The sequence below is a fragment of the Microbacterium sp. GXF6406 genome (genome assembly GCF_054798215.1).
Map to the genome: position 1 here is coordinate 1 of NZ_JBSJZH010000004.1, position 56,609 is coordinate 56,609.

The 56,609-nt window shown below is 68.1% G+C and carries 53 protein-coding genes and 2 pseudogenes (1 of these 55 running past the window's edge); 36 read left to right on the forward strand and 19 right to left on the reverse strand.

What is annotated here, in order from left to right; genetic code table 11:
- Window positions 1–413, forward strand: a 413-nt coding sequence (locus ACWAUG_RS03765) for a hypothetical protein (RefSeq protein WP_460801348.1), incomplete at its 5' end; no start/stop codon positions are given.
- A gap of 175 nt (window positions 414–588) precedes the next feature.
- Here the strand turns inward: ACWAUG_RS03765 and ACWAUG_RS03770 are convergent.
- Window positions 589–768 (reverse strand): hypothetical protein, encoded by a 180-nt coding sequence (locus tag ACWAUG_RS03770; protein WP_298037285.1) that lies wholly within the window; start codon window positions 766–768, stop codon window positions 589–591.
- On the opposite strand from ACWAUG_RS03770, the gene ACWAUG_RS03775 reads away from it, so the two are divergent.
- The 6 genes from ACWAUG_RS03775 (at window position 767) to ACWAUG_RS03800 (ending at window position 10,902) form a co-directional block, all read left to right on the forward strand.
- Window positions 767–1,969 carry a sensor histidine kinase gene (locus ACWAUG_RS03775; RefSeq protein WP_460801350.1) on the forward strand — a complete coding sequence of 401 codons (1,203 nt, stop codon included), beginning with the start codon at window positions 767–769 and terminating at the stop codon, window positions 1,967–1,969. The two genes, ACWAUG_RS03770 and ACWAUG_RS03775, sit on opposite strands and share 2 nt — an antisense overlap.
- The gene (locus tag ACWAUG_RS03780; protein ID WP_298037291.1) at window positions 1,966–2,586 is read left to right on the forward strand and encodes a response regulator; all 621 of its coding nucleotides are present in this window, start codon (window positions 1,966–1,968) and stop codon (window positions 2,584–2,586) included. Before ACWAUG_RS03775 ends, ACWAUG_RS03780 begins: the two co-directional genes overlap by 4 nt.
- 102 nt (window positions 2,587–2,688) lie before the next feature.
- Complete coding sequence (locus ACWAUG_RS03785; RefSeq protein ID WP_460801352.1) at window positions 2,689–3,396, forward strand: DUF4822 domain-containing protein; 708 nt, start codon at window positions 2,689–2,691, stop codon at window positions 3,394–3,396.
- A 95-nt stretch (window positions 3,397–3,491) separates the two neighbouring features.
- Window positions 3,492–4,727 carry an ankyrin repeat domain-containing protein gene (locus tag ACWAUG_RS03790; RefSeq protein ID WP_460801353.1) on the forward strand — a complete coding sequence of 412 codons (1,236 nt, stop codon included), beginning with the start codon at window positions 3,492–3,494 and terminating at the stop codon, window positions 4,725–4,727.
- 112 nt (window positions 4,728–4,839) lie between these two features.
- The gene (locus tag ACWAUG_RS03795) at window positions 4,840–5,475 is read left to right on the forward strand and encodes a LysE family translocator (RefSeq protein WP_298037298.1); all 636 of its coding nucleotides are present in this window, start codon (window positions 4,840–4,842) and stop codon (window positions 5,473–5,475) included.
- 213 nt (window positions 5,476–5,688) lie between these two features.
- The gene (locus tag ACWAUG_RS03800; protein ID WP_460801355.1) at window positions 5,689–10,902 is read left to right on the forward strand and encodes an endo-alpha-N-acetylgalactosaminidase family protein; all 5,214 of its coding nucleotides are present in this window, start codon (window positions 5,689–5,691) and stop codon (window positions 10,900–10,902) included.
- 60 nt (window positions 10,903–10,962) lie between these two features.
- Here ACWAUG_RS03800 and ACWAUG_RS03805 read toward each other — a convergent pair whose 3' ends face one another.
- From ACWAUG_RS03805 to ACWAUG_RS03845, 9 genes are all read right to left on the reverse strand, one after another.
- Window positions 10,963–12,558, reverse strand: coding sequence for a GDSL-type esterase/lipase family protein (locus ACWAUG_RS03805; RefSeq protein ID WP_460801357.1), 1,596 nt, complete (start codon window positions 12,556–12,558; stop codon window positions 10,963–10,965).
- A gap of 119 nt (window positions 12,559–12,677) precedes the next feature.
- Window positions 12,678–13,700: a VOC family protein gene (locus ACWAUG_RS03810; RefSeq protein WP_460801358.1), complete on the reverse strand. Its 1,023-nt coding sequence runs from the start codon at window positions 13,698–13,700 to the stop codon at window positions 12,678–12,680.
- Window positions 13,701–13,769: 69 nt separating this feature from the next.
- The gene (locus ACWAUG_RS03815; protein WP_460801360.1) at window positions 13,770–14,570 is read right to left on the reverse strand and encodes an aggregation-promoting factor C-terminal-like domain-containing protein; all 801 of its coding nucleotides are present in this window, start codon (window positions 14,568–14,570) and stop codon (window positions 13,770–13,772) included.
- Window positions 14,571–14,741: 171 nt separating this feature from the next.
- Complete coding sequence (locus ACWAUG_RS03820) at window positions 14,742–16,025, reverse strand: alpha/beta fold hydrolase (RefSeq protein ID WP_460801362.1); 1,284 nt, start codon at window positions 16,023–16,025, stop codon at window positions 14,742–14,744.
- Window positions 16,026–16,067: 42 nt separating this feature from the next.
- Complete coding sequence (locus tag ACWAUG_RS03825) at window positions 16,068–16,868, reverse strand: ABC transporter ATP-binding protein (RefSeq protein ID WP_460801363.1); 801 nt, start codon at window positions 16,866–16,868, stop codon at window positions 16,068–16,070.
- Window positions 16,865–17,917 carry a FecCD family ABC transporter permease gene (locus tag ACWAUG_RS03830; protein ID WP_460801364.1) on the reverse strand — a complete coding sequence of 351 codons (1,053 nt, stop codon included), beginning with the start codon at window positions 17,915–17,917 and terminating at the stop codon, window positions 16,865–16,867. Before ACWAUG_RS03830 ends, ACWAUG_RS03825 begins: the two co-directional genes overlap by 4 nt.
- Entirely contained in the window at window positions 17,917–18,999 is a 1,083-nt protein-coding gene (locus tag ACWAUG_RS03835) for an iron chelate uptake ABC transporter family permease subunit (protein ID WP_460801366.1), read from the reverse strand. The genes ACWAUG_RS03830 and ACWAUG_RS03835 overlap by 1 nt, the downstream gene beginning before the upstream one ends.
- A gap of 7 nt (window positions 19,000–19,006) precedes the next feature.
- Window positions 19,007–19,951 carry an ABC transporter substrate-binding protein gene (locus ACWAUG_RS03840; protein ID WP_460801368.1) on the reverse strand — a complete coding sequence of 315 codons (945 nt, stop codon included), beginning with the start codon at window positions 19,949–19,951 and terminating at the stop codon, window positions 19,007–19,009.
- An 85-nt stretch (window positions 19,952–20,036) separates the two neighbouring features.
- Window positions 20,037–21,773 carry an L-aspartate oxidase gene (locus tag ACWAUG_RS03845; RefSeq protein ID WP_460801370.1) on the reverse strand — a complete coding sequence of 579 codons (1,737 nt, stop codon included), beginning with the start codon at window positions 21,771–21,773 and terminating at the stop codon, window positions 20,037–20,039.
- 71 nt (window positions 21,774–21,844) lie between these two features.
- Between ACWAUG_RS03845 and ACWAUG_RS03850 the strand changes: the two genes are divergently transcribed.
- The 6 genes from ACWAUG_RS03850 (at window position 21,845) to ACWAUG_RS03875 (ending at window position 28,992) form a co-directional block, all read left to right on the forward strand.
- Window positions 21,845–22,774, forward strand: a complete 930-nt coding sequence (locus ACWAUG_RS03850) for a LysR family transcriptional regulator (RefSeq protein ID WP_460801372.1) — start codon at window positions 21,845–21,847, stop codon at window positions 22,772–22,774.
- A 124-nt stretch (window positions 22,775–22,898) separates the two neighbouring features.
- A complete protein-coding gene (locus ACWAUG_RS03855; protein WP_298037323.1) occupies window positions 22,899–24,218 on the forward strand; it encodes an extracellular solute-binding protein in 1,320 nt (439 codons plus the stop codon).
- Window positions 24,219–24,282: 64 nt separating this feature from the next.
- Window positions 24,283–25,209: a carbohydrate ABC transporter permease gene (locus ACWAUG_RS03860; RefSeq protein WP_298037325.1), complete on the forward strand. Its 927-nt coding sequence runs from the start codon at window positions 24,283–24,285 to the stop codon at window positions 25,207–25,209.
- On the forward strand, window positions 25,206–26,141 hold the full coding sequence (locus ACWAUG_RS03865) for a carbohydrate ABC transporter permease (RefSeq protein ID WP_460801375.1): 936 nt from the start codon (window positions 25,206–25,208) through the stop codon (window positions 26,139–26,141). Before ACWAUG_RS03860 ends, ACWAUG_RS03865 begins: the two co-directional genes overlap by 4 nt.
- Window positions 26,141–27,784 carry a beta-N-acetylhexosaminidase gene (locus tag ACWAUG_RS03870; protein ID WP_460801377.1) on the forward strand — a complete coding sequence of 548 codons (1,644 nt, stop codon included), beginning with the start codon at window positions 26,141–26,143 and terminating at the stop codon, window positions 27,782–27,784. The genes ACWAUG_RS03865 and ACWAUG_RS03870 overlap by 1 nt, the downstream gene beginning before the upstream one ends.
- Window positions 27,781–28,992, forward strand: coding sequence for an ROK family protein (locus ACWAUG_RS03875; RefSeq protein ID WP_298037329.1), 1,212 nt, complete (start codon window positions 27,781–27,783; stop codon window positions 28,990–28,992). The genes ACWAUG_RS03870 and ACWAUG_RS03875 overlap by 4 nt, the downstream gene beginning before the upstream one ends.
- A gap of 9 nt (window positions 28,993–29,001) precedes the next feature.
- Here the strand turns inward: ACWAUG_RS03875 and ACWAUG_RS03880 are convergent, their stop codons facing one another.
- A complete protein-coding gene (locus ACWAUG_RS03880) occupies window positions 29,002–29,766 on the reverse strand; it encodes a siderophore-interacting protein (RefSeq protein WP_460801379.1) in 765 nt (254 codons plus the stop codon).
- Between the two features lie 87 nt (window positions 29,767–29,853).
- Between ACWAUG_RS03880 and ACWAUG_RS03885 the strand changes: the two genes are divergently transcribed.
- The 6 genes and pseudogenes from ACWAUG_RS03885 (at window position 29,854) to ACWAUG_RS03910 (ending at window position 34,464) form a co-directional block, all read left to right on the forward strand.
- The gene (locus tag ACWAUG_RS03885) at window positions 29,854–30,867 is read left to right on the forward strand and encodes a siderophore ABC transporter substrate-binding protein (protein ID WP_460801382.1); all 1,014 of its coding nucleotides are present in this window, start codon (window positions 29,854–29,856) and stop codon (window positions 30,865–30,867) included.
- Between the two features lie 19 nt (window positions 30,868–30,886).
- A complete protein-coding gene (locus ACWAUG_RS03890) occupies window positions 30,887–31,906 on the forward strand; it encodes an ABC transporter permease (RefSeq protein WP_298037337.1) in 1,020 nt (339 codons plus the stop codon).
- Window positions 31,896–32,915, forward strand: coding sequence for an iron chelate uptake ABC transporter family permease subunit (locus tag ACWAUG_RS03895; RefSeq protein WP_460801384.1), 1,020 nt, complete (start codon window positions 31,896–31,898; stop codon window positions 32,913–32,915). The genes ACWAUG_RS03890 and ACWAUG_RS03895 overlap by 11 nt, the downstream gene beginning before the upstream one ends.
- On the forward strand, window positions 32,912–33,670 hold the full coding sequence (locus ACWAUG_RS03900) for an iron ABC transporter ATP-binding protein (RefSeq protein WP_298037343.1): 759 nt from the start codon (window positions 32,912–32,914) through the stop codon (window positions 33,668–33,670). Before ACWAUG_RS03895 ends, ACWAUG_RS03900 begins: the two co-directional genes overlap by 4 nt.
- A 37-nt stretch (window positions 33,671–33,707) precedes the next feature.
- A pseudogene (locus tag ACWAUG_RS03905) lies at window positions 33,708–33,983 on the forward strand (ABC transporter permease); the annotation flags it as partial.
- A gap of 127 nt (window positions 33,984–34,110) precedes the next feature.
- Window positions 34,111–34,464: an ABC transporter permease gene (locus ACWAUG_RS03910; protein ID WP_460801386.1), complete on the forward strand. Its 354-nt coding sequence runs from the start codon at window positions 34,111–34,113 to the stop codon at window positions 34,462–34,464.
- Window positions 34,465–34,467: 3 nt separating this feature from the next.
- On the opposite strand, the gene ACWAUG_RS03915 is transcribed toward ACWAUG_RS03910, so the two are convergent.
- Genes ACWAUG_RS03915 through ACWAUG_RS03925 form a run of 3 tightly spaced genes read right to left on the reverse strand, consistent with a single transcriptional unit; the run spans window position 34,468 to window position 36,410 of the window.
- Window positions 34,468–34,677: a hypothetical protein gene (locus ACWAUG_RS03915; RefSeq protein ID WP_460801388.1), complete on the reverse strand. Its 210-nt coding sequence runs from the start codon at window positions 34,675–34,677 to the stop codon at window positions 34,468–34,470.
- Window positions 34,678–34,686: 9 nt separating this feature from the next.
- Window positions 34,687–35,625 carry a DNA-3-methyladenine glycosylase family protein gene (locus ACWAUG_RS03920; RefSeq protein ID WP_460801390.1) on the reverse strand — a complete coding sequence of 313 codons (939 nt, stop codon included), beginning with the start codon at window positions 35,623–35,625 and terminating at the stop codon, window positions 34,687–34,689.
- Between the two features lie 56 nt (window positions 35,626–35,681).
- A complete protein-coding gene (locus tag ACWAUG_RS03925) occupies window positions 35,682–36,410 on the reverse strand; it encodes a winged helix-turn-helix domain-containing protein (protein ID WP_298037355.1) in 729 nt (242 codons plus the stop codon).
- Between the two features lie 333 nt (window positions 36,411–36,743).
- Here ACWAUG_RS03925 and ACWAUG_RS03930 point away from each other — a divergent pair, with 333 nt between their 5' ends.
- From ACWAUG_RS03930 to ACWAUG_RS03940, 3 genes are all read left to right on the forward strand, one after another.
- Window positions 36,744–37,052, forward strand: a complete 309-nt coding sequence (locus tag ACWAUG_RS03930) for a GNAT family N-acetyltransferase (protein WP_460801392.1) — start codon at window positions 36,744–36,746, stop codon at window positions 37,050–37,052.
- Between the two features lie 104 nt (window positions 37,053–37,156).
- Entirely contained in the window at window positions 37,157–38,311 is a 1,155-nt protein-coding gene (locus tag ACWAUG_RS03935) for an exonuclease SbcCD subunit D (RefSeq protein ID WP_460801393.1), read from the forward strand.
- Window positions 38,311–41,307, forward strand: a complete 2,997-nt coding sequence (locus ACWAUG_RS03940; protein ID WP_460801395.1) for an AAA family ATPase — start codon at window positions 38,311–38,313, stop codon at window positions 41,305–41,307. The genes ACWAUG_RS03935 and ACWAUG_RS03940 overlap by 1 nt, the downstream gene beginning before the upstream one ends.
- A gap of 33 nt (window positions 41,308–41,340) precedes the next feature.
- On the opposite strand, the gene ACWAUG_RS03945 is transcribed toward ACWAUG_RS03940, so the two are convergent.
- Window positions 41,341–42,294 carry an aldo/keto reductase gene (locus tag ACWAUG_RS03945; protein ID WP_298037369.1) on the reverse strand — a complete coding sequence of 318 codons (954 nt, stop codon included), beginning with the start codon at window positions 42,292–42,294 and terminating at the stop codon, window positions 41,341–41,343.
- Window positions 42,295–42,412: 118 nt separating this feature from the next.
- Between ACWAUG_RS03945 and nadE the strand changes: the two genes are divergently transcribed.
- Together nadE and ACWAUG_RS03955 are read left to right on the forward strand one after the other, a co-directional pair.
- Window positions 42,413–43,231 (forward strand): ammonia-dependent NAD(+) synthetase, encoded by an 819-nt coding sequence (nadE, locus tag ACWAUG_RS03950; protein ID WP_460801397.1) that lies wholly within the window; start codon window positions 42,413–42,415, stop codon window positions 43,229–43,231.
- Window positions 43,232–43,302: 71 nt separating this feature from the next.
- Window positions 43,303–46,776, forward strand: coding sequence for a TM0106 family RecB-like putative nuclease (locus ACWAUG_RS03955; protein ID WP_460801399.1), 3,474 nt, complete (start codon window positions 43,303–43,305; stop codon window positions 46,774–46,776).
- A gap of 91 nt (window positions 46,777–46,867) precedes the next feature.
- On the opposite strand, the gene upp is transcribed toward ACWAUG_RS03955, so the two are convergent.
- Window positions 46,868–47,500, reverse strand: a complete 633-nt coding sequence (gene upp, locus ACWAUG_RS03960) for a uracil phosphoribosyltransferase (RefSeq protein ID WP_298037376.1) — start codon at window positions 47,498–47,500, stop codon at window positions 46,868–46,870.
- An 81-nt stretch (window positions 47,501–47,581) separates the two neighbouring features.
- Here upp and tadA point away from each other — a divergent pair, with 81 nt between their 5' ends.
- On the forward strand, window positions 47,582–48,034 hold the full coding sequence (gene tadA, locus ACWAUG_RS03965; protein WP_298037381.1) for a tRNA adenosine(34) deaminase TadA: 453 nt from the start codon (window positions 47,582–47,584) through the stop codon (window positions 48,032–48,034).
- Between the two features lie 18 nt (window positions 48,035–48,052).
- Here tadA and ACWAUG_RS03970 read toward each other — a convergent pair whose 3' ends face one another.
- Entirely contained in the window at window positions 48,053–48,361 is a 309-nt protein-coding gene (locus tag ACWAUG_RS03970) for a cation diffusion facilitator family transporter (RefSeq protein ID WP_298037383.1), read from the reverse strand.
- Between the two features lie 77 nt (window positions 48,362–48,438).
- Here ACWAUG_RS03970 and proC point away from each other — a divergent pair, with 77 nt between their 5' ends.
- A complete protein-coding gene (gene proC, locus ACWAUG_RS03975) occupies window positions 48,439–49,278 on the forward strand; it encodes a pyrroline-5-carboxylate reductase (RefSeq protein WP_460801400.1) in 840 nt (279 codons plus the stop codon).
- 15 nt (window positions 49,279–49,293) lie between these two features.
- On the opposite strand, the gene ACWAUG_RS03980 is transcribed toward proC, so the two are convergent.
- Complete coding sequence (locus tag ACWAUG_RS03980; protein WP_298037387.1) at window positions 49,294–49,965, reverse strand: potassium channel family protein; 672 nt, start codon at window positions 49,963–49,965, stop codon at window positions 49,294–49,296.
- A complete protein-coding gene (locus ACWAUG_RS03985) occupies window positions 49,958–51,388 on the reverse strand; it encodes a TrkH family potassium uptake protein (RefSeq protein ID WP_460801402.1) in 1,431 nt (476 codons plus the stop codon). The genes ACWAUG_RS03980 and ACWAUG_RS03985 overlap by 8 nt, the downstream gene beginning before the upstream one ends.
- Before the next feature lie 95 nt (window positions 51,389–51,483).
- Here ACWAUG_RS03985 and ACWAUG_RS03990 point away from each other — a divergent pair, with 95 nt between their 5' ends.
- The 10 genes and pseudogenes from ACWAUG_RS03990 to ACWAUG_RS04035 form a co-directional block, all read left to right on the forward strand.
- The gene (locus ACWAUG_RS03990; protein WP_460801404.1) at window positions 51,484–51,900 is read left to right on the forward strand and encodes an ArsR/SmtB family transcription factor; all 417 of its coding nucleotides are present in this window, start codon (window positions 51,484–51,486) and stop codon (window positions 51,898–51,900) included.
- A 120-nt stretch (window positions 51,901–52,020) separates the two neighbouring features.
- Window positions 52,021–52,212 (forward strand): helix-turn-helix domain-containing protein, encoded by a 192-nt coding sequence (locus ACWAUG_RS03995; RefSeq protein WP_460801405.1) that lies wholly within the window; start codon window positions 52,021–52,023, stop codon window positions 52,210–52,212.
- Window positions 52,213–52,347: 135 nt separating this feature from the next.
- Entirely contained in the window at window positions 52,348–52,446 is a 99-nt protein-coding gene (locus ACWAUG_RS04000) for a 30S ribosomal protein bS22 (protein WP_003792170.1), read from the forward strand.
- Window positions 52,447–52,525: 79 nt separating this feature from the next.
- Window positions 52,526–52,828: a rhodanese-like domain-containing protein gene (locus tag ACWAUG_RS04005; RefSeq protein ID WP_460801406.1), complete on the forward strand. Its 303-nt coding sequence runs from the start codon at window positions 52,526–52,528 to the stop codon at window positions 52,826–52,828.
- Window positions 52,825–53,082: a glutaredoxin family protein gene (locus ACWAUG_RS04010; protein WP_460801408.1), complete on the forward strand. Its 258-nt coding sequence runs from the start codon at window positions 52,825–52,827 to the stop codon at window positions 53,080–53,082. The genes ACWAUG_RS04005 and ACWAUG_RS04010 overlap by 4 nt, the downstream gene beginning before the upstream one ends.
- Entirely contained in the window at window positions 53,079–53,381 is a 303-nt protein-coding gene (locus ACWAUG_RS04015; RefSeq protein WP_460801409.1) for a Dabb family protein, read from the forward strand. The genes ACWAUG_RS04010 and ACWAUG_RS04015 overlap by 4 nt, the downstream gene beginning before the upstream one ends.
- Window positions 53,382–53,518: 137 nt before the next feature.
- Window positions 53,519–54,328: a transporter substrate-binding domain-containing protein gene (locus ACWAUG_RS04020; protein ID WP_460801410.1), complete on the forward strand. Its 810-nt coding sequence runs from the start codon at window positions 53,519–53,521 to the stop codon at window positions 54,326–54,328.
- Between the two features lie 22 nt (window positions 54,329–54,350).
- Window positions 54,351–55,142 (forward strand): amino acid ABC transporter permease, encoded by a 792-nt coding sequence (locus ACWAUG_RS04025; protein WP_460801412.1) that lies wholly within the window; start codon window positions 54,351–54,353, stop codon window positions 55,140–55,142.
- Window positions 55,142–55,897: an amino acid ABC transporter ATP-binding protein gene (locus tag ACWAUG_RS04030; RefSeq protein WP_460801413.1), complete on the forward strand. Its 756-nt coding sequence runs from the start codon at window positions 55,142–55,144 to the stop codon at window positions 55,895–55,897. Before ACWAUG_RS04025 ends, ACWAUG_RS04030 begins: the two co-directional genes overlap by 1 nt.
- Before the next feature lie 40 nt (window positions 55,898–55,937).
- A pseudogene (locus tag ACWAUG_RS04035) lies at window positions 55,938–56,609 on the forward strand (sulfite exporter TauE/SafE family protein) (it continues 171 nt past the right edge of the window).

The following is a 56,609-nucleotide window of genomic DNA, read 5'->3' on the forward strand; positions in this document are numbered from 1 at the left end:
GCATCTCCGGTGAATACTTCCTGTTCATCGTCTTCCATCCTTGCTTGAAGAACGGAACGAAAGTCAGGCCGATTCAGCCAGCACTACTGGAAGCTCGTAAAACAGAACCTGATCTGATGCCTACTGACGACCAAATCCGCGCAACCCTCGAGAACGCACGCACGATCGAGATCCTGGCCTCCGTAGAACATACGCGGTGGGCTCACTGGCAAAAATACGTGCACGACCAAGGTCAGCGTCAGCGCGATGGCTCGTTGCTGCTCCCAGCCGAACTAGTCGCTCGATGGGACAAGCAAATAGCCACCAGCTACCCAGATCTATCGGACGAGGAACAACAGAGCGACCAAGACCAGGTGCGTCGCTACTTACCCGCCGTCATCGAAGCGTTGACCAAAGCCAAAGACGACATCTAGCTCTGCGTTTTTAGCGACAGCCACCGTCGCGAATCACAGCGACCGCATGACACGCCGGTTGGAGACCTGCCGAAACCGCCTGCCGAAACCCAACGCGCCGAAAGGGCCGGCTCGACGTTTTCGGCAGGGTACGAGCGTGCCGCGCTCACCTCGAGGTTTCGTCGAATGATTGCGGCTACGTCGTGGCGTCGTTGTTGTCACGCACGAGCTGCCGGATTCGTAGAACGATGGCCGTAGCGAGCAGCACCATTGCGGCGACGGTCAACCACAGGGTCGGCGTCAGACCTCCGAGAAGAATCAGTACCGCGACCGTCAGGGCGAATGCGCCGACGATGCACGGTAGGTTGCCAGGCATGGGCACCGATTCTGCGACCGGTATCGCGCGCCGCTTGCGGGCGGTTGATCGTGCGGTCGATATCGGGTTCGCCATCTTGCTGGTTGTGTGCGGAATCCGATATTTCAGCAGGCATCCGCTCGAGGGCGTGGGCATCGCGGCGCTCGTGCTCGCCATCGGCGCCGGCGTGAGCTATGCGGTCGCCGTGATCGGCAAACGTGCGAGTGATGCGTCAACAGGCCTCGACGTGATCGTCTCCCGGCAGGGGCTCGGACTGCTCCTGGCTACGGGCTTCTGGCTGCCGCTCGTCGTGCTCGCACCGTCGTTCGGCTGGTGCGGGTTCGCGCTGTTCTTCGCCGTGCACCGGGTCATCCGCGGGCGCCTCGCTCTGGTGATCTCCGCCGTCATCGTCGTCGCGGTCAGTGCGGGCCTCTTCCTCATGTCGAACGGCGACGACCTCGGCCTCGTGCTCGGGCCGTTCTTCGGCGGCCTGATCCTCGCCTCCGCCTATGCGTCGCTCGACCGCGCGCTCGATGAGCAGCGGATGCTGATCGACCAGCTCGTCGAGACGAGAGCGCAGCTCGCGCGTTCGGAACGCGACGCCGGAGCCCTCGCCGAACGCGAACGCGTCGCGAGCGAACTGCACGACACCGTGGTGCAGCGCACGGCGACCGCGCTTCTCATGCTCGAATCCGACGGCCTCCGCCCCGGCGAGCAGAGCGCTGCGGTCAGCGGAGCCCGCGATGCGCTGCGCGAAGGGCTGATCGAGACGCGCCGACTCCTGCACGGCCTGGCGGATCCGCGAACGGATGTGGTGTCGCTCACGGCGGCGCTGCGAGCGCAGTCAGCGGATGCCGGTGCGGAATTCTCCGTATCGGGCGTCGAACGCGACGTGCCCGAAAAGGTCTTGCACGCGCTCCAGCGAGTGGTGCAGGAAGCGCTCACGAATGCGAGCAAGCATGCGCGCGCAGCATCCATCCACGTCACCCTCACCTTCTTCGACGAGGAGGTCGGCGTCGATATCGCCGACGACGGCATCGGCTTCGACGCGGACGATCGGACGAGTCGGACAGAACCTGAAGGCCCGCAATCGGGAGGCTTCGGCATCCGGGCGATGCGCTGGCGCATCGAGTCCCTGGGCGGTGCGCTGACGATCGAATCGTATGCCGGCGAAGGGGCCGTCATCGCAGCCGTCATCCCGACGACCGGAGGAGAACAATGATCCGAATCCTGCTTCTGGATGACCACCCTGTGCTCCGCCACGGCGTGCGAGCGGTGCTCGACACCCAGGACGACCTCGAGGTCATCGCCGACGTCGGAACCGTCGCGGAGGCAGCCGCAGCCGCCGACGGGATCGACGTCGCTCTCGTCGACCTCGACCTCGGCGACGACCTGCCCGACGGCATCGATGCGATCCGTGCGATCCGGGCTGCGAACCCGAAGACGCAGGTGCTCGTCTTCACGGCATACGACTCCGATGCCGACATCGTGCGGGCTCTGGATGCCGGTGCCGCCGGCTACCTCGTGAAGGACAGCCGTCCGGCCGAACTCTTCCGGGCCATCCGCACCGCAGCCCGCGGCGCCGGGCAGCTCGACGGCCCGATCGGCGAGCGGCTCCTCGAGCGCATCGACCGGCCGGAAGAGGCGCTGACCGCCCGGGAGCTCGAGGTGCTCGCCCTCGCCGCGAACGGCCACTCGAACCGTGATCTCGCCCGCGAACTGCACCTCAGTGAGGCGACCGTGAAGACGCACCTGCACCATGCCTTCACCAAACTCGGCGCCGACAACCGGCAGGCCGCGATCTCCGTCGCCATCAAACGCGGCATCATCCGCCTCTGACGCTCAGGCTTCTGTCAGGCGGCTTCAACTGATCGGTTGATGTGCCTGTTCTTCCCGATTCCTAACGTGGAATGCATACCCGCTCCAGGAAGAAGGAAGACCATGACGAACCGTACGATCCTCACCGCATCCGTCCTCACCGCCGTCGCGCTCGGCGCCATCCCCGCCGGTGGCGCGATCGCCGCCGAGCAGACATCCGCTCCGGCATCCGTCACGGCGGCGGCCGCAGCATCCGGATCCGACCTGCTCTCCGGCACCCCCTGGGAGACCACCGGCGCCGTCGACCAGGATGGCGAAGACGTCGCGCTCACCGACGAGAACGTCGCGAACTTCGTCGGCTGGGCCTACTACAACACCGACGGCACGTTCACGATGTACAACCTCGACGACACCCCGAAGATGCAGGGCGACTGGGCCGTCTCGCCCGATGCCTCCGAGCGCACGCTGGTTGCGAAGGACGACGCCGGCGAGGTCATGTTCGAGCGGGTCGTGCCGATCACCGAGTTGACCGAAGACGTCTTCACCTACCGTGTCATCCCCGACGAGACCGCCACCGACGTCTACTACGACATCATCCACACGCCCACCGACCACCCCGAGCCCGGAACGACCGCATCGGTCGATGAAGCCGAGACCGACGAGGATGCCGAGACCACCGCTCCGGCGGATGCCGACGCCGAAGCCGACGCCGAACTCGCGGACACCGGCAACGCCGGCCCCGTCGTCGCGGTCGTCGCCGGAGTGATCGTGCTCCTCGGCGGTGCGGCACTGTTCATCACTCGCAAGGTGCGCCGCACCCGCACCAACTGAGTGACCCAGCAGGGCCAGGCCGCGGAACACCCCCTCCCTCCGGCACCCCGCGGCCTGGCCCCTTCTCACCCGTGCTTCTCGAAAGGACTCCGACCATGAACACCCGATTCCTCCTGGCGACGGCGGCCACGGCATCCATCGCCCTGCTGCTCGCCGGATGCGCGGTCGCCGAGCCCCGACCCGAGCCGAGCATCGCTGCCCCGGCCGTCGACGATGCCGAACAGCAGGCGATCGACGAAAAACTGATCGCCGCGGCCTGGGCGAACGACATCGACGAGGCGACCCGTCTGATCGACGAAGGCGCCGACGTGAACGCGAAGGACACCACCGAGCAGAGCGCCTACCTGATCGCCACGAGCGAGGGATACCTCCCGCTGCTCGAGCTCACCCTCCAGCACGGCGCGGACGTCGGCAGCCTCGACTCGTGGAACGGCACGGGGCTCATCCGCGCCGCGGAACGCGGTCATGCGAACATCGTCGGACGGCTCATCCAAGCAGGAATCGACCAGGACCACGTGAACAGACTCGGCTGGGTGGCGCTGCACGAAGCGCTCGTCTTCGCGAAGGCCGAACAGCCCGACGACTACATCGACACCGTCCGCGTGCTCGCGGCAGGAGGAGCAGACATGACGATCCCCTCAGAGCAGGACGGGCTGACGCCCCTCGAGCTCGCCCAGCAGAACGGGCTCGACGCACAAGCGCGGATCATCCGGGCCGCGGTCGATTCAGAGGCGGATGCCTCCGACGCCGACCGTCGCCTCCTCGACGCCGCAGAAACCGGCGATGCGGATGCCGCGGCTCTCGCCCTGCGCGCCGGCGCCGACATCGAGGCGCGGAACGATCTGCAGCAGACGCCGCTGCTGCTCGCCGCGGCGAACGACCGCGTCGACGTCGCCCGGCTGCTCGTCGCTCTCGGCGCCGACCCGGATGCCCTCGACCACCAGCACGACACCCCGTGGCTCGTGACCGGTGTGACCGGCAGCGTCGCGATGCTCGAAGCGCTGCTGCCCGCGAACCCCGACATGACGATCCCGAACCGCTTCGGCGGCCTCTCGCCGATCCCGGCGGGGGAGCGCGGCCACGCCGCCTACATCGAACGCGTCGCGCAGACCGATGTCGACCTGAACCATGTCAACAACCTCGGCTGGACGGCCCTTCTCGAAGCCGTCATCTTCGGCGACGGATCCGAACGCTACGTCGACATCGTCACGACGCTCGTCGATGCCGGCGCCGACATCTCCATCCCCGACAAGAACGGCGCCACGGCGCTCGACCACGCCCGCGACCAGGGCCAGACCGGGGTCGTACGGGTGCTGGAGTCCGCCGGTTGACGAGTGCGGCGGGTGCTGACCGTGCCGCTGCGGGTGCTCTGGGAGCATCCGCAGCGACATGTGCCGGGCGGGGCCGGTTCGGCGGGGTGGGGCGCGGAGATATTCTGAGGGGATGACCATCGGTGAGGCGATCCTCGGATTCACGGTCGTCGCCGCGATGCTCACCGTCATCCCCGGTCTCGACACCACGCTCGTGCTGCGCTCGGCACTCGTGCGCGGCCGGGCGGATGCTTTCGCCACGGCCCTCGGTATCGTGAGCGCCGTGCTGCTCTGGGGCGCGGCCGCCGCTGTGGGCGCTGCGGCGCTGCTCGCGGCATCCGAGGTGGCGTACCGCATCGTCACCATCGGCGGGGCGGCCTACATGGCCTACCTCGGGGCATCGATGATCATGCGCAGCTTCACCCGCACGGCGCTCGCCGTCGACGAGACCGCCCAGCCCGTGCGCGGCTCGTCGTGGCGCTCGTTCGGCACCGGCGTCGGCACGAACCTGCTGAACCCGAAGATCGGCGTGTTCTACATCGCGACGATCCCGCACTTCATCCCGCCCGATGCCGCACCGCTGGCGATGGGTCTGCTGCTCGCCCTCGTGCACGATGCGCTCGGCATGATCTGGTTCGCGCTCATCATCTTCGGGGCGGTCTGGGCCCGCAAATGGCTGGCGAGCGCCCGATCGCTGCGCATCATCGACCGGATCGCCGGCAGCGTGCTCATCGGCTTCGGTGCGAAACTCGCCCTCGAGCAGCGCTGAGACGGGCGGTACGCCGGATCCCCGTGATCCGTGCCTGAAGCGTGCTCCAACCCCACGCTTCAGCGTGTTCGATTCTGAAAATGTTTGCGCCAAATCAGTCAGAAGTCTTCACTTTTCAGCGCTGACCTGACTAGCGTGTGTGCGGAAACATCCCGTCGGCGCTGCTCGGATGCGCCGGAGGGTACCCGCGCACCACTCGAAGGAGAGCAGCCCGTGACGCACGAGAGAACCAGAAGATCCGTCCGGCCCCCGAAACTCCTGGCCTCCGCGCTCGTCGGGACGCTCATGTGCGGCGGGATCATCACCGGCGGCATCCTCCCGGCATCCGCTGCCGACCTCATCGACGTCCCGAAGACCGACTACGAGCTGCTCGGTGTCTCGAGCGAGTCCGACGCCTGGCCGGCACCGCCGGCACTCGACGGCACCGCGCTCGCCGCATTCGACGGCGACTTCACCACGCAGTGGACTTCGCGCTACGCCGACGAGGCGCCGTTCCCGCACTGGCTGGCCCTCGACCTGCAGCAGTCGCTCTCGATCGCCGGGGTCGACTACTCCGTGAAGCAGGGGCAGAAGGTCGCGGCGTCCGAGGTCGCCGTCTACGTCACCGACGACGCCGAGGCCGCCGCAGGTTCGCCCTCCGACGGTCACTGGGGCGATCCGGTCGCGACCGCGACGCTCAACGCCCCAACCGCGGATGACGAGCAGCAGCGCATCGAGTTCGACGAGGCCGTCACCGGCCGGTACGTCGCCTTCGAGATCCGCACCGCGCAGGGCACGACCGGCGGCGGGATCGGTGAGCTCTCGGTGCTCTCCGATGAGGCCGTTCCGGCGTTGCCGGAGCCGGAGCCGGAGCCCGATCCGGAGCCCGAAGAGCCCGGCGAACCGATCGGCGACGTCTTCGAGATCTCTAACGGCGGCACGACCGCCATCCTCGCGCAGGGGTTCCCGACGATCAGCGGCTACCGGGTCGGCGACGCCGAGCTCGGCGGACAGACCGGTTACTCGAAGTGGGTCGTCGACGGCGCCGAGCGCACCGCGACGACGACAGCTGAGGCCGAGGAGGACATCGTCCGCTACGTCTCGGTGCTCGACGGCGTCGACGTGACCATCCGCAGCGAGATCCGCGTCGACGACGCCGGCGTCGTGCGCTTCGAGGTCACCGAGGTCGACGGCACCGTGAACACCCTCGGGCTGAGCGGGAATGCGTTCCTGACGGCATCCGTCGGCGACGGCGAGGTCGTGCTCGACCGCACCGTCGTCAGCCCCGACTCGCGCACCTCCGCCGATGAGCATCTGCCCGTCACCGCCGAGACGGCGAAGGCATCGGCGAACGCGGCCTATGCGTTCCTCGGCGACGGCGACCTCGTCGGCGGCGTCGTCACGAACGCCACCACCCAGGCGAGCAACGGCACCGCGTCCTGGAACACCCGTCTGACCACGTCGGTCTCGGGCACGGGAGCCGCGATCGGCTCGAGCGCTTGGCTCATCAACCCGACCTCGGCCATCGACGAGCGCGTCGTCGAGCACGAGTTGCCGCGCGTCACCGTCGTGCTCGCGACAGACCGCAACGACGACGGCTCCGTCGACTGGCAGGATGCCGCGATCGCGCAACGTGAAGCGACTGGCGCCCGGTACGGCGGCGAGCGGGTCGCCGACCGCGTCGTCAACCGCATCCCCTTCAACTTCGCCTCGAGCGCGACGAACCCGTTCGACCTCGTGCTCGACAACACGCAGCGCATCGCGAACCAGACCGACGGCCTCGGCCAGTGGGTGCTGAACAAGGGCTTCGGCAGCGAGGGCCACGATTCTGCGAACACCGACTACGGCGGGAACTACAACGAGCGCGCCGGTGGGCTCGACGCGCTGAACGAGCTCGTCGAGCAGGGCAAGGCTCTGAACGCCGACATGTCGGTGCACGTCAACGCGACCGAGGCGTACCCGCAGGCGAACTCGTTCGACCCGGCGACCCTCACCGGCAGTGCGCCGTTCAACCCCGGATGGAACTGGCTGGATCAGTCGTTCTACATCGACCAGCAGAAGGATCTCGGCCAGGGGCTCGTCCTCGACCGGTTCCAGCAGCTCGCCGACGAGGTGCCCGGGCTCTCCGGCGTCTACATCGACGTGTACTACTCCAACGGCTGGGTCGCGGAGGAGCTCGCCGATGAGCTCAACGACATGGGGCTCGAGGTCGCCACCGAATGGGGCGACCGCTTCGTCGACAACGCGGTCTGGGCGCACTGGCCCACCGACCTGAACTACGGCGGCGTCGAGAACAAGGGCATCAACTCGACGATGGTGCGCTTCATGCAGAACGGCGAGGCTGACATCTGGAACGCCGATTCCCTGCTCGGCCACCAGGACCTCGTCGACGCCGAAGGATGGGCCGGCAACAGCAACTGGGATGGCTTCATCGGCAACGTCTGGGAGGTGAGCCTGCCGACGAAGTTCGTGCAGCACTTCGACCTGCTCAGCTACGAGCAGGACGTCGCCGCCACCCTCACCGACGGCGTCGAGATCACGATCGACGACGGCGTGCGCACGATCACCATGGGCGGCGCGACCGTGCTGCGCGGCGACTCGTACCTGCTGCCGTGGCAGTCGCTCGAGTCGAGCGACGAGACCGGCAGCCCCGTCGACGCCGACAAGATGTACTTCTACTCGGCATCCGGCGGCGAGCACGCCTTCGACCTCACGGCCGCCTTCGCCGGCGCCGAGGAGTTCGTCGTCTACGAGCTCACCGATCAGGGGCGCGAGCGGGTCGGCACGGTTCGGGCATCGGATGCTGCGCTCACGCTCACCGGCGAGGCGGGCACCGCCTACGTGGTGGAGCCCACCGCGGCATCCGCCCGCGCAGCCGTCGAGTACCGCAGCGGCGGCATCGAAGACCCCGGCTTCAACGCCGGAACGCTCGACGCCTGGAACCCGCGCGGCGACGTCGGTCTCGTGCGCACCGACGAGGGCGGCCGCAAGGCCGACCCGACCGGCGACAACATCGTGGTGCTCGGTTCGGGCGAGGCGTCGATCTCGCAGCGGCTGACCGGGCTCACCCCCGGCGAGCGCTACTCGTTCTCGGCGCAGGTCGAGATCGAGGCGACCGAGCAGCGCAGCGTCACGATCGCCGCCGATACCGGTGCGGGGACTGCCGAGCGCAGCTGGAGCCTCTCGCCGACCGTGAACTACATGCGCGCCGATTCGAAGGCGGCGCTGCGCTATCAGCGCGCTTCGGTCTCGTTCATCGCGCCCGAATCCGGCGAGGCCGCGGTCTCCATCGCGGCCGCGGACGGCGACGCCGCGGTGTCGATCGACAACGCCCGCGTCATGGTCGACACGACCGGCCCCACGGCATCCGGTGCGGTGTACTCGAACGACTTCGAGGGGAATCAGCCCGGCTGGGGGCCGTTCGTGAAGGGCGATGCCGGCGGCATCGAGGACCCGCGCACGAGCATCTCGCAGCGCAATGATCCATACACCTCGAAGGAGTGGCGCAACACCGCGGCGCCGCACGCGAGCGGTTCGGTCGCAGGCCTCGCCGTCGACAGTGTGCTCTCGGGCGATCATTCGCTCATGTCGAACAGTGAGAACAACGGCATCGTGTACCGCACGGATCCGACGCTCGTCGACCTGCAGGCCGGGCACACCTATGAGATCGCGTTCGACTATCAGGTCGGTGCGACCGGCTCGTACCGCTGGCTGCAGGGCGTCGACACGCTCGCCGACGGCGACGTGCGGTCGACGACGCTGCAGGCGACTCCTCTCGAGCAGGCGCTCGAGACGACGAGGTTCTCGCACGAGCTCACCGTCGGATGCGGCGACGCATCGTGGGTGGGCCTGGAGCGCATCGGCGGTGCTGCGGTGAGCTTCGTCCTCGACGACTTCACCGTCACCGATCTCGGCGAGACCCCCGGCGGCACGGCCTGCGCGACGGTCTCGGCTCGCGACGCGGCACTGGCGCCGGGCGTTCCGACGGTCTTCGAGACGACGTTCACGAACGCCGAGGAGATCGCCGTCGAGAACGTCGGCGTCTCGCTCGACGTGCCCGAGGGCTACGAGGTGCTCGTCTCCGGCGGCTCGTCGAACCTGTTCGACGAGGTCGCCGCGGGAGAATCGGTGACGACCGCTTGGCTCGTCACCGCGCCGGCGGATGCCGCGGGCACGAGCGCCCGCATCGGCATCTCTGCGACGTACCTCGCCGACTGCGACGTGCGCACGACGACGGTGACGGTGAATGCCGACGTCGCTTCGCGCGCCCGCATTCCGAACAGCCAGATCTCGGTGACGGCGAGCTCGGAGGAGAGGGGTGCCGGGGTGAAGGAGGGCCCGGCCGAGCTCCTGCTCGATGGCGATGCATCGACCATCTGGCACACGCAGTACAACGGCGCGAGCCCGACGTATCCGCACGAGCTCGTCTTCGATCTCGGCTCGATCGAACAGGTCGAGGGCATCGCCTATCTGCGCCGCCCGGCGAACCGCAACGGCCCGATCAAGGGGTACACGGTCGAGGCCTCGACCGATGGCTCCCAGTATGCCGTCGTCGCCGAGGGGGAGTGGGTCGACGGCGCCGACTGGCAGGACGTCCTCTTCGACGCCGTCGACGCGCAGTTCCTCCGTGTCACGGCGGTCTCGCCGATCACCGACGGCACACCGTTCGCCGCCGCCGCGGAGATGGCCGTCTACGGAACCCCGTCGACGGCGCCCGCCGGCCACGCCCCCGCGGCGCGGCCGGATGACGAACTCGGCGACTGCGACACCGCGGTCGACCCGCTGCTGATCCTCGGTTCCTCGTCGGTCGCGGCCGGTGGCACGGTCTCGACCGAACTGAGCGGGTTCGCGCCTGATTCGGCGGTCTCCTTCTGGCTCGATGACCGGCGTCTGGCGGGCTCCGCTGTCGACCGCGACGGAGCACTGCGCACCGACGTCCTCATCCCCGCGGATGCAGCAGCCGGCGACTACACGCTGAGCGTGCGCGACGCGGCGGGGGAGACCGCGGCATCCGCTGCGCTCGAGGTGACCGCGGCTGAGGAGCCGACAGGGCCCGAGGTCGTCCTCGGCGTCGACTCGGTGCGCGCAGGCGGCTCGATCGATGTGCAGCTGCGCGGCTTCGACGCCGGTGGCGCGGTGCAGCTCTGGCTGCATTCCGACCCGGTGCTGCTCGGCCAGGTGGTCGTCGGTGCAGACGGCACGGCACTGGCGACGGTCACCATCCCCGTCTCGACCACGGCCGGGCAGCACGCGCTCGTCGTGACCGACGCGACCGGTGCTGAGATCGCCCGGGCCGATCTCATCGTCAGCGCTGCGGTCGATGCGCCGGACGGCGGCTTGGCGATCACGGGGCTCGACGGAGCACGTCTCGCGGTCGTGCTGCTCGCGGCGATCGCCGCGGCAGTCGTCGGGATGCGTCTGCGAGTTCGCTCGCGCCGCGGAGTCTGACCCCGCGGTGACGACGGTGCGGTCGCCCTCGGGCGACCGCACCGTCGTCGTGACCGGCGGTCAGTCGAGCGCCTCCCGCATGACCTCCGCGAGTACCCGGTATCCCTCCGAGGAGAGGTGGATGCGGTCGCCGCTGTCGTTCGCGGGCAGGAGGCGCGTCGCATCGGCGGGGTCGGCGACGGCTGCCGAGAAGTCGAGCACATCGTCGTAGAGGTGGCTCGACAGCATCCATTCATTGGCCGTCGTGCGCACCGATTCCCGTTCGGCGGTGTACGCGGCGACGCCGTTGAAGGGGGTCATGGTCGCGCCGATGACCTGCAGTCCGGCGTCGCGCGCCTGCTGGACGAGGGATTCATAACCCGCGATGAGCTGCGGTGCGCTCACACCGTCGCCGACGTCGTTGATGCCCTCGAAGAGCACGACGGTCGTCACGCCCGGCACGGATGCGACGTCGTAGTCGAAGCGCTCGACCGCGCTCATCCCCCGGGCGAGGGTCGTGGACGTCGAGTCGATCGTCACCCGGTTCGACGAGATGCCGGCATTCACGATGCCGCGCTGTGCGCTATCCGCGTGCAGGCGCTGCGCGAGCTGAGCGGGCCAGCTGGTGAAGCCATCGCGGGTGGATCCGAAACCATCCGTGATCGAATCGCCGAGCGTCACGGTCGTGCCCGAAGCGGTCGCCGAGATGACGTCGATGCTCTTGAGGAAGAAGAACGACGTGGAGGTCGTCGTGAACGGGGCCTCGGCGCTCGAGGACGCCTGGTCTCCCGCGGCGATGCCGTTGGATGTGAACGCCATGCTGTGGAACGTCGACGTGGGCACATCGCCCTGCACATAGACGCTCACGATGAGGTTGCGGTCGGGCGAGATCGCCACGTTGACCGGGTCGCTGATCACTTCAGCTCCGACGGGGATCGTCACGCTCGTGCTGCCGCCGAACCGCACGGCGGCCGGCGTGCCGGTCGTCGACAGGCCCATCGCCTGCGGTGCGACCGAGGCGGCGCTGATCGTGAGGGGCGCGCTGCCGAAGCGGTTCGAGAACGTGAGGCGCTGTGCGTTTCCGGTGACCGTCGGGCGAACGACCATGCGCACGGTCTGGTCCGAGAATGCGGGGCCTCCGGCGGTCAGCGAGGTGCCCCAGGCGGCGACACGGGCGAGGCGGTGGGGTGCGATGACCCACCGCTGGTCGGCATCGCCGGTTGTCGTCGCCGAGACGACGCCGGTTGCGGATGCCGTGAGCATCCGCCCGCTCGCCCGGTTCTGCACCTGGAAACCGGTGCCGTCGGCGACGACCTGCCAGAGCTGGGCATCATTGCCCGTGCAGCTCTGCTGTGTGAGAGCGCCGCCGGTGGCCGCGGCATCCTGCAGGCAGAGCCCGCTGTTCACATTGCTGATGCGGTGAACACCGGGGGAGACCTGCGCGAACCACCAGGACTGGGCGGCCGAGCCGCGCTCCGCGGAGGTGATGGCGCGGGCCCCGGCGGAGGTCGAGATGCCCGCGATGTCGAGTTGGGCATGCGAGGGGGAGGCGCTCAGAGAATAGGCGCCGGGGGTGATCCGCACGGGTTCCTGCGCCGGTGCGGCCGCTGCTGTGCTCAGAGCCACTGCTCCCATCATCATCACGGCGGCGAGTGCCGCCGACATCCATCGCTTCATGTGCGCTCCCTCGTGTCGGTCACGACGTCGCGAGCGGGTGAAGCGTCGTCGATTCTGACAGCACAGTAGCAGGAGATCGGACGTCAGATGTCTAATGGCGAGAAAGAGGCGCGACGCGATCAGCCCACGACGAAGCGCACCGTGTTCCCCCAGGGGTCCGCGGTGACGAGAGCGGGGCCCGACGAATCGTTCTCGATGCCGGCGTCCGTCAGCCGGGAGGCGATGTCGTCGATATCGGATGCGGCAGGAACCGTGACCGTGAGCGCGCGGAGGCCGGCGGTCTCGCCGCGCTCACCCGCGCCGCTGCTCTGCCATGTGTTGGTGGCCACGTGGTGGTGATAGCCGCCGGCCGAATAGAACAGGGCTCCATCGCTCACGGCGGTCACATCGAAACCGAGAACGCCGGAGTAGAAGGCGCGGGCCTCGTCGAGGTCCCCGACGCGCAGGTGCACGTGGCCCATGGTCGCAGGGCCGTCGGCGTCACCGGTGAGGTTCTCGTCGATGAACTGGTTCGGGTCGAGGAAGGCGCTGCCCATGACGACCTCGCCGTTCTCCCACACCCACTCGTCCTCGGGGCGGTCGATGTAGAGCTCGACACCGTTGCCCTCGGGATCGCCGATGTAGAACGCCAGGCTCACGGCGTGGTCGGCGCTGCCCTGATAGGACTGCGGGGATAGCTGGGCGACGGTGACCAGCGTCTGCGCGAGAGAGGCTGCATCCGGGTAGAGCAGCGCCGAATGGTAGAGCCCTGCGCTCGTCGGATCATCGGCCCCACCCGACGTCGCGGTCAAGCGGATCAATGACTCGTCGTGCCCGAGCGAGACCGACTCATCCGACTGCTCGAGGATCTCGAGGCCGAGGATGTCCCGGTAGAAGGCCGTCATCGTCGGCAGGTCCTGCGCGGCGATCTCGATCTCGCCCATGGCGGTGGCCTCCGGAAGCCGCGCGGCGGGATCCGTGATGACGGGGCCGGCTTCAACGGGCTCCGACGCCTCTTCCGATGCTGGCTGGGCCATTGGTTCGGCCGGTCGGTCGGAGAGTGCCAGTCCGATGATGAGGACGGCGATGGCCGCGATGATGATCGTCGAGCCGAAGATCCATCGAGCGGTCGAGGAGAGGCGAGGGCTGGTCTGGGCGGTCACATCGGGGTGCAACGACCGTTGCCGCGGAATTGTTCCCGCGGCAACGAAGTCGTGTGCTGATGGTCGGGATCAGTACCAGTTGACGGCCTGCGAGTGGCCCCAGGCCGAGCACGGGGTGCCGTACGCGCGGGAGATGTAGTCCAGCCCCCACTTGATCTGCGTCGTGGCGTTGGTGGCCCAGTCGTCGCCGAAGCTGGCCATCTTGTTGCCGGGGAGCGACTGCGGGATGCCGGTCGCGCCGCCGTCGTTGTTATAGGCCTGGTAGTTCCAGTTCGACTCCTTGTTCCACAGGGAGTTCAGGCACGAGAACTGGTCGGCGCCCCAGCCGTACTGGTCGGCGGCGATCGTCTGGGCCGTGCGGCGAGCGCCGTCCGGCGTGTTCGCGGCGGCGAGGGCAGCGGCGGCCGCTTCGGCCGCTGCGGCCTTCTCGGTGGCGGCATCGATGCGGCCACGAAGGGCGGTGGTCTGAGCCTCGACGAGTTCGGTCTGCATGGACATGGCGGCGGTGGCCACGGCGTGCGCGAACGCGTCGTCGGCATCGGTCGCGCCGTCGAGGGCGCCGACGAGTCCGTCGGTCTGGATCGCGATGGGCTCGGCGCCGAGGTCGAGATCGGTGGATGCCGCGTCGAGAACTGTGGCGGCGGCGGAAGTGAGCGCAGCCCGCGCGGTGGTCGCGGTGACGGCGCCGGTGGCGGCGTTCAGCCCGACCTGCGCGCTTTCGGCGATGGTCGTGCGAGCGGATTCGGATGCCGCAGCGGGTGCGATGCTGGCGAGTCCGAGGGAGGCGATCAGGCCCAAGGCGAGGCCGGCGGTGACGGTGAGGACGGCGGTGCGGTGACGGGGCGTGGAGAGCGAGTGGGTTTCGAGCATGACGAACGTAACGATCCTTTGAGGTATCCGAGAGCCGCGTCGTGGCGGCAGTCGCGCCGTCGGGATGGGCGCGCAAGGTAACGATTCTGCATCATCCCGGCTGAATGCTTGATCCGTGAACGCTGGATGTGCGGTGTGAGCGCCCTCGCTCGATCGTCGTATGCGCCCCGCTCAGCGGTCGGGGAGCTCCCCGCCGTGGTCCCGCACCATCGCGCGCAGACGCCGGAAGACCTCGGGGGTCGCGATGCCGTCGTGCTCGAACTCGTTCGTCACCCAGTTCTGCGCGTTCCCGACCTTCGAAAGGGTGTCCAGCTGCAGGCCCGAATCGACGTACATATCGTCGAAGTACACCGCCGCGGCCAGGGGTACTTCGTTGGCGGCCAGTCGGTCGAGGTCGTACAGCGCCGGCCACTCGCCGCGCTCGTGCAGGGCGTGCACGGCGGATGCTGCCGGGCGCAGCAGACGCACCTGCTCGAACATCCAGGGGAACGACATCTCGCCGGTGAACAGCAGCGGCCTCTCGGCAACGCCGAACTGCGGACGCCGGTCGCGCTCGCGCTGCGCCGACCAGGCGGTCGCGCCGCGGGTGCCATCGGCGTAAATGCTCTCCTGCAGCGACCAGTACAGCGGGCCGCCGGCCGAGGACGTGCGCGCGTGGACGCCGGCGAGGAACGCCTCCGAGAGGCGGCCGGGCCGGATGAAAGCCTCATCGATCAGCCAGTGCATCCGCTCGAAACCGGGCTTCATGCCGAAGTCCGAACCGAGCGACTGGAAGCGCTCGACGGTGAGCCGGTCGCCGTCCGCGAGGTGCACGTCGCTGCCGGCGAGGACGTCCGCGATCGCCGCCACCGTGTCGACATCGTGCGGGAAGCGGCGACGGTACTCGGCGTTCTTCTGCTCGGTGCGGGTGAACGTGCGCCGGTAGACCTCGTCGACATCGGCCGGGATGCCGGGGATGCCGCCGCACACATACGACGCGGTGATCGCCTCGGGCGCGTAGCTGAGATAGGCCATCGTCAGCCATCCGCCGTAGCTCTGCCCGAGCGTCGCCCAGCGGCGGGAACCGTAGACCTCGCGGCGCACGAGTTCAAGGTCGCGTACGATCGAGTCGGCGCGGAAGCAGGCGAGGAATTCCCCGCCGCGCTCGCCGCGTTCGGCGATCATGGTCGCCTCGAGCGGGGTGCTGCGACCGGTGCCGCGCTGGTCGACGAGAACGATGCGGTAGTCCTTCAGCGCCTCATCGATCCACCCGGACCGGCCGGTCGGGCGCGGGTTCGCACCTCCCGGGCCACCCTGCAGGAACGTCAGCAGCGGCAGATCCTGCGTGCGGCGATCCGGGTCGACGAGTTCGCGCACGAAGACCTCGATCTGCTCACCCTCTGGATCGTTCCAATCCAGGGGAGCGGGGAGCGTCTGCTCGCGCACGAAGATTCCGGGCAGGTGGTACTCGATCACAGCGGTGCGCGTCCTTCTCTTGCAGTGGGCTCCGGCGCGAGTCTAGCCCGCCTGCGCGATGGCATGCCGCCAGCGCGGCACCACGAGGGGGCTCTTCGATTCGGGGTCGAGGATCACCCGAGCATCCAGCCCGAAGACGTCCGAGACGAGCGATTCGGTGATGACCTCGTCCGGCGATCCGGTCCTCACGATCATCCCGTCCTTCATCGCGATGATGTGGTCGGCGTAACGGGCCGCCTGGTTGAGGTCGTGCAGCACGGCGACGAGGGTCGTGCCCTGCGCGCGATTGAGCGATCGGCAGAGCTCGAGCAGCTCGATCTGGTGGTTCAGGTCGAGGTAGGTGGTCGGCTCGTCAAGGAGCAGGATCGACGTTTGCTGCGCGAGCGCGACCGCCATCCAGACGCGCTGACGCTGGCCACCGGAGAGCTCGTCGACGAGGCGTCCGGACAGCTCGCGGATGCCCGTTGCGTCCATGGCCTGCGCGACTGCCACCTCGTCCTCCGGCGACCAGGGAGTGAACAGGCGCTGGTGCGGGTAACGACCGCGCGAGACGAGGTCGATCACACGGATGCCGTCCGGGGCGCTCGGCCCCTGCGGCAGCAGGCCGATCTCGCGGGCGATGGTCTTCGTCGGCATCCGATGCACCGATTGCCCGTCCAACAGCACGCTGCCGCTGCTTGGCGGCAGGAGCCGCGTCAGGCTCTTCAACAGTGTCGACTTGCCGCACGCGTTCGGCCCGACGATCACGGTGAACGCGCCGTCCGGGATCGACACCGAGACCTCGGCGCAGATGATCTTGTCGGCATATCCCAGGGCGGCTTCGTGCACGCGCAGTCTGGTCATTTCTTCTTTCCCTCTCGCAGGAGAAGCCACAGGAAGTACAGTCCGCCGATCGACACGGTCACGATGCCGACGGGCAGGGGGGAGTCGGGATGGACGCGCTGCGCGATCACGTCGGCGAGCAGCAGGAGGAAGGAGCCGACCGCGGCGGTCGGTCCCAGTGCCAGGCCGTCCGAGTGCACGAGGCGACGCGCGATCTGCGGCGCGGCCAGCGCGATGAACGAGATCGGACCGGCGGTGGCGGTGGCGACCGCGGTCAGGCCGACGCCGATGAAGATCGCCGTCACCTGCAGGCGGCGCACGTTCTGGCCGAGCGCGGTCGCGAACGGGACGCCGATCCGCGTCAGCCGCATGGGCCGTGCGAGCAGGCACGCGGCGCCGATCAGCAGCACCGAGCATCCGAATGCGGTGAGGAACGCCGGCCAGGAAGTGCCCGACAGGTTCCCGGCGCCCCACAGGCTCGCCATGATGGCATCCTCGACGGTCGCCGTCAGCAGGATCCACACGTTCACCGATGCGAGCATCGCGCTCACGCCGATGCCGACGATGATGAGGCGCACGCCGCGGATGGAGCCGCGCTGAGAGGCGAGGAAGAACACCACGAACGCGGTGACGACCCCACCGGTCAGGGCGCCGACCATCGTCGCGGTCGCTCCGCCGCCCAGGAGCAGCATCACGACGATCGCGCCGGTGTAGCTTCCCGTCTGGAATCCGATCACATCGGGCGAACCCAGCGGGTTCGCGGTGAGGTTCTGGAAGATCGCGCCGCTGAAGGCGAGGCATGTGCCCAGCAGGACCGCCATGAGGATGCGCGGCGCCCGCCATTCGAGCACCACCATGTTCGTGTAGTCATCGCCGAGGCCCACCAGCGCGCGTGCCGCCTCGAGCGCCGTGATCTGGGCGGAACCGGTGAGCACGGCGATGAATGCGAGGGCGACCGTCGCGATCCACAGGCCGGTGCACAGGCGCGCGGAGCGCGCGTCGACGATGAGGAACGGGCTGCCTGACGGACCGATCCGGTGCATCCGGCGGCCGAAGTCGAGGGCGGTCATCATGCCTCCGAGACGCGGAATCGGCGGACCATCGCGATGAGCACCGGGGCTCCGATGAACGCGGTGACGACGCCGACGGGGACTTCTCCGGCGATGATCACGCGGCCGACGACGTCGGCGAAGCCGAGCACGATCGGAGCGATGAGCACGGAATAGGCCATGATCCAGCCCTGGTGCGGCCCGACGATCATGCGGGCGACGTGCGGCGCCAGCAGGCCGATGAAGCCGATCGGGCCGGCGGCGGCGGTCGCGCCGCCGGCGAGCAGAGCGATCGCGATGAGGACGACGAGCCGGATGCGGTTCGGATGCGCGCCCATCGCGACGGCGGATGCCTCGCCGAGGGAGAGCACATCCAGCGAGCGCGTGCTCAGGGCTGCGATGACGAGGCCGACGATGATCAGCGGGGCGATCGACCAGGTCGCATCGAGCGGCTGCGAGGCGGTGGTGCCCGCCGACCAGCCGCGCATGCGCTGCAGCACATCGGAGTTCGTCAGCAGCACGGCGGACGAGAACCCGGCGAGCACGGCGCCCAGCGCGACGCCGGACAGCGTCATGCGCACGGGGTTGCCCCGGGCGGCGCCGGAGTTGCCGATGATGAACACCAGCACGGAGGTCGCCAGGGCGCCGGCGAACGACCACCACATGTACTGCGAGATGCTCGTGACGCCGAAGAACGCCAGGCCGACCACCACGGCGAGCGATGCGCCGGCGTTGACGCCGAGGATGCCGGGGTCGGTCATCGGGTTGCGCGTGACGGCCTGCATGAGGCCGCCGGCGACGCCGAGCGCCGCACCGGCGAGCAGGATGAGCACGGTGCGCGGAACGCGGGAGAGCCAGACGGTCTGCGAGATCGGGTCATCGGCATCGGGGTGCGCAAGCGCGTTCAGAACCTCCGTGGGAGGGATGCTGCGCGAGCCGACGAGCATGCTGGCGATCAGTGCGAGAGCGCACAGGGCGATCAGCGGGATGAGCAGCAGGCCGCGTCGCGGTGCGCGCGCGTGCGGCTCGGTGCTCGGCGGATCCGCGGCGGCCGGCGTTGCTGCCGGCGCCGCGGATCCGCGCGAAGCGGAATCGATCGACATGGATCGGTCAGGAGACCTTGTCGGATGCCGTGACGAGAGCCGTGAGGTCGTTGAGCCACGCCGCATAGTTGCTCGAGGTCATGGCTCCCTTGGAGCCCCAGGCGCCGAGCTGATCGGCCTTGACCGCGGGGAGGACGTCCCACAGGTCGGTGGTGAAGGCGTAGTCGTCTCCGTAGCCCTCGATGAGGATCACGTCCGCGTCGTAGGAGGAGGCATCCTCCCAGGCGATCTGACCCCAGGGGTTCCCGGTCGCGGGCGGCTCGGCGCCGACGATCGTCGCACCGAGCTCTTCGAGCAGGTCGGCCTGCACGAAGCCGACGCCGGTGTAGAGCATCTCCTTCGACGGGCTCGTGAGCATGACGTTCAGGCCGGTGCCGTCGATCGCCGCGCGGAAGGATTCCTTGGCCTCGGCGAGGTCGTCATCGGAACTCGTGATGGCGTCGGAGGAGACGTCCGCGCCGAGGAATTCCGCGACCTCGCGCACGAAGGCGATGCTCTCGTCGACCGAGGTGCCCTTGGGCAGCGGGATGAAGTCCGCGACACGGGTCACCTGGGCGTTGACGTCCTCATCGAACCAGGACCATCCGTCGGCCGTGCCCTGGCCGATGATGGCGTCCGGGCGCAGCTCGGCGACCTTCTCGACGTCGATCTCTCCGTCCTTGCCGACGAAGTCGATGCCGGAGGTGTCGATGTCGCCCATGACGAACGGGTTCTCGCAGTCGAAACCGAAGAGCGCGTCGGGCTCGAGGCCGTACTCGTGCAGGGCGCTGTGTGCGTAGCAATCCATGACGAGGCTCGCGGGTCGGGTGTCGAACGATAACTCCAGGCCGTCGATGCTGGGGTGCGCGAACGTGACGCCGTCGGCGCCTTCCGGCGTCTCCGCTGCGGAGCAGGAGGTGAGCAGCAGGGCCGTCGCGGCGAGGCAGGCGGGGAGGATGAGGCGGCGGTTCACAGAAGACCGTTTCTGTCGATGGGGAGGGACGCGACGACGTTAGCACGACCTAACTAAGGTGAGCCAAACCTTAATCCAGAGGGTGCTATTCGACGAGCTTGCCCTCGGAGGAGACCGCATGGATGAGGGCGGCGATCTCCGCGGGAACCGGCGGGATCTCCTCGCGGGTCACGCCGGCCGTCGGCGACCAGACGAGATTGACCTGCAGCGTCGGGTCCTCATCCGGGAAGTCGCTGCGGTTGTGGCATCCGCGGGTCTCGCGCCTCTCGAGCGCCGCTTCGAGCGTCGCTCGTGCCGCGAGCGCCGAGGCCTTGAGGTCGAAGGCGTGCGCAAGATCCTGGAAACCGGCGATGTCGGGATGGATGCCGATGTCCTCCATGCGCCCCTCGATGAGGTCGAGGTCGGCGAGCCCCGCGCGCAAGCCCTGCTCGGAGCGCACGACACCGGCATGCTCGGTCATGGTGTTGCGGATCGCGCGCTGCAGCGCGCGCACATTCTCGCGCCCCTCCGACGCCAGCAGGCCTTCGATCTCGGCCCGCGCCATCCCCACGGCCTCCGCCGACCGGCGCTGCGCGCTGAGCCCCTGGGAATGGGCGATCGCGGCCTGCCCGACCAGGCGCCCGTAGACGAGCAGCTCGATGAGCGAATTGCCGCCCAGGCGGTTTGCGCCGTGCAGGCCGCTCGAGGCCTCGCCGATCGCATAGAGCCCGTCGACATCCGTGCTGTGGTCATCCGGACGCACCCAGACGCCGCCCATCGAATAGTGCGCCGTCGGTGCGATCTCGATCGGATCGGTCGTGATGTCGAGCATCTGCAACTCGAGCATCGTCTGGTACACCCGGGGGAGCCGGGTCATGATCGTCTCGCGCGGCAGGTGCGAGACGTCGAGCCAGACCCCGCCGTTCGGCGTGCCGCGCCCCTCGGCGATCTCGGTGTAGGCCGCGAGCGCCACCCGGTCGCGCGTCGACAGCTCCATGCGCTCCGGATCGTATCTCGCCATGAAGCGCTCGCCGCGGGCGTTGCGCAGGATCCCGCCCTCGCCCCGGGCGGCCTCCGAGATGAGGGTTCCCGCCGCGTTTTCGGGTTCGATGATCCCGGAGGGGTGGAACTGCACGAGCTCGGGGTCGCGCAACCGGGCTCCCGCGTCGGCCGCGAGGCGGAACGAATCTCCCGTGTTCTCGTCGCGTCGCGATGAGGTGCGGCGCCAGATGCGGTTGTGTCCGCCCGCGGCGAGGATCACGGCATCCGCATGGATCAGGTATCGCGTGCCATCGGCCTGATCGAAGCCGTAGGCACCGAAGACCGTGTTCCCCTCGACGAGCAGGCGGGTGATGTAGACGCCGTCGAGGATCGGGACATCGAGCTGCTCGGCGCGTCGCACGAGCGTGCGCTGGATCTCGAGGCCCGTGTAGTCGCCCGCGAACGCCGTGCGGCGGAAGGTGTGTGCGCCGAAGAACCGCTGCGAGATGCGGCCGTCGTCCTCGCGGGCGAAGTCCATGCCCCAGCGCTCCAGGTCGCGGATGCCGCGTTCCGCGCCCCGCGCGACGATCTCGACGGTGTGGGGGTTGGCCAGGTAGTAGCTCTCGGCGATGGTGTCGGCGGCGTGCTGCTGCCAGGTGTCATCGGGGTCCATGGTCGCCAGCGCGGCGTTGATGCCGCCCGCAGCGAGCGAGGTGTGCGCATCGTCTCGGTGTCGTTTGCCGACCGCGAGCACGTCGACGCCGCGCTCGGCGACCTCGATGGCGGCGCGCAGGCCGGAGCCGCCCGTGCCGATCGCGAGCACGGTGGTGGAGATCTGTCGTTCGCCGGCTGCAGCAGTCATGGGCTCCACGCTAGAAATGCGCCGCCGATAACTCCAATGCATAATCCGACTGCTGTTGATACGCTGAAAGCATGAATCTCGAGCAGCTCCGCGGCTTCGTCGAGATCGCCGAAGTCGGTCATTTCACGCGTGCCGCCGAGAACCTCCATCTTGCACAGCCGAGTCTGAGCCGCCAGATCTCCGCTCTCGAGGTCGAGCTGGGCAGTGAGCTGTTCCATCGGGCCCGCGGCAATATCTCGTTGACCGCTGCGGGGGAGACGCTCCTTCCCCGGGCGCGACGCATGCTGGCGGATGCTGAAGCGATCCGCTCCGAGATGGCCGAGCTCGCGGGACTGCAGCGCGGGCGCGTGCGCCTCGGGGCCGCACCCACGCTCTGCATCAGCCTGGTTCCCGAGGTGCTGAAGACTTTCCACGCAACCCATCCCGGGATCGATCTGCAGCTGATCGAGGGCGGATCGAACCGGCTCATCGAGGAACTCGCCGGCGGCACGGTCGACATGGCGCTGATCACGATCTCGGAGCGCCTCCCGGGGGCGGGTGCGTCGCTGGTGCGCCGCCCATTGCTGAGCGAGGAGCTCGTCGTCGTGTCATCGGCTGCGCAGCCGGCAGTGGGGGAGGGGCCGATCGATCTCGCGGCCGTCGCCGATCTGCCGCTGATCGCCTTCGCCGACAGCTACGATCTTCGGGCGACGACGGATGCCGCTTTCCGGGCGGCGGGCCTGCGCCCGACGATCGTCGTCGAGGGCGGCGAGCTCAACGCGGTGCTCCGCTTCGTCGAGCGCGGCCTCGGGGTGGCGATCGTGCCGGCCACGGTTCCCGTCGACCGACCCGAACTGCGCTCGGTGCGCCTGGTCGCTCCTGTTCTCATGCGCACGATCGGCATCGCGCACCGCTCCGACGTGAACCCGACGGCTGCGGCGCGGGCCATGTCGCGGGTCATCCGTGAGGCGGCGGAGTATCTTGCGGCCCGAGCCCCCGAGACGCTGCATCTGACGGCGTAGCGCGGGCGCAGCATCCGGAAGTCTCGATTTCGTCTCGTCTCTTGCGCTCCAATTAATAAGTGTGGATTATTAATTAATCCACCGTGCGCGGTGGGCCCACCAAGAGACTCACAGAGGAGTTCAGATGCGTAAGATCATGCGCGTGGCAGCCTTCGCCACGGCGGGAATGGCAGCGCTGGCGCTGTCCGGTTGCGGTTCGAGCGGGAATAACGCGGGCGGCGAACTGCCTGACTCGATTCCAGAGAGCGTCGATGCCGCGGGGCAGAAGCTCACCGTCTGGATCATGCAGGACGACTACAACGACGAATCGATCGCCGCGATGACGGAGAAGTTCGAAGAGCGCACCGGCGCGACCGTCGACGTCCAGATCCAGCAGTGGGACGGCATCGGAACCAAGCTCTCCACGGCGCTGGGCACCTCCACCCCGCCGGATGTCGTCGACATCGGCAACACCCAGGTCGCCGGCTACGCTGCCAACGGCGCGCTCATGGACGTCACCAAGTACAAGGCCGACCTCGAGCAGGGCAATACCTGGCTCGCCGGCCTCGAAGACCCGGCCACCATCGACGGTCAGCTCTACGCCGTGCCCGGATTCGCCGGCAACCGCGCCGTCATCTACAACAAGACCCTCTGGGCCGACGCCGGTGTCACCGCAGCCCCCACCACCTGGGATGAGCTGACCGCAGCCCTCGACAAGGTCCAGGCGGCCAACGACGCCAGCGACTTCTCCGCTCTGTACCTGCCGGGCCAGCACTTCTACGTCGGCCTCCAGTTCATCTGGGATCACGGCGGCGAGATCGCCGTCGTCGACGAGGACGGCAACTGGACCTCGACCGCGAGCGAGAACATCGAGGCTCTCGAGGCCTGGAAGGAATTCCAGGACACCTACTCGGTGGCATCCTCTGACACCGTCTTCACCGACAGCCCCGAGCAGGAGCAGATCATCGCCGACGGCAAGGCCGGCGCGATCGTCGCGACCAACGGTTCGATCAACTCGATCATCGCCGCCAACCCCGACCTGACCGAGGACGACCTCGGCAGCTTCCCGATCCCCAGCCAGAACGGCGACGGCACGCAGCCCGTCATGCTCGGCGGCTCCGACTGGGGCATCGCTGCCAAGAGCAAGAATCAGGAGCTCGCGCTCATCTGGGTGCAGATCGCGACCAGCGATGAGATCCAGGTCGACCACGTCTTCGGCGGCCAGGGCCTCATGCCCAACTCCGTCGAGAACGGCGAGAAGGTCACCGCCGACGTCCCCGCGAACCGCGTCGGCTTCTTCGAAGCCGCGCTGACCTCGCGCGCCACCCCGGCGTCGCCGAACTGGACCGACATCGAGGGAGCCGGAATCCTCAAGGACATGTTCTCCACCATCGCCTCCGGCAAGGCGACTCCGGAGGAGGCCGCGGCGACCTACGACGCCAAGGCCAACGACTACCTGAAGTGACCCACAGGGGCGGGCGCCGATCCTGCGCCGCCCGCCCCTTCTGCACACCTACCCGGAGACCGCTGTGACCCAGACCAAACGCTCGTCGCGTGCCTTCGCCGACCGGCGACTGCCCGCCTTCCTGCTGATGACGCCGGCAGGCCTGCTGCTCACGGCAGTCACCCTCATCCCGCTCGTCGTCATGGTGTGGATGGCATTCACCGACTACGACAAGCGCTCCCTGTTTACCGGGGCGTACGAGATCGTCGGCTTCGCGAACTTCGCCGACATCCTCACCGACTCCGCATTCTGGGGCTCGTTCTTCCGCACCATCTGGTTCACCGCCGCACTCGTCATCGGCAGCCTCGTCATCGGCGTCGGCATCTCGCACCTCATGACCCGGCTCGGCTCGAAGATGCGCACCGCCGTTACGATCGTGCTCGTCTTCACCTGGGCGATGCCGAACGTCGCGGCATCCCTCGTCTGGAACTGGATGTTCCAGCCCGGCTACGGAGTCCTCAACTGGATCCTCACCCAGTTGCGCATCTTCGGAGACATGACTTCCACCGACTGGGGCACGAACACCGCCCTGGCCTTCACCTCGATCTGGCTGCTCGTCGTCTGGCAGGCCGTCCCCTTCATCGCACTGACCGTCTACGCCGCCGAGACCCAGGTCGGCCAGGAGTACAAGGAAGCCGCACGGCTGGACGGCGCCAACGAGCGCCGCATCTACTTCAACGTCACCCTGCCGTTCCTGAAGCCCACGATCCTGCTGATCACGATCCTCTCCGTCATCTGGGACTTCAACGTCTTCAACCAGATCTGGCTCGTCTCCCGCGGCGGCCCGGACGGATCGACCTCGACGCTCGGGGTCTTCACCTACATCACCGCCTTCGTCAGTTTCGACCTCGGCACCGGTGCGGCCCTCGCGCTCATCACTGCGCTCCTGCTCGCCGCACTCACCAGCGTGTACATCCGCCATCTCATCCGCTCGGGAGAGGACGAACTGTGAGCATCTCGACCCCCGCCGCCGCCGCGGAGATCACCGCGGAGGGATCCGCGACCCGCGCCCTCGTCACCGCCGGCTCCACCGATAAGAAGGCCCGTCGCCGCAGCCGCCTCAACGCGCCCTCGCCGATCTCGAACATCATCGCGCTCGTCTTCTGCATTCTCTGGGCCTTCCCGATCTACTGGATGGTCAAGACCGCGTTCACACCGCGCCGCGACGCGCTGCAGGCGACTCCGCAGTTCATCCCGACCAGCCCCACCCTCGACAACTTCAACACCGCGCTGTTCCAAGCCGGCTTCTTCGACAACCTGAAGAGCTCACTGATCGTCGTCAGCGGTGCCGTGGTCTTCGCGATCCTCACCGGCCTGTTCGCCTCGGCCGCGCTGTCGCGCTTCCGGTTCAAGGGCCGCCGCACGATCCTCGTGATGATCCTGCTGATCCAGATGATCCCCGGCGGGGCGACCCTCATCCCGCAGTACCTCGTCTTCAACGAGACGGGCCTGCTGGGAACCTACTTCGGGCTCATCCTCGCCTATGTCTCGGCGACCCTGCCGTTCTCGATCTGGATGATGCGCAGCTTCTTCCTCGCGCTGCCCGCAGAACTCGAGGAGGCCGCGCAGATCGACGGTGCGACGACCTGGCAGGTGCTGTGGCGCATCCTGTTCCCGCTCGTGCTGCCCGGCGTCCTCGCCACCAGCGTGTTCACGTTCATGAACGCCTGGAATGACTACCTCATCGCGTACACGTTCATGCGCGACCAGTCGATGTACACCCTGCCGGTGTGGCTGGCGTCGTTCTCGTCGCCGATCACCGGCACCGATGTGAGCGGTCAGATGGCGGCATCCGTGCTGTTCTCGCTGCCCGTCGTGGTGTTCTTCGTATTCATGCAGCGCAAGCTGGTGACCGGGATGACCGCGGGAGCGGTGAAGGGCTGATGAGCATGCACACGATCATTCCTCGGCCGCGACAGGCGGAGTTCGGGCACGGAAGTTGCGCGCTGACCGGATCCGTGTCCGTGACGGCACCGGTCGAGGCGGCGGACGCCACGGCATTGCTGACCGAGCACCTGTGGGCCGGCGCGCGGGTGCGCGTCGACATCACCGCGGGGGATGCCGGCAGCATCCGCTTCGAGCTTGATGAGTCCCTCGCGGCCGAGGCCTACCGACTCGACGTGGCCGAGGACGGCATTGTCATCGCCGCGGCCGGCTCCGCGGGCTTCCGTCACGGCGTCGTCACCCTGCTGCAGCTGTGCGGCGAGGGCATCTGGCGCGCAGCATCCGCACTCCTGCGCACCATCACGATCCCCGCCTGCCGCATCGAGGACGAACCCGCCTTCGCCTGGCGCGGCGTCATGATCGATGTCGCCCGACACTTCCTGCCCGTGCGCGAGATCCACCGCATCGTCGACCTGCTCGCCATGCACAAGCTCAACCGCCTGCACTTCCACCTCACCGACGACCAGGGATGGCGCGTGCAGATCAACGCCTACCCGCGTCTCACCGAGATCGGCGCCTGGCGAAACCGTACTCAGGAGGGCGCCGCCGATGCGACCGCCCCCGAGGTGATCCGCCCCCACGGCGGCTACTACACGCAGGACGACATCCGTGAGATCGTCGCCTACGCGGCGGCGCGCGGCGTCGAGGTCGTCCCCGAGATCGACCTGCCCGGCCACTCGCAGGCCGCGATCGCCGCTTACCCCGAGCTCGGCGTCCCCGGCTCCGACGGCGCGCAGCCGCAGGTCGAGGTGTACCCGCGGTGGGGCGTGAGCGCCTATCCTCTGAACGCCGAGGAATCCACCGTCGACTTCTTCCGCACAGTGCTCGACGAGCTGCTCGACCTGTTCCCCTCCGCCGACATCGGGCTCGGTGGGGATGAGGTTCCCGCAGGGCCCTGGGAGGCAGACCCCCGCTCGCAGGAGCTCGCCCGCGAGCGCGGGCTCGGCGGCCCGCGCGAACTGCAGTTCTGGTTCCTCGAGCAGCTGCGGCAGCACATCGACAAGCGGGGTCGTCGCATGCTCGCCTGGGACGAGGTCCTCGAGCACGAGGTCACCAGCGACGTCACGGTCCTCGGCTGGCGCGGTGACGCGGGAATCGGCGAGGCCCTCCGCCGCGGCGTGCCCGTCGTCGCTTGCCCCGACAACAAGATGTACTTCGACTACCGCCAGTCGGATGACCCCCGTGAACCCATCCCCGTCGGCGTCGTCGTCGGTGTGGAAGAGGTGTACGGATTCGAACCGGTGCCCGCATGGGCCACGCCCGAGCAGGCCGCGCTCGTGCGCGGAGCGCAGGCGAACCTCTGGGCCGAGCACCTGGACTCCGGCCGCAACCGCGACTACATGCTCTGGCCGCGCGGCTGCGCTCTAGGAGAAGTACTCTGGAGCGGCACCGGAGGGGACTTCGCAGAGTTCTCCGAGCGTCTCGCGGTGCACCTGACGCGCTTGGATGAGCGCGGTGTGGAGTACCGGCGCGCCGATGGCCCGCTACCGTGGCAGGAGCGCCCGGGGGTCAGTTCTCGGGTGCAGAACCAGGCGGAGCGCCAGCAGGAGATCGACGAGCTGACGTCCGCGATCGTTCGGTGAGCGCACCGGGAGAGCAGGACGAGGTGGCAGGACGACGCCCCGGCGATGCCCGCTCGCGTCTGAGCGGGCTGCTGTCGCTCGATTCGGAGGAGCTGCAGGCGCTGCGCCGCGGCCCCCAGCAGCTCGGCGGCGCGGCCCACCGCAACACCCGTCGGCACAACCTGTCGGTCATCCGTCGATTGCTTTTCGGGAAGGGCCCGCAGACGCGCCCGGAGTTGGCGCGCCTGAGCGGGCTCTCGCTACCGACGGTCGGCGCGCTGGTGGCCGAGCTCATCGAGTCGGGGCTCGTGCATGATGCGGGCATCGTCGCCGAATCCCGCGTCGGAAAACCCGCCTCGCGCGTCGCCCTGGACACCACCGGCAACGTGTCGATCGCCCTCAACCTCACCCAGCCGGATCGGTTCATCGGCGCCGTCGTCGATCTCGACGGCGCGGTCGTCGAGCGCGCCGAGCTGGGCATCGAGGGACTCTACGAGGATGCTGCGCTGGAGCGCGTCGTGGAGCTCGTCGAGCTGTTGCTGCAGCGCACGACAGCGCGCGTCGTCGGAATCGGCGTCGCCTCTCCCGGCCTCGTCGACGAGTCGGGGCAGGTGCGCTTCGGTGATCGCCTGCGCTGGCAGGAGATGCCGCTGGCGGAAGAACTGCGCGCACGCACCGGGATCCCCGCGGCGGTCGGCAACGACGTCAACCTCCTCGCGCTCGGCCTCGGCCGATTCCGCAACGGATCGGGACGGGACGCCATCGTCATCGCCCTGGACAACGGCGTCGGCGGCGCCGTGCTCGAAGGCGGAGACCCCGTGCTCGGCGAGCAGTTCGCCGCGGGCGAGATCGGCCACATCACGGTCGACCCCGGCGGAGAGCTGTGCCGGTGCGGGGATCGCGGATGCCTCGACATGGTCGTGGGCGCACCGCACCTGCAGCGACGCCTCGACACCGAGGGCGAGTCTGCGCTGGAGCCGGCCGGGCGGATTCTGGGAGAGACGATCGCCCCGATCGCCATCATGCTCAACATCAACGTCGTCGTCGTCGTCGGCCCCGAGCAGCTCGTCGCCGAGCCCTTCGCGGCGGGCGTCGTCGACGGCATCCGCTCGCGCGTGCGCCCGCCCGTCTTCGACGGCATGCGCATCGAGGTCGAGCCCAACGACCCCGACTTCGAGCTGCTGGGTGCCGCGTCGCTGATCATGGAATCGGAGCTCGGCGTCTTCTGACCCGCTCGATCAGTGCGGGGCGTGGTACTCGGCCTCGCCGCGCTTCCAGTAGCCCTTGACGACCGCCTGGGCGGGATCGATGCCCCAGCGGGCGAGAAGCGCACGCCCGGGCTTGACGATCGACTGCTCGGCGGCGATGAACACGAACGGCGCCTCGCCGACGGCATCCGCCTCATCCAATGACTCCAGGAGAGCGATGAGCTCCGAACCCGCCGGTGCATCGCCGCGGTGCAGCCACTCGACGGCGACGGGAGCCTCGATCTCGACCTCGTCCTCGGCGCCGCGCACCTCGATCACGATGCGCGCCGGCGCATCGCCGATCCGGGCGGCGAAACGACGGATCGCGGGGATCGCGGTCTCGTCTCCCACCAGCATCCACGAACCCGGCCGGCCCTCGATGAGCATCGAGCCGCGGGGACCACCGACGCCGATCTTCGCGCCGATCGGGGCGTTCGCGGCCCACATCGCTCCGACACCGGAGTCTCCGTGCACCGCGAACTCGACCTCGAGCCAGTTCTCACCCCACACGAGAGGGGTGTACTCGCGGCTCGGCGCCGCGCGCAGCTCCTCGACGCTGTCGGGCATCTCCGCAGGGAAGAACAGGCGCATGTGGTCGTCGCATCCGGGGGAATCGAAACCGAAGAGGTCATCGCCCTCCAGGCGCACGCGCACATAGTTCGGCGCCAGACGCTCGCGCGCCGTGAGCGATACGGTGCGGAACACGAGATCCGTCATCTGACGGCGCAACTCGAAAAGAGAATTTTCATCGGCCATGAACTTAGGCTAACCTCTCTAACTGTGCGCTCAGGTAAGGCTTACCTTGTGAGCCACCGCCTCTCCCCATCCAACAAGGAGTTCTCTATGTCTTCGCGCCGCGCCTTCGCCGCCGCATCATTCGTCCTCGTCTCCGCACTCGCCCTCGCGGGATGCGCAACCTCGGCGGAGGCCGAGACCGAGGAGAAGCCCGCTGAGGAGACGCTCACCTACAGCTGGGAGCGCAACATCGCGGGCGAGGACGAGGAGCCCGAGTACGTCACCGAGACGGTCGAGGTTCCGCGCAACCCGGAGAAGATCGTCGCGTTCGAGATGTCGAGCGTCGACTACATCGGCGCACTCGGCGGCGAGGTCGCCGGCGCACCGCTGGACTCCGTTCCCGACTACCTGCAGGACAACCTCGCCGACGACGCGTTCAACGCGGGCACGCTCTTCGAAGCGGACCTGATCGAGATCGAGGCGCAGCAGCCCGACATCATCATCATCGGCGGACGCTCCTCCGGCATGTACGACGAGCTGAGCAAGATCGCTCCGACCGTCGACCTGGGCATCACCGGCAGCTACATGGACACCCTCGAGCGCAACACCGAGTTCTTCGGCGAGCTGCTCGGCGCACAGGACGAGGCCGCCAAGCAGCTCGCCGCGCTCGAAGAAGGCATCGAAGAGGCGCGCGCGCTCACCGCTGAGACCGGCAACGGCCTGGCGCTGATGGTCTCCGGCGGCGAGCTCAAGGCCCAGTCACCCGCTCCCTCCGAGGGCGGCAGCTCGCAGGTGCGCGGTGGACTCGTCTACGACGTCTTCGGCGTCGAGCCGGCCATCCAGGACATCAAGGCCGCGACGCACGGCGACCCGATCTCGTTCGAGTTCCTGCTCGAGCACAACCCCGACACGCTCTGGGTCGTCGACCGCGACTCGGCGACGGGCTCGGCTGAAGAGGGAACCGCCGCCGCGCAGGTCCTCGACAACGACATCATCAAGAAGACCAAGGCCTACCAGGACGACAACATCGTCTACCTGAACCCGACGGCCTGGTACATCGTCTACGGCGGTCTCGAGACCACGCAGGTGATGATCGACGACGTTCTCTCGATCTCGAAGTGATCGCGAACCGAATCAGGTCGTGACCGCGCTCGCAACCGCGTCACCGAGCACCCCCACCCAGCCCCGGCCCCGCCGGACCTGGGTGGGGGTGCTCATCGGTGTCGCACTCGTCATCCTCAGCGGGGTGAGCCTCTTCGTCGGGGTCTCCGACATCACCCCCGCTTCGCTGTTCTCCGGAGAAGAGGACAGCAACGCTGCATTCCTCTTCATCGCGAGTCGCATCCCGCGCACCGTCGCGATCCTGCTCACCGGAGCCTCGCTGGGCATCGCCGGCCTCATCATGCAGATGCTGGTGCGCAACAAATTCGTCGAACCCAGCACCACCGGCGTGACCGAATTCGCGACGTTCGGCATGCTGCTCGTGCTGATCTTCGCCCCGGGGATGGCGCTGTTCGGCAAGATGGGCGTCGCAGCCGTCTTCGGGCTCATCGGCACCTGGGTGTTCCTGCAGGTCGTCAAAGCCGTCCCGGTGCGCCAGCTCGTCCTCGTCCCCCTGGTCGGGATCATGCTCGGCGGTGTCATCGGCGCCGCGACCAGTTTCTTCGCCTACCGTCTCGACCTGTTGCAGTCGCTGGGCACCTGGTCGCAGGGCAGCTTCGCCTCGATCATGCAGGGACGCTACGAGTTCCTCTGGATCGCGGGCGCCATGGTCATCATCGCCTGGCTCGCCGCCGACCGCTTCAGCGTGATCGGCCTGGGGGAGGAGTTCGCGACGAACCTCGGCTTGGATTACCGCAAGGTCGTCGCGATCGGCATGGTCATCATCGCCATCATCACCGCGGCCGTGCTCGTCACGGCCGGCATCATCCCGTTCCTCGGACTCGTCGTGCCGAACGTCGTGAGCATCATCATCGGCGACAACGTGCGCCGGGCGATTCCCTGGGTCGCGGGTCTCGGCGCCGTTTTCGTCCTGATCTGCGATCTGATCGCGCGTACGGTGCGCTTCCCGTACGAGATGCCGCTGTCGGTCATCGTCGGGGTGTTCGGCGCGATCCTGTTCCTCTGGCTGCTGCTGCGAAAGAAGAGCCATGCCCACTGAGACACTCCTTCGCCCGGCGGCCGCTCCGGCTCCCGCTCCGTCGTTGATCGTTCGCCTGTGGGCGAAGCCCGCGAACCGGATCGTGCTGCTGGTCGTCGTCATCGTCGGCCTCGCCGCTGCCTACCTGTTCACCGACATCCCCGGTTCCGTCCTGTTCGCCCTGAAGATCCGCGGGCTCACGGTGGGCGCGATGCTCGTGGTCGCCACCGCTGTCGGCGTATCGACGGTGGTGTTCCACACCATCACGCAGAACCGCATCCTGACGCCGTCGATCATGGGGTTCGACTCGTTCTACATGCTGATCTCGACGCTGATCGTCTTCTTCCTGGGATCATCCGCGTTCCTCAAGGCCGACCAGATCACGCTGTGGGTCGTTCAGGTCGTCGTCATGATCGCCTTCAGCGTGCTGCTGTTCACGTGGCTCTTCGGCGGCAAGCGGCGTTCGCTGCACCTGATGCTGCTCGTCGGCATCGTGCTGGGAACGTTCTTCCGGGGGTTCACCGAGTGGATGCAGCGCATGCTCGATCCGCTCGACTTCCAGGTGCTCTCGGACGCGATGTTCGCATCGTTGACGCGCCCGGATCCGACACTGCTGACCTTCACCGCGGTGCTCGTCGGCCTCGGGGTTATCGCCGTCATCCCGCTCGTGCGGACACTGGATGTGCTCACGCTCGGCGAAGCCGCGGCGGTCGGGCTGGGCGTCAATCACAAGCGCACGGTGATGATGCTCTTCACGATCGTCTCGGTGATGATCGCGGCATCCACTGCTCTCGCCGGGCCGATCCTGTTCTTCGGGCTGATCGTCGCGAACCTGGCCTACTCCTATGCCGGAACCTTCCGGCACACGTGGACGCTGCCGGCGGCGGCCCTCATCGGCGTCGGTTTCCTGCTGCTCGCTCAGCTCATCCTCGAGAAGCTCTTCGGCTTCGGCGGCAGCCTCTCGATGGTGATCGAGTTCGCCGGCGGACTGTTCTTCCTCTACCTGGTCCTCAGAAAGGGGGCGCGATGATCGCGCTCGACAGCGCCAGCAAGCGCTATGGCTCCCAGACCGTTCTCGACGATGTCTCGGTGACCCTCGGCGACGAGGGCGTGACGGCGCTGATCGGTCCGAACGGCGCCGGAAAATCGACGCTGTTCGGGCTCGTCGGCCGGCTCATCAAGCCCGAGGCGGGGAGCGTCCACGTCGACGGAATGGACGTCGCGACGGCGCCCTCACATCAGCTCGCGAAGATCCTCGCGGTTCTGCGCCAGGACAACCACATCGCTGCCCGGCTCACGGTGCAGGACCTCGTCGAGTTCGGTCGTTTCCCCCATTCGAAGGGCCGCCTGACGATCGTCGACCGCGAGCACATCGATCGCGCGATCGAGTATCTCGCCCTCGGCGAGTTCCGGGAGCGCTTCCTCGACGAGCTGTCGGGAGGTCAGCGCCAGCGCGCCTTCATCGCCATGGTGCTCGCCCAGGACACGAAGTATGTTCTCCTCGATGAGCCGTTGAACAATCTCGATCTCAAGCACATGACCGAGATCATGAAGCTGATCCGGCGCATGGCGGATGAGCTCGGAAAGCGCGTGATAGTCGTCCTGCATGACATCAACTTCGCGGCGACCTATGCGGACCGCATCGTCGCGATGCGGGATGGGCGCATCATCGCCGACGCGCCGGCCGACGAGATCATGGATCCCGCCGTCCTGGAGCAGGTGTACGGCACGACGGTCGACGTCCGCGAGATCGACGGCCAGAAGCTGGCTCTGTACTACAGCTGATGCCTCCCGTGGGGAAGATCCCCGAGCGGATGCCGTGATGACGACGCTCACGTGGACGGACCTCGTTCCGTCGCTGGTCGGCATCATCGCGCTCACGGCCCTCGCGACGGCGGTCCTCGGGCTCTCCCGCATCCCCCATCTGCGGGCTCCCGCACTCGCCGTGCTGCGCGGGACCGTGCAGTTGGCCGTGATCAGCGCGCTGCTGTCGGGGATCCTCACCGATCCGAGGGGAATCGCCGCCGCACTCGTGGTGATGTACGTCGTCGCGACAACGGTCGCCTCCGGCCGGATCGGACGCACACGGCGCACGGTCGCGGTGATGGCCGTGTCGATCGCGGCCGGCGTCGTCGCCGCACTGTCGATCGTCTTCATGACCGGGGGCGATCGATTTCACGCCGCGCTACGCGCTGGCGCTCGGCGCGATCGTCATCGGCAACACGATGGGGATCGCGGCTCTGACGGCGCGCATCTTTCACCGGTCGTTGCACGATCACTGGGACGAGGCGGAGGGCTGGCTGGCGCTGGGAGCGACGGCGCGCGAGTCCACCGTGCTACGAGCACGGGAAGCCGTGCGGGAAGCGCTGATCCCCTCGATCGATCAGACGCGCACGACGGGGCTCGTGGTGCTGCCGGGTGCTTTCGTCGGGGCGATCTTCGGTGGTCTGTCTCCCTTTGAGGCCGGGCGTTTCCAGATCGTCGTGCTCGCGGCGATCATCGCGGCGGGGTCGATCACCGCCGTGCTCGTGGTGCGTGGGCTCGGAGACGTCCGCACGCGGCCGCAGGCCATGCGCTGAGCGCTACAGCTCGATCCCGTGGGATTCGTCGTTCACACCGGTGTTGCCGCCCTTGCGCGACTCAGCGGCGATGAGCCACACGACCGAGACGACGAGGGCGAGGAGAAGCCCCAGCCATACGTTCTCGAGGATCAGCCCGATCACGATTCCGACGGCGAACAGCGCCGCCGTTCCACCGAGCCAGGTCCACCGCTGCTTCTTCGTCGCCGCCATGCGGCCAGCCTAGCGGCGGCGGTGATCCTCCGGTGCGAGGCGCGGGCCGCGGCGCGCTTCGACGGCACCGCCGGCGAGGATGAGCCGGATGACGCGCTGGCGATGGCCCCGCCACGGCTCGAGCAGCTCCAGCATCCCGTCGTCGTCGACGCGCCGCCCGATCAGCGCGAAGCCGACTTGATGGGAGAGATGGTAATCGCCGACGCTGACGGCATCGGGATCACCGAGGGCGCGGATGCGGGTTTCGGATGCCGTCCAGGCGCCGATTCCCGGCAGGCTGGTGAGCACCCGGTCGCGGGCGGAGGGGGAGTCGGCTGCGAGAACGGCCGTGGCGAGGCGCTCACCGCGTTGGGCGTTGTGCACGATGGCGCGTGACTGCGGCGGTTCGACGCCGGCACGATGCCAGGCCCATGACGGGATGCGGCGCCAGCCGTCGACGGTGGGCGGGGCGAACACGGGCCGCGGCGCGGGCCCCGGGGCGCGTTCGCCGAACCGGGTCACGAGGGTGCGCCAGGCTCCGAACGCCTGGAGAGAGGTGACCTTCTGCTCGAGGACGGCGCTCGCGAACGCGTCGAAGACCAGGTCGGTGCGGGTGAGTCTGGTTGTGGCGTGCCGGCGGTTGAGGTCGGCGACGGCCGGATGCTGCGACACGTCGAATCCGGTCGCATCGTCGTCGGCGCCGCACAGCCGAGGAAGCTGATCGAGAGCCCACTCGGCGCCCGGCCCCCAGGCGGTCGCGTGCACGCCCTCCGTGCTCTGCCGCAACGCGAGCGTTGTGACGCCCTGCGGTGTGCGCGATGCGCGCCACAGGGTTTGACCGTCGACGACCGTCGTCGGATCCTTCGCGCCGCGCGCGAGGAAACCGACCGTGCGGAACAGGTTCAGCGCATCGCGGGGACGATATGTCGACTGCAGGGGGACGGCGGGGTCCTCTGCATCGGTCGGCATGCGGCCACTCTACGTCCGGGGGCCGACAGTGCGCCGAAGAACGCTGTGCGAGGCGATCAGAAGCGGTCGGGCGAGGGCGTGCCGTGGCCGTAGCGGATCACGACATCGGCGTGGCGGTCGAAGCGGTATCCGACGCCGCGCACGGTGCGCACGATGTCCTCGTAACGGCCGAGCTTGGCACGCAGGCGACGCACATGCACGTCGATCGTGCGCTCGCCGGGAGTCTCGTCCTCGGGGGACTGCCAGAGCGCCTCGACGAGCTCGGAGCGCTCGATCGTGCGCCCCTCGCGCAGCACGAGGTACTGCAGCAGCTCGAACTCCTTGTACGTGAACGAGGCCGAGTCGCCGTCGATCAGGACGCGCTTGCGGGAGATGTCGACCGTGACGCCGTAGTCCTCGTCCTTCTCGTCCTCCTCGGCGGCTTTGGAGCGCGCGATCGCGCCGGGTTCCTGGAGGGCCAGCCGGACGACATCGAGGTCGCGGCCGCCGGAGCCGTGCGGTGCGAGGGCGACGGTGGCGTGGGTCTCCGCGCCGGGGGCGAGCTCGGCGAGCGTGCGTCGGAGGGCGTCCACGAGGAGGGGGAGGCTGACGCCGGCTTCGGCGGCCTTGATCTCGTCGAGGCCGACGTAGAGGGCGAAGCCGCGCGGGGAGCGGGTGGCCGGAAGATCGGCGGCGGACGGCGCTGCGGGGGCGGCGAGCGGCTCCTCGTAGCGGGGCACGGCGCGCAGGTGCGGAGCGCGGGCAGCAGCGGAAGCGGGACGCTCGAGGGTAGCGATGTTCGACATGATGATGAGTCCTTGAAGAGTGCTGAACCGGTCGACGGTTCGGTGGTGTTGCACGAATGACCGAGAAGGCCGTGTACGAGCACGCAGGTGGATGCTCGGGGACACCGACGTCGCAGATCGCGAAAGAGTCGGGTCAAACGGGTTGACTGGGTGGGGTCAGCTACACATTCGGCAACACATGCCAACGCAGCCGGGCATCATCATCCCGGCAGTCCTGTTCGCCTCCTGGGCGGACAAAGGGCGTGCGTTGGTGGTCATGGGGGGATTATGTCTGAGGATGACGCTCCATGTCAAAACGAGACCTCGTGTGACGCGGTGGCCTAGCGTGGAGGCATGACCTCTTCGACGACCATCGATGGCTTCATCCTCACGGACGAGAAGGATGCCTCGCGCTACACGCTCATGCGTGACGGCAAGCTCGTCAGCGTGCTCGACTACCGCGACGACGGGAGCACGATCGCCCTCACCCGCGCCTTCACGATCCCGACTTTCCGGGGACAGGGGCATGCTGCGCGCATCACCGCGGGCGCCGTCGCCGACATCGAGTCGCGTGCGGATCGCCGCATCGATCCGGTGTGCTGGTATGTGGCCGAGTGGTTCGAGCAGAACCCCGGCAAGCAGGGGCTGCTGCGTCGACGCTGACCGCGTCGGCGTGTGACGTCGTGTTACGGCGTCGGCGGGCTCCTGCGGGGGCTGAAGCGGCACGTCGGGGGACCGATGTCGGTGGTCCTGCGTAGCGTGTGAGTATGCGAATCCTGCACACCTCCGATTGGCACATCGGTCGAACCTTCCACGGTCATTCCACGCTCGTCGCGCTCGGCGAGGTGCTGTCGGCGATGGTCGAGCAGGTGCGTGAGAACCACGTCGATGTCGTGATCGTCGCGGGCGATGTGTTCGACTCGGCGACGCCGGCAGGGCCGGCCTACACGCTGCTCGGCGACACGCTGGTCGGGCTCCACGAGGCGGGCGCACGCGTGATCGTCACGAGCGGCAATCACGATTCTGCCGCACGGCTCGGGTTCCAGGCGCGACTGCTGCGCGACGGCATCCATGTGCTGACCGATCCGCTGGCGATCGGCGATCCGATCGTGGTCGACGATGCCGATGGCGCCGTGCACTTCTACGGCATCCCCTATCTCGAGCCCGCGATCGTTCGTCGTCACTGGCCGGACGCGCCGCTGCGCTCGCAGGCGCAGACGATGGCTCACGCCATGGGGCTCGTGCGTGAGGCGATGGAGGAAAACCCGCGGCGCTCGGTGGCGATCGCGCACTGCTTCGCCGCCGGGGTCGAAGCGACTGACGGACTCGAGCGCGAGGTGCGTCAGGGCGGTCTCGACGTCGTGCCGCTCAGCGTCTTCGACGGGCTTGACTATGTAGCCCTCGGCCATATCCACGGGCGGCAGAAACTCACCGAACGGGTCCGATATGCGGGCGCGCCCCTGCACTACAGCTTCGGCGAACAGCACAAGGAGCGAGGGTCCTGGCTCATCGACCTCGGCCCGTCCGGAGAGCTCCAGGCGCGGTGGCTGCCGCTTCCAGTGCCCCGTCGACTCGTGACGCTGACCGCACCGCTGGACGAGATCCTCTCCGAGGAGAACATCCGCGAGCACGTCGACGATTGGGTGTGCGCGGTGTACACCGACACTCTGCCGCAGACCGAGCCGATGCGCCGGCTCAAGGAACGCTTCCCCTTCTGCGCGATGGTGCAGCACGCCCCTGCCGTCACCGCGGCCCAGGACGAGCGCTCCTACGCGATGCGGCTGAGCACGGCGGCGACGGACGCCGAGCGCATCGAGGCGTTCCTGGGGCACGTGCGCGGCGGCGAGGGGCCCAGCGATCGCGAGAGCGAGCTCATCGGCGATGTGCTCGATGAGCGCGTCGCGGCCGAGGCGGTGGCCTGATGCGTCTGCACCGTCTCGACATCCAGGGATTCGGGCCTTTCCTCGACCGGCAGACGGTCGACTTCGATCGTTTCGCGGACGACGGCATCTTCCTCATCGCCGGGCGCACCGGCGCCGGTAAATCGAGCATCCTCGACGCCGTGTGCTTCGGCCTCTACGGCGGTGTTCCGCGCTATGAGAGCGGCGACAAGCGGCTGCGCAGCGATCACTGCGCTCCCGAGCACGTCAGCGAGGTGGTCGTGGAGTTCAGCACGGCTGCCGGCCGATTCCGGGTCACCCGTTCGCCGGAGTACCTGCGCCCGGCCAAACGCGGCGGCGGCATGACCAAGCAGGCGCCCGCCGTCGCCCTCGAACAATGGATCGACGACGCGTGGGTCGGTCTGGCCGCGCGGGCCGTCGACGTCGCCGGAGAGCTCGACGGCATTCTGCAGCTGAGCCGTGAGCAGTTCCTCCAGGTGATCCTGCTCGCCCAGAACCGCTTCGCGCGGTTCCTGCTCGCCGACAGCAAAGAGCGGCAGTCCTTGCTGCGCAAGCTCTTCGGAACCGAACGCTTCGATGACGTGCAGGCGCGATTCGAGGCGCGTCGGCGCGAAGCCGAGAACGCGTTGACGGGGCGCACGGCGACCATCGAAGCGGGCCTTGCCCAGGCCGAGCGACTCGTCACGAACGCCGATCTGTGGGGCGGGCACGAGCCCTCCGACAGCGCGCAACCGGCCCCGCAACGGCTCGACGGTCTCCGAGCAGCGCAGCAGCGCGCCGATGATCGGGTCGTGCGCACGGCGAGTGGGCGCGATGAGGAATCAGTGCGGTTGAACGCGGCAGAAGCCGCGGTGGCGCGGGCCCGTGAGGTGCGCGCCGCGCAGCAGGAGCGCGAAGAGGTCCGTGCGATCATCGCCCGGCTCGACGCGGCGGAGCCGGAAGTCGTCCTCGCCCGGTCGAACCTGAAGCGCGCGCGTGAGGCCGAGGCGCTTCGCGCTGTGCTCGACGCGGCACAGCGCGCGGAGCGCGAGAGCGAGCGGACGCTCCAGGACGAGGCCGCGGCCCGCGAGGCCTGGCAGCGTGATGACGGGAGCTGCGGCGATGACGACCTCGACACGCACGAGAACGACCCCGCTCGGCTCGAGGGCTACGCGGATCGACGCACGACGCAGAGCGGCACGTGGCAGCGCGCGGCCGATCTCGAGAAGGCGGCCTCCGCCCGCGCCGCTGAAATCGAGGCCGTGCAGAAGCAGATCGACTCCGCGTTCGCTCGGCTCGAGGCCCACGACGCCGAACGTGCGGGGCTTCCCGAACGCATCGCGGCGCTCACCGTGCAGCGAGACGACGCCCGCCGCGCAGCCGATCGACTCGATGAGCGTCGGCGAGAAGTATCCGTCGCGACTGCTCGCCGCGATGCGGCGCTCGAAGCCGAGAAGCTTGGTGCCGAAGCAGAAGCCGCAGAACGCTCCGTCGTCGATGCCGGCGAGACCCTAGCCGCGGCGCAGAGCGCCCTCGCCCTTCTGCGCCGTCGGCGGCTCGAGGGATACGCCGGTGAACTGGCAGCGTCCCTCCTCCCCGACGAGCCCTGCGCCGTGTGCGGGTCCCGAGAGCATCCGGCGCCCGCCGAGCACAGCGACCCCGTCTCGCAGACGGACATCGACGCGGCCGAGAACGCCCGCGATGAGGCCGCTCGGGCTGAGCGCGTCGCTCTCGACCGGCTCTCGACGTCGCGGAGCGATCATGCCGCGCGCCTCGCGGTCGCCGATGGGCGCACCCCGCAGTCGGCGGCCGTCGAGCTGGAAGAGCTGAGCGCCGCACTGAATGTCGCGCAGAGCGCTGTCGGCCTCCTGGCCGAGACCGATGATGAGCTGGCTCGAGTCATCGCCCGCACCGAGGAACTCGAGCACGACCGCGCCGCGCTCGTCGACGCCCTGACGGCGGCGAGAGAGGCACGGGCGCTGACGCAACAGCGCCATGCCGACGCCGAGCAGACGATCGCCGAAGCGCTCGGTGGGTTCGCGTCGGTCGCGGAGCGGCTCGACATCGTGAGCACTCGCATCAGCGCCGCTCGGGCCCTCGCCGGGGCTCTGCGCGAGGTGCAACGGTCGAAGAAGGCCGCTGTCGAAGCCGCTGAGGCCCTCGAGATCGCTCTGGCGGCCTCCGACTTCGCCAGTGCGGACGCCGTGCGCCAGGCGCTGCGCAGCAGCGTCGAACAGCAGGAGTTGGATGAGCGGATCACGGCGCACACCGTGCAGCGCGAGACGCAGCGCGAACGCCTGCACGCGCTCGACGAGCGCGCCCTGCCTGATGAGGAGATCGACCTCACGGGGATTCTGCAGGCTCAGACGGACGCGCGTGATGCCTGGACGACGGCGCTCGACGCAGCGGCACGTGCCGAGAGCATCGCGGAGCAGCTTCGCGATTTGATCGCGGCGGCCGACGCGGCGCATGCTGAGAGCGCGCGCGAGCACGAGGAGTTCGAGGTGCTGCGCGGACTCGCCGACACGATCGCGGGGCGCGGTCCGAACACGCACAAGATGGCGTTGGAGACCTTCGTGCTCGCCGCAGAGCTCGAAGAGATCGTCCGCGCGGCCAACCGCCGTCTCAGCGACATGTCCACGGGCCGCTACCAGCTGCGTCACTCCGATGCGCTCGCGGCACGCGGAGCAGCATCCGGGCTCGGCATCGTCGTCTACGACGCGTTCACGGGGCAGGAGCGTCCGGCGCAATCGCTCTCCGGCGGAGAGACCTTCCTCAGCTCGCTGGCGCTCGCGCTCGGTCTCGCCGAAGTCGTCACGGCCCGCGCCGGCGGGATTCAGCTCGATACCCTGTTCATCGACGAAGGATTCGGATCCCTCGACGCCGACACGCTCGAGGTCGCGATGCGCACGCTCGATGAGTTGCGCAGCGGCGGCCGCACGGTCGGCGTCATCAGCCACGTGGAGAGCATGCAGGAACAGATCCCCGCGCAGATCGTCGTCGCTCAGAGCGAGCTGGGACCCAGCATCATTCGGTGAGGGATGCCGCGGCATCCCTCACCGGTACCGGCGTCAGTCGGCTGCGGGGCTCCAATCCGACACGCTGCGCAGCACGGTCAGGTCTTCATCCGACAGCTGCAGGCGTGCCCCGTTCAGGAGACCGGCGACCTGGTCGACCCGTGACGCGCTCGCGATCGGGGCGATCACGGTCGGCTGAGCGCGCAGCCAGGCCAGTGCCACCGCGGGGATCGACGTCCCGTGCTCGTCGGCGATCCGCTCGAGCTCGCCGACGACGCGCAATCCGTGCTCCGTGGCGTATTTCGCGGCACCGGCTGCACGCGGAGTATCCACGGCCGCGGCATCCGTCGACCGGTACTTCCCGGTGAGGAATCCGGCGGCGAGGGCGAAATAGGGCACGAGGCCCAGGCCGCGCTCCTCGGCGAGGGGGATGATCTCGGCCTCGACATCGTTGCGGTGCACGAGGTTGTAATGGGGCTGAATGGCGATGGGCCGTGCGACGCCGAGTTCGTCGGCGAGCGAGATCCACGCACGGATGCGGTCGGCGGAATAGTTCGACACGGCGATGTGGCGCACGAGTCCGTCCGCGACGAGCGCGCCGAAGGCGGCGACGGTCTCCTCGAGCGGCGTGGCCGGGTCATCGAAGTGCGCGTAGTACAGATCGATCGTGTCGGCGCCGAGCCGCTTCAACGAGGCTTCGGCCGCGGCGCGCACGTTCCCGGCCGACAGGCCCGGGAACTCGGGGTGCTGGCTGACCTTCGTCGCGACCGTCACGCCGGACGGCCTGCGGGCAGCGAGCCACTCGCCGATGATCCGCTCGCTCTCGCCGCCGCTGTGCCCGGGGACCCAGTGGCTGTAGGAGTCGGCGGTGTCGATGAAGTTTCCTCCGCCGTCGACGTAGGCGTCGAGGATCGCGAAGGACGCGTCGCGGTCCGCCGTCCAGCCGAACACGTTCCCACCGAGTGCGAGGGGGAAGACGTCGAGGTCGCTGGTGCCGAGGAGGGTCATGATGCTCGCTTTCGATGGAGGACGTGTCACGAGGGGCAGCGCTGGTGTGCGCCACACTATTCCCCCGCTTTGTCAACCGTGTCATCGGTCGGTAACACGAGACGGTAATACTGGAGGCATGACGCTTCAGCAGGAGATCGCCCAGGCCCTCGGCGTGAACGCCGACATCGATGCGGCAGACGAGATCGAACGCCGTGTGCAGTTCCTCGTCGACTACCTCGACCGCACGGGTGCCCGAGGATTCGTCCTCGGCATCTCCGGAGGACAGGACTCGACGCTCGCCGGCCGTCTCGCACAGCTCGCCGTCGAGCGCGTGAGAGCGGGCGGGGGAGACGCGGACTTCATCGCCGTGCGGCTGCCGTACAGGGTGCAGCACGACGCGGATGATGCGACGGCCGCGGTCGAGTTCATCGCCCCTGATCGGCTGGTCGAGGTGAACATCGAGGGCGGAGTCGACGGCGTCGAGAGCGATATCGAGCGGGCCGCCGGAGCATCCATCTCGGACTTCAACCGAGGCAACATCAAGGCTCGCATCCGCATGGTGACGCAGTACGCGCTGGCCGGCCACGACGGTCATCTGGTGATCGGCACGGATCACGCAGCCGAAGCGGTCACCGGCTTCTACACGAAGTTCGGCGACGGCGCAGCGGATGTCCTGCCGCTCGCCGGTCTCACCAAGCGTCAGGGCAAGGAGCTGCTGCGAGCGCTCGACGCCCCCGACCGTCTGTGGCTGAAGGTGCCCACCGCCGACCTGCTCGACGACCGGCCCGGTCGCTCGGACGAGGACGAGTTGGGCCTCGCCTACGAGCAGATCGACGATTACCTCGAGGGCAAGCCGGTGGATGCCGATGCTGCGGCCCGCATCGAGGAGAAGTATCTGCGCAGCGAGCACAAGCGCCACCTGCCGGTGGCCCCGGCCGACACCTGGTGGCGCTGAGCGGCTGAGCCGGCAGGGCGTGGAGTCGGCCCTGCCGGGCCGATGTCCGAGCCCGCCGCTACGCTCGAAACATGCGGATCGACTCTGTGGCGCAGCGCGTCATCTTCAGCGCCAGCGACCTGAAGGCGGCGGCCGAATGCGAGTTCGCCTGGGCCCGGGCGATCGATGCGAAGCTCGGGCGCGTGCCCGTCGTCGACGAACCCGAGGACGCGACGCTCGAGCGGGCGGCGCGTCTCGGCGACCGGCATGAGGGGCGGGTGCTCGCCGCCTATCGCGAGAGCCTCGGCGCCGATGCCGTGCTCGAGGTCTCGAAGGTGTCGTCGGCGGATCCTGCCGCTCTGCGCGCCGTCGTCGACGAGACGATCGCTGCTCTGCGCTCCGACGCGCGACTCGTGTTCCAGGCAGCCTTCTCGACCGACGAGTTCGTCGGCTTCGCCGACTTCCTGCTGCGCGATGACGACGGACGTTGGCGTGTGCAGGACTCGAAGCTCGCCCGCACGGCGCGGGTGACCGCTCTCATGCAGTTGGCGGCATATGTCGACCAGCTCGACGGGCTCGGCATCCCGCGCTCCGACGAGGTCGATCTGCTTCTCGGCGACGGAACGACCTCGACGCACCGGGTCGACGATCTCCTCCCGCTCTTTCACGTCCGTCGCGCACGCCTGCGCGCCCTGATCGCCGACCGCGATGTCCCCGCGGGGGCAGCCGGCGCGCCTCTCGCGTGGGGCGATGACCGCGGCGACCTCTCCGTCATGGCGTGTGGCCGCTGCGCGACGTGCACCGAGCAGGTCGACGCGGCGCGCGATCTTCTGATGGTCGCCCGTATGCGGCTCGTCCAGCGCACGCGTCTGCGAGCGGCGGGCATCCGCACGATCGACGATCTCGCCGTCGCCGAGGTGGCGCCGCGCGGCATGAACGCCGATGTCTTCGCGGCGCTGCGCGCACAGGCCCGGCTGCAGCTGCAGGCCGAGAGCGGTGACGAGCCGACCTTCGAGGTCTACCACCCGGGGGCCATCCACACACTGCCGCGACCGAGCCACGGCGACATCTTCTTCGATTTCGAGGGCGACCCGCTGTACACCGAGCAGACCGCGGAACGGCCGCCGCAGTGGGGCATCGACTATCTCTTCGGCTGGGTCGACAACGCCGATCAGTACACGCCGCTGTGGGCCCACTCCTTCGACGAGGAGCTCCGCGCTCTCGAGACGTTCCTCGACTTCATCGCTGCACGCCGTGCGGCGCACCCCGACATGCACATCTACCACTACGCGCCCTACGAGACCGCGCATCTGGTCGCTATGGCGGCGCGCTACGGCGTTCGTGAGGGCGAGGTCGACCGGCTCCTGCGCGAGGGGGTCTTCGTCGATCTCTATCCGCTCGTGCTGCGCACCGTCCGTGTGGGGTCGCGGTCGTACTCGATCAAGAAGCTCGAGCCCCTGTACATGGGCGCCGATGTGCGTACGAGCGACGTGCAGAAGGGCGACGATTCGATCGTTCAGTATGTCGCCGCACGCGAGCTTCTCGCAGCGGGGGAGCCGGCGGAGGCACAGTCCGTCCTCGACGACCTGGCCGACTACAACCGATACGACTGCGTGTCGACGAGACGGTTGCGCAACTGGCTGATCGAACTCGCGCAGAAGTCCGGAGTCGTGCCGGCGCCGCCCGACCAGAACGAAGAGTTCGTGTACGAGCCGTCGCAGCGTTCCGTCGCGCTGCTCGCCGACGCCGAGAGCGATGTCGAATCCGGGGGGACGGGTGAGGCGCATCGAGTCGCCGCTGCGGCTCTGGACTACTACCCGCGCGAGGCGAAGGCATTCTGGGTCGGACACTTCCAGCGTCTGCGCGAGCCCGTGGCGATGTGGGACCAGACCCGCGATGTCGTGCACATCGACGCGGGCTCCTCGACGCTGCGGCGTGACTGGAGCGTCGAGGAGGGGCGCCGCGTCATGTCGCGTGAGATCGAGGTTCGGGGCGAGGTCTCCCCGGGGACGACGCTCGGCGAGGGTGCGCAGCCGTTCGCGCTGTATCCGAGCCCCGCCCCCTTCGACGCCGAGACGGTGTCGCGGGCCGTGCACGTGCCACGCGTGGTGGCGGTCTCCGAGGTGCTCGACGACGGCTACCTGATCGTCGAGTCGGCGGTGGGCGGCCAGACCTGGGACGAGTTGCCGATCGCGCTGACTCCCGCCGCACCGCCGCGCGTGGTTTCGTTGCAGGGGGCGATCGACGAGTGGGCGGATGCCCTGCACGCGGCGACACCCGGATTCCCGCGCGACGCGGCCACCGACATCCTGCGCCGCCTCGAGCCCCGAACACTCTCCGGTCGAGGCATCCCCGAGGCGGGGGATGACACGATCGACGCGATCGTGCGGGCCGTGCGCGATCTCGACCACAGTTACCTCGCCGTGCAGGGGCCTCCCGGAACGGGCAAGACCTACACCGGTTCGCACGTCATCGCCCGACTCGTCCGGGAGCACGGCTTCCGCATCGGCGTCGTCGCGCAGTCGCACACGATCATCGAGACCCTCCTCGAACGCGTGATCGAAGCGGGGGTGCCCGCGGGCCAGGTCGCGAAGGCGCCGAAGGATCGCAACGCAGACCCCGCCTACACTGTCATCCCGAAGTCGGGCATGGCGTCATTCCTGCGCGAGCGCGCGGGGCAGGGCGTCGTCGTCGGCGGAACGGCGTGGGACTTCAGCAACATCAGCCGCGTGGATCGGCGCGGTCTCGATCTCATCGTGGTCGATGAGGCGGGGCAGTTCTCGCTCGCATCGACGATCGCCGTCGCCGCCGGGGCGAAGAACCTGCTGCTGCTGGGAGATCCGCAGCAGTTGCCGCAGGTGAGCCAGGGCGCACATCCGGAACCCGTCGACACCTCTGCGCTCGGGTGGGTCATGAACGGCGAGGCCGTCGTGCGCCCCGAGCACGGTTATTTCCTTCCCCGCAGTTGGCGCATGCATCCGGCCGTCGCCGAGCCGGTGTCCCGCCTGTCCTATGCGGGCCAGCTCGCCTCGGCGCCCGGGACCGAGCGTCGTGCGATCGAGGGCATCGAACCGGGCCTGCACGTCGTGCCCGTCCGGCACCGCGGAAATGCCACTGAGTCACCGGAGGAGGCCGCCGAAGTCGTGCGGCTCGTGCGTGAACTGCTCGGGCTCTCCTTCAGCGATATCGACCCGGTGACCCCCGTGCGCCCGCTCGTCGAAGAAGACATCATCGTCGTCGCCCCGTACAACGCGCAGAAGCAGCTGGTGATCGATGCGCTCGCCGCGGCCGGGCTCTCCGGGGTCCCGGTCGGAACGGTCGACAACTTCCAGGGCAAAGAGGCGGCGGTGTCCATCACGACGCTCGCGGCCTCGAGCGGTCGAGACGCGCCGCGCGGGCCGGAGTTCCTGCTGTTGCAGAACCGGTTGAACGTTGCGATCTCGCGGGCTCAGGTCGCCGCCTATCTCGTCCACTCGCCGGCACTGCTCGACGACCTGCCCTATACGGCTGATGGCGTGGCCCGGCTCAGCGCTTTCGCCCGTCTCGTCGGCGCCGACCGCGACTGATCGGGAGTCCGCCCCGAGAACGACGTTGGCGCTGCAGAAGGATCTGCAGCGCCAACGGGAAGAGAAAGCCCGAGGAATTCGCGCCGTGGGATCAGACGGTGCCGTAGAGGCGGTCGCCGGCGTCGCCGAGTCCCGGAACGATGTACCGGTTCTCGTCGAGACCCTCGTCGAGGGCGCCGAGCACGATCGTGACATCGCGGTCGCCGACGAGGTCCTCGATGGCCTTCAGACCCTCGGGAGTGCCGAGAAGGCAGATCGCCGTGACGTCCTTGGCCCCGCGGTCGAAGAAGAACTGGATCGCCGCGGCCAGCGAGCCGCCGGTGGCGAGCATCGGGTCGATGGCGAAGCACTGACGGTCGCTGAGGTCGTCGGGGAGACGCTCGGCGTAAGTCATCGGCTCGTAGGTCGTCTCGTCGCGGACCATGCCGAGGAAGCCCACCTCGGCGGTCGGCAGAAGCTTCACGAGGCCTTCGAGCATGCCGAGGCCGGCGCGCAGGATGGGGACGACGATCGGTCGCGGCTCGGAGATCTTGACACCCATGGTCGTGGTGACCGGGGTGGTGATCTCGATCGGGGTGACCTTGACGTTGCGCGTCGCCTCGTAGGCGAGCAGCGTGACGAGTTCTTCGGTCAGCTGGCGGAAGACAGGCGACGGGGTGCGCTGGTCGCGCAGCACCGAGAGCTTGTGGGTGATGAGGGGGTGGTCGGCGACGTGAACACGCATGCTCTTAGGATAATGCGCCCGCCCTCGGGAAACGGAGGAACTTCTCTCAGGAACGGGCGGCGCGGCGGATACGCTCGAGTCATGGCTGGTGATGACGAGGGGATGCTGCGCGCGCTCGCGCTCGCTCGGGAGGCGTCCGATGCCGGAGAAGTGCCCGTCGGAGCCGTCGTGCTCGACGGGGACGGCGTGATCATCGCCGAGGGCCGTAACACCCGCGAGGAGACGCACGACCCGACCGGTCACGCGGAGATCGTGGCGCTTCGCGCCGCAGCCGCACGGATCGGTTCGTGGAACCTCGAGGGTCACACGCTCGTCGTCACGCTGGAGCCGTGCGTGATGTGCGCCGGTGCGATCCTGCAGTCCCGCATCGGTCGCGTCGTGTTCGGCGCCTGGGATGACAAGGCAGGTGCTGCCGGTTCCATGTACGACGTGCTGCGCGATCGGCGGCTGCCGTATCGGGCGGAGGTCGTCGGAGGAGTGGCTCCGGATGCCGCGATCGCCGTGCTGCGGGACTTCTTCGAGCAGCGGCGCTGAGCCGGCGCCGCCCGAGCGTCAGTCCTCGGACTTGAGGACGAAGACGTCGGTCGAGGGCTCGGGGTCGAGCGACGGCCGGTAGATGTCGGGCTGGATGTAGACCGAGCGCACGCCCGGCACCGTGGCGCGGATCCCGGTCTCGATCTCATCGATCCGGTCGGCGACCTCGCGCACGGTGCGATCGCCCGGCAGGGCCACCTTCGCGGCGACGACGAGACCGTCATCGGTGGGCAGGGTCTTCAGATTGATGAGCTTCTCGACGTCGGCGCACCCGATGATGGCATCCATGATGAGGTCGAGGGTCTTCTTATCGGTCGGTGCGCTCATGCCGCGAGTCTAGTTCGCAGGGTGCGCGAGTGCACGGAAGCCGGGGCGGATTCGGATGCCCCGCATAGGATGTCCGCATGGCTGATTCGCTTCCCTCGCTCGCGTTCCTCGGTGCCGGTTCGATGGGGGGCGCGATCCTGCACGGCGTCGTCGCCTCGGGCCTGCCGACCGACGGCGGCATCATCGCCACCAATCGGACTCCGGAGAAGGCTGCGGCACTCGCCGAGCTCGGCGGTGTGCGCGCCATCGCCCTCGAGCATGAGCCCGCGGGGAACACCGAGGCCGCGGCATCCGCACGGGTGGTCTTCGTGGGGGTCAAACCGGCCATGGTCCCCGATCTGCTGCGCGAGATCGCGCCCGTGCTGCGCGAGGACGCCATCGTGGTGAGCCTCGCCGCCGGCATCACCCTCGACACGTTCTCCACGATTCTCGGCGATCGCGTGAGCGTCATCCGCTCGATGCCGAACACTCCGTCGACCGTCGGCAAGGGCGTCACCGGCCTGGCGCGCGGTGCGGCAGCATCCGAGGATGATCTCGCAGTCGTGCGCCGCCTCTTCGAGCTCGTCGGCGCCGTGATCGAGGTTCCCGAGGGTCAGATCGATGCACTGTCGACGATCTCCGGGTCCGGTCCCGCGTACGTGTTCCTGCTCATCGAGGAGCTCACCAAGGCCGCGATCGGCAAGGGCTTCAGCGAGGCGGATGCCCGGCTCATGGCCGAGCAGACCTTCATCGGGGCGACGGCGCTGCTGGCAGCATCCGATGACGAACCGGCGGAGCTGCGCCGACGCGTGACGAGCCAGAAGGGCACGACCGAACGTGCGGTCGCCGTGCTCCAGGACGCGAAGCTCGATCAGGTGTTCGCCGAGGCGACGGATGCGGCTCTCGCACGGGCGAAGGAGATCGCCGCCGGGAAGTGATCCGCGCGGCGACGCTCAGCGGGCGAGACCCGCGAAGCGCTCGATATCGCCGTTGGTGCCCGACACGATGATGAGGTCGTGGTTGGTGACGACCGTGTCGGCCTCGGCATAGCGGAAGGGCTTGCCCGGGCTCTTCACACCCACGACGGTCACCTTGTACTTCGAGCGCACCCCCGATTCGTTCAGACCGACTCCGCGGATGAACTTCGGCGGGTACATCTTCGCGAGCACGAAGTCGTCGTCGAAGCGGATGAAGTCCAGCATCCGGCCGCTGACGAGGTGCGCGACGCGCTCGCCGGCCTCGCGCTCGGGGTAGATGACGTGGTTCGCGCCGACGCGGGCAAGGATCTTGCCGTGCGACTGCGACACGGCCTTGGCCCAGATCTGGGGGACCTTCAGGTCGACGAGGTTCGCCGTGATGAGCACGGAAGCCTCGATGAGGGAGCCCACGGCGACGACGGCGACCTGGAAGTCCTGGGCGCCGATCTGCTTGAGCGCGTCGATGTTGCGGGCATCGCCCTGCACGGTGTGGGTGACGCGGTCCGACCATTTCTGCACGAGTTCGAGGTTCTCGTCCATCGCCAGGACCTCACGGTCGAGACGGTCGAGCTCGCCCGCGCAGGCCGCGCCGAAGCGTCCGAGTCCGATGACGAGGACGGGGGCGTCGCCCCGGAGGACATCAACCAACGATCGGCCTTTCGACGGGCAGCGAGTAGAGCTGCGTTCGCGTCGTCGCGGCGATCGCCGCGGCGAGTGTCACTGTACCAACGCGCCCCATGAAGATCGTGACGGCCATGACGTACACGGCAGGATCCGGGAGCGACTCGGTGAGCCCGGTGGTGAGGCCGACGGTGCCGAACGCCGAGATCACGTCGAAGAGCACGTGCTCGACCTCCGCCTTCGTTATCTGCGTGATGATGATCGTCGACAGGGCGACGATCGTGGCGCCCCACGCGACGACGCTGAGGGCGACGCGCTGCACGTCGCTCGGGATGCGACGGCCGAAGGCCTGCACGGACTGGCGCCCGCGCGCCTCCGACCAGACGGCGATGGCGAGGACGGCGAGGGTCGTCACCTTGATTCCGCCGGCGGTGGAGGCGGACCCGCCGCCGACGAACATGAGCATGGATATCGCCAGGGTCGACGAGCCGTTGAGGTCGTCGATCTCGATGACGCTGAAGCCTCCGGAGCGGGTCATCGTGGACAGGAAGAACGACTGGAAGACGGTGTCGCCGGCGTCCATCGATCCGAAGGAACGGGGGTTGTTGTACTCGAGGACGATCAGCACGGCGGCGCCGGCGACGAGCAGCAGCGACGTGGTGATGAGCGTGAGCTTCGAGTGCAACGACCAGCGCTTCACGTGCCAGTGGTGCTTGGCGAGCGTGTAGATGACGGGGAAGCCGATGCTGCCGAGGAACACCCCGATCATCAGGACGGCGAGCACGAAGTAGTCGTCGATGAATTCCACGACACCCGTCGCGTTCGGGGCGAAACCGGTGTTCGTGAACGCCATCGCCGCGTAGTACGGAGCCTCCCAGAGGGCCGCCAACGGGGGGATGCCGGCCATGACGAGCCCCGGGTAGAGCAAGCCGGCCACGACGAGCTCGATGACGATCAGCGACAGGGCGACCGTCTTCAGCAACTGCCCGACCTCGCCGAGGCGCACCGTCTGACCCTCGTTGACGACGCCGCCGTGCGCGCGAAGCGGGTTGCTGTCGCCGGCGGCGAGCAGTTTCGCTCGCAGACCCAGCTTCTTCGAGATCACGAGTCCCAGGACGGACGCGAGGGTCAGCACGCCCATGCCGCCGATGTTCACCCCGAGGAAGATGAGCACATGTCCGAAGGGCGACCAGTGCGTCGCCATGTCGACGGTCGCGAGTCCGGTGACGCAGATCGTGGACACCGCGGTGAACAGTGCATCGCTGATGTGCGTCGCCTCTCCCGCGGCCGAGGCGATCGGCAGGGAGAACAGCGCCGTGAAGACGAGGATCAGCGTCGCGAAGATGAGGATCGCGAAGCGGGACGGCGACGAGGTGACGATGCGTCGGACGCTGTGCCAGATCGCGCGCAGACCGATCCGGGAGGACACGGAGGAGCCGATGCCGGACACGTCGCCCCTCTCCCACCCGTCTGCCACGGCTCGCCGGGAACGCCCGGCGGGCCTCCGTCATGGTACTCCGGCCCGAGGGCGACTAGCCTGAAGCCATGACCGACATTTTCGACGTGATCGCAGACGGCACGAGGCGCGACATCCTCCAGCTCCTCCTGCGGCGGTCGAGTGACGGCGAAGGCGGCACGAGCGTCTCCCAGATCGTCAGTGAACTGGGCGCCAGTCAGCCCACCGTCTCGAAGCACCTCAAGGTCCTGCGCGAGGCCGAGCTGGTCAGCGTCCGCGAAGACGGCCAGCGTCGTTTCTACAGCATCGAGGTCGGCCCGCTCGAGGCCATCGATGACTGGCTCGTGCCTTTCCTCGTCGACGCGTTCGGCGACGACGCCCCCGACATCGACTTCTCGTTCGCTCCGCTGCCGGAGAGCGCGACGCATGCCGCCGAGGTCGTGGGCCGTGCCGCGGCATCCGCGAAGCACGTCGTCACCACGGCGCTCAAGCGCCTCGGAGCCTGATCGACCGGCTTCTCCTGCGCCCGTGACTTCTCAGGGGTCACAGGAATCACATTCGTCGCATGGGTTTACAGCTGTCCCAACAACCCCATAGAGTGTGCTTCAGCAGAGAGAGGTATGGGGATGCCTGAAGTACCTGACGTCCGGTTCTTGACGGTTGCCGAGGTCGCGGAGATCATGCGCGTATCGAAGATGACCGTCTACCGGCTGGTGCATTCCGGGGAGTTGCCCGCGATCCGTTTCGGGCGCAGCTACCGGGTTCCGGAATCCGCTGTCGCCGACGCTCTGCACAAGCCGATCTCCGACGTCGGCTGATCCGTCTCGGCCGAGATCGCGAACGTGCACTTTGCACCGTTCGGGGTTTGCTAAACTAATCCGAGGCATTTTCCATGCCCGATCCCGGGTGTCCGACTTCCTGCGACGCCCTGCCACTGACTTAGTGAGGTTTCCGTGGGTTCTGTCATCAAGAAGCGCCGCAAGCGCATGGCGAAGAAGAAGCACCGCAAGCTGCTTCGTAAGACTCGCCACCAGCGCCGTAACAAGAAGTAAAGCGGCAAAAAGACACCAAGCGCCTGTCCCCGGACGGGCGCTTCGTGTCTGTGCCGACCTCCGAGCAGAGAAGGACGCCATGAAGTCGATCACCATCGCCGAGCTCATCCAGCGCGACGGCACGCCGCTCATCGACGTGCGAGAGAAGGATGAGTTCACCGCCGGTCACGTTCCCGGCGCCGTGAACATTCCGATGTCCGAGATCGGCAACCGTCTCGACGAGCTGCCGTCCGAGCCCTTCGACGTCATCTGCCAGGCCGGCGGGCGCTCCGCGCGCGTCGTGCAGGCGCTCGAGGCGCAGGGGCACGACGCCACGAACATCGAGGGCGGAACAGGCGAGTGGATCGCTCTGGGGCACCCGGTCGAGGTTCCGTCGGCGTGACGACGATCACCGTCATCGGCAAACCCGGCTGCCATCTGTGCCCGACGGCGCTCGGCATCGTCGAGCAGGTCGTGGCCGAGCTGCCCGATGACGTCGGCGGCGACATCGAGATCGTCGAGCGATCGATCGACGACGATGCGGCGCTGCACGCGCTGTGGTGGGAGAAGATCCCCGTTGTGCTGATCGATGACGAATTTCATTCGCAATGGCGGGTATCGCCGGAGCATCTGCGCGAAAGTCTGGAGAAGGCATGACGATTCGACACGTGGTCACCTGGAAGCTCGCGAGCGAGGATGCTGCCGAGCGCGGTGCTCAGGCTGCGGAGATCGCGCGGCGGCTGAACGCCCTCGACGGAGTCGTGCCGCAGATCGCATCGATCTCGGCGGGCGCGAACATGCTCTACGCCGATGCGAACTGGGATGTCACGCTCGTCGCCGATTTCGACTCCATCGAGGCGCTCGAGCAGTACCAGGTGCACCCGGCGCACGTCGAAGCCGGCGCCTACATCAAGAGCGTGGTCGCCTCGCGCGTGGCGGTCGACTTCGAAGTCTGACCGTCGGCCGCATTTCAGTGAATGCGGTGTAACCGGACTGTAATAGTCCGACCCGAGACATCCGGTCGATTCCGTGTCAGGATGGGCGAAACATTCGCCTGCGGGGCATCGTCGCCCCGCTCGTTCCTGGAGCGATAATGTCCCGTCGTCGTGACACCCTGTTCGGTCTCGCCCTTGTCTCCACCGCAGCCCTGGCCCTCGCCGGTTGCGCATCCGGAACGGATGACACATCCGCGAGCGCCGGTGATGAATACGGTCTCGTCAAGACCGGTGTGCTCACCGTCTGCTCCGACATCCCCTATCCGCCCTTCGAATTCGAGGGCGGCGACAACGGCACCGGCTACACCGGCTTCGACGTCGACCTGCTCGACGCGATCTCCCAGAGCCTCGATCTCGAGCTCGCGATCGTCGTCACCAACTTCGACGCCCTGCAATCCGGAACGGCACTGGTGGCCGGAAACTGCGACCTCGGCGGTTCGGCGATGACGATCACCGAGGAGCGCAAGGCGAACATCGACTTCTCCGACCCGTACTACGACTCGCTGCAGTCGTTGCTCGTGCCCACCGGCAGCGACATCACGGGCATCGATGATCTCGACGGCAAGCGGGTCGGCGTGCAGCAGGGCACGACGGGCGAGATCTACGCGACCGAGAACGCCGCCGGTGCGACGCTGGTGCAGTTCCCCTCCGACGGTGAGCTGTGGCCGGCGATCCAGGCGAAGCAGATCGACGCGATCCTGCAGGACCAGCCCGTCAACCTCGAACACGAGAATGCCGACAGCGGTTACGTGATCGTCGAGGAGTACGACACCGATGAGCAGTACGGCTTCGCGTTCGCGAAGGGGGAGAAGGTCGAGCTGCGCGAGGCGGTGAACGCGGCGCTGCAGGACCTGCGCGATTCGGGCGAGTACGACACGATCTACGACGCCTACTTCACCGCGAACTGAGGCTGCGGGCGGAGAGCGCGAGATGGCGCTTCGAAAGAGAACCAAGAGTCAGATCTACCACGTCGGCACCTATGTGGTCCTGGCGGCGATCCTCATCTGGGCGGTGCTCAGTACCGACTGGCCGAAGGTGGCGCACCAGTTCGCGAACCCCGAGGTCGCGGCGAAGATGTTCCCGGGCATCATCACGATCGCGCTCAAGAACACCATCCTGTTCACGCTGGTCGCATTCTTCGGCGGGCTGGTGCTCGGCATCGTCCTGGCGCTGATGAAGCTGTCCGAGGTGGGGCCGTTCCGGTGGGTGTCGACCGCATGGATCGAACTGTTCCGGGGCCTGCCGGCGCTGATGACGATCTTCGCCTTCGCGTACATGCTGCCGATCGCCCTCAACGTGCGCATCCCCGGCGGCTCCGTGGGCGCCGGGCTCCTCGGACTCGTGTGCGTGGCATCCGCCTATATGGCCGAAACGATCCGTGCCGGCATCCAGGCGGTTCCGAAAGGGCAGACCGAGGCGTCCCGGTCGCTGGGGATGTCGCCGATGAAGACGATGTTCTGGGTCGTGCTGCCGCAGGGCTTCCGCATCATCATCCCGCCGATGACGAACGAGTTCGTGCTGCTGCTCAAGGACACCTCGCTCATGTTCATGGCGGGCACGACGCTGCTGACGAAGGAGCTGACGACCTTCGCCCGCGATGGGCTCACCCAGAACGCCAGCGCGACGCCGTTCGTGATGGCCGCGCTGCTGTATCTGGTCGTGACGATCCCGCTCACGCGCTTCGTGGCGTGGCTCGAACGACGCATGGCGAAGGAGAGATGATGACGACCGCCCAGATCGACCTCAACGCCCCCGCGATCGAGGTGCGTGCGCTGGTGAAGACCTTCGGCGATAACGAGGTGCTCACGGGCATCGACCTGACGGTCGCGGCCGGCGAGGTCGTGTGCGTGATCGGGCCGTCCGGTTCGGGCAAATCGACGCTGCTGCGCTCGGTGAACCTGCTCGAGCAGCCCACGAGCGGTCAGGTGCTCATCGAGGGCGTCGACATCACCGACGAGGACACCGATATCGACCGGGTGCGGCAGCGCATCGGCATGGTCTTTCAGCAGTTCAACCTCTTCCCGCACATGACGGTCCTCGGCAACCTCACGATGGCGCAGCGGCGGGTGAAGAGACGCGGCAAGGCCGAGGCGGAGCGGATCGCGCACGAGATGCTGGCGCGCGTGGGGCTCGCCGAGAAGGCGGATGCTTTTCCCGGACATCTGTCCGGAGGACAGCAGCAGCGCGTCGCGATCGCGAGAGCCCTGTGCATGAACCCCGACATGATGCTGTTCGACGAGCCGACCTCGGCATTGGACCCGGAGCTCGTCGGCGAGGTGCTGCAGGTGATGCGCACACTCGCCGACGAGGGGATGACGATGCTCGTCGTCACGCACGAGATGGGCTTCGCGCGTGAGGTCGGTAGTCGCCTGATCTTCATGGACGGCGGTGTCATCGTCGAAGAGGGGGCGCCCCATGAGGTGCTGTCCAACCCGCAGCATCCGCGCACCCAGGACTTCCTGGCACGCGTGCTCTGAGGGTCCGGGCCAGCGCGCCTGATCTGACATCCTGTACTTGATGGAAATCGGCGCCGTGCTCGGGCTCGAGCAGCTCACGTGGGGCATGCTCGTGTTCGTCGTCGTCGCGGCGTTCGCGGCCGGCTGGATCGACGCGGTCGTCGGCGGGGGAGGGCTGCTGCAGCTGCCCGCTCTGCTTCTCATCCCGGGCATCGCTCCGGTGCAGGCGCTCGCGACGAACTAGCTCGCCTCGGTGTTCGGCACCGCGACCAGCAGCGTCACGTACTATCGGCGGGCGAAACCCGATATCCGTACGGCGATCCCGATGGCCCTGATCGCCCTGGTGGGCTCGTTCTCGGGGGCCGGAGTCGCGATCATCCTGCCGGCGTCGGCGTTCAAGCCGATCATCGTCGTCGCACTCATCGCCGTCGCACTGTTCACCGCATTCAAACCGCAGCTCGGGGCATCCACCATGCTGCGCTTCCAGGGCAAGCGGCATCACATCATGGCCGGTGCCACCGGTCTCGTGATCGGCTTCTACGACGGCATGATCGGGCCGGGAACGGGCACGTTCCTCGTGATCGCGCTCGTCGCGCTGCTCGGCTACGACTTCCTGCAGGCCAGTGCGAAGGCGAAGATCGTCAACCTCGCCACCAACGCCGGGGCGCTCCTGCTGTTCATTCCGCACGGCTCCGTGCTGTGGCTGCTCGGCGGGATCCTCGCCGTGGCGAAC

Bases quoted from the DNA above. Each gene is read 5' to 3' on its own strand.
- ACWAUG_RS03995 (WP_460801405.1), top strand. From the start codon at position 52,021: ATGCCTGAAGTACCTGACGTCCGGTTCTTGACGGTTGCCGAGGTCGCG.
- ACWAUG_RS03785 (WP_460801352.1), top strand. From the start codon at position 2,689: ATGACGAACCGTACGATCCTCACCGCATCCGTCCTCACCGCCGTCGCG.
- ACWAUG_RS03900 (WP_298037343.1), top strand. From the start codon at position 32,912: ATGATCGCGCTCGACAGCGCCAGCAAGCGCTATGGCTCCCAGACCGTT.
- ACWAUG_RS03830 (WP_460801364.1), bottom strand. From the start codon at position 17,917: ATGACCGCCCTCGACTTCGGCCGCCGGATGCACCGGATCGGTCCGTCA.
- ACWAUG_RS03885 (WP_460801382.1), top strand. From the start codon at position 29,854: ATGTCTTCGCGCCGCGCCTTCGCCGCCGCATCATTCGTCCTCGTCTCC.
- ACWAUG_RS03780 (WP_298037291.1), top strand. From the start codon at position 1,966: ATGATCCGAATCCTGCTTCTGGATGACCACCCTGTGCTCCGCCACGGC.
- ACWAUG_RS03930 (WP_460801392.1), top strand. From the start codon at position 36,744: ATGACCTCTTCGACGACCATCGATGGCTTCATCCTCACGGACGAGAAG.
- ACWAUG_RS03940 (WP_460801395.1), top strand. From the start codon at position 38,311: ATGCGTCTGCACCGTCTCGACATCCAGGGATTCGGGCCTTTCCTCGAC.
- ACWAUG_RS03850 (WP_460801372.1), top strand. From the start codon at position 21,845: ATGAATCTCGAGCAGCTCCGCGGCTTCGTCGAGATCGCCGAAGTCGGT.
- ACWAUG_RS04030 (WP_460801413.1), top strand. From the start codon at position 55,142: ATGACGACCGCCCAGATCGACCTCAACGCCCCCGCGATCGAGGTGCGT.
- ACWAUG_RS03805 (WP_460801357.1), bottom strand. From the start codon at position 12,558: ATGAAGCGATGGATGTCGGCGGCACTCGCCGCCGTGATGATGATGGGA.
- upp (WP_298037376.1), bottom strand. From the start codon at position 47,500: ATGCGTGTTCACGTCGCCGACCACCCCCTCATCACCCACAAGCTCTCG.
- ACWAUG_RS03795 (WP_298037298.1), top strand. From the start codon at position 4,840: ATGACCATCGGTGAGGCGATCCTCGGATTCACGGTCGTCGCCGCGATG.
- ACWAUG_RS03970 (WP_298037383.1), bottom strand. From the start codon at position 48,361: ATGAGCGCACCGACCGATAAGAAGACCCTCGACCTCATCATGGATGCC.
- ACWAUG_RS03870 (WP_460801377.1), top strand. From the start codon at position 26,141: ATGAGCATGCACACGATCATTCCTCGGCCGCGACAGGCGGAGTTCGGG.
- ACWAUG_RS04020 (WP_460801410.1), top strand. From the start codon at position 53,519: ATGTCCCGTCGTCGTGACACCCTGTTCGGTCTCGCCCTTGTCTCCACC.
- ACWAUG_RS03815 (WP_460801360.1), bottom strand. From the start codon at position 14,570: ATGCTCGAAACCCACTCGCTCTCCACGCCCCGTCACCGCACCGCCGTC.
- ACWAUG_RS03920 (WP_460801390.1), bottom strand. From the start codon at position 35,625: ATGCCGACCGATGCAGAGGACCCCGCCGTCCCCCTGCAGTCGACATAT.
- nadE (WP_460801397.1), top strand. From the start codon at position 42,413: ATGACGCTTCAGCAGGAGATCGCCCAGGCCCTCGGCGTGAACGCCGAC.
- ACWAUG_RS03845 (WP_460801370.1), bottom strand. From the start codon at position 21,773: ATGACTGCTGCAGCCGGCGAACGACAGATCTCCACCACCGTGCTCGCG.
- ACWAUG_RS03835 (WP_460801366.1), bottom strand. From the start codon at position 18,999: ATGTCGATCGATTCCGCTTCGCGCGGATCCGCGGCGCCGGCAGCAACG.
- ACWAUG_RS03880 (WP_460801379.1), bottom strand. From the start codon at position 29,766: ATGGCCGATGAAAATTCTCTTTTCGAGTTGCGCCGTCAGATGACGGAT.
- ACWAUG_RS03790 (WP_460801353.1), top strand. From the start codon at position 3,492: ATGAACACCCGATTCCTCCTGGCGACGGCGGCCACGGCATCCATCGCC.
- ACWAUG_RS03770 (WP_298037285.1), bottom strand. From the start codon at position 768: ATGCCTGGCAACCTACCGTGCATCGTCGGCGCATTCGCCCTGACGGTC.
- ACWAUG_RS03895 (WP_460801384.1), top strand. From the start codon at position 31,896: ATGCCCACTGAGACACTCCTTCGCCCGGCGGCCGCTCCGGCTCCCGCT.
- ACWAUG_RS03955 (WP_460801399.1), top strand. From the start codon at position 43,303: ATGCGGATCGACTCTGTGGCGCAGCGCGTCATCTTCAGCGCCAGCGAC.
- ACWAUG_RS03945 (WP_298037369.1), bottom strand. From the start codon at position 42,294: ATGACCCTCCTCGGCACCAGCGACCTCGACGTCTTCCCCCTCGCACTC.
- ACWAUG_RS04015 (WP_460801409.1), top strand. From the start codon at position 53,079: ATGACGATTCGACACGTGGTCACCTGGAAGCTCGCGAGCGAGGATGCT.
- ACWAUG_RS03935 (WP_460801393.1), top strand. From the start codon at position 37,157: ATGCGAATCCTGCACACCTCCGATTGGCACATCGGTCGAACCTTCCAC.
- ACWAUG_RS03825 (WP_460801363.1), bottom strand. From the start codon at position 16,868: ATGACCAGACTGCGCGTGCACGAAGCCGCCCTGGGATATGCCGACAAG.
- ACWAUG_RS04025 (WP_460801412.1), top strand. From the start codon at position 54,351: ATGGCGCTTCGAAAGAGAACCAAGAGTCAGATCTACCACGTCGGCACC.
- ACWAUG_RS03990 (WP_460801404.1), top strand. From the start codon at position 51,484: ATGACCGACATTTTCGACGTGATCGCAGACGGCACGAGGCGCGACATC.
- ACWAUG_RS03925 (WP_298037355.1), bottom strand. From the start codon at position 36,410: ATGTCGAACATCGCTACCCTCGAGCGTCCCGCTTCCGCTGCTGCCCGC.
- ACWAUG_RS03915 (WP_460801388.1), bottom strand. From the start codon at position 34,677: ATGGCGGCGACGAAGAAGCAGCGGTGGACCTGGCTCGGTGGAACGGCG.
- tadA (WP_298037381.1), top strand. From the start codon at position 47,582: ATGGCTGGTGATGACGAGGGGATGCTGCGCGCGCTCGCGCTCGCTCGG.
- ACWAUG_RS03775 (WP_460801350.1), top strand. From the start codon at position 767: ATGGGCACCGATTCTGCGACCGGTATCGCGCGCCGCTTGCGGGCGGTT.
- ACWAUG_RS03910 (WP_460801386.1), top strand. From the start codon at position 34,111: ATGGGGATCGCGGCTCTGACGGCGCGCATCTTTCACCGGTCGTTGCAC.
- ACWAUG_RS03855 (WP_298037323.1), top strand. From the start codon at position 22,899: ATGCGTAAGATCATGCGCGTGGCAGCCTTCGCCACGGCGGGAATGGCA.
- proC (WP_460801400.1), top strand. From the start codon at position 48,439: ATGGCTGATTCGCTTCCCTCGCTCGCGTTCCTCGGTGCCGGTTCGATG.
- ACWAUG_RS04005 (WP_460801406.1), top strand. From the start codon at position 52,526: ATGAAGTCGATCACCATCGCCGAGCTCATCCAGCGCGACGGCACGCCG.